This is a genomic window from Faecalicatena fissicatena (genome assembly GCF_016900595.1).
GTDB lineage: Bacteria > Bacillota > Clostridia > Lachnospirales > Lachnospiraceae > Claveliimonas > Claveliimonas intestinigallinarum.
In genome coordinates this window covers 1-55,552 of sequence record NZ_JACLYY010000018.1, presented here as the reverse complement: position 1 = coordinate 55,552, position 55,552 = coordinate 1, and the positions used below count along the sequence as shown (strand labels likewise).

Below are 55,552 nucleotides of genomic sequence, written 5' to 3'. Positions count from 1 at the left end.
GATGCCGAACAGTACAGAGATAAAGCTGGGTATACAGAGCTCCCTCGTCTTAGCCTCCTTAAAGTGCCCCGCAAGATAGCCGAGGACAGCGCCGCCCTGAGCGATGATGGCCACAGACATGAGGGGATTTAGGAAGTTTCTTCCCGTATCCACCAGGAGCTGAGACTCGATGGCACCGAACACATGGTGCAGTCCGGTGATGACGATGAGCTGCTGCACGCCGGAGAAGGCGGCGTAGCCAATCACGCCCAGATTTTCCGTCATCCACACGAGCACGGCCGTAATCCCGTTTGCCAGCCCCCGCCCGATGGGCCCGATGATCATGAACAGCAAAAACGAGCTGACCAGGGTGGTCAGAAGGGGCGATACGAGAAGACGGATCACCTCCGGTATCTTCCGCTCAAAGAAAATGTCCAGCTTGGCTGTCACGATGCCGATGAGCAGGGCCACGATGATGCCGCCCTGGAAGCCGATGAGCTCCACCGGCAGTCCGAAAATGTGCAGGGTCGTGACCTCCACTGTCCCCTGGGCCGCCGCGTTGGCGTCCGCCAGGCTGTTGGTCAGCATGATGCAGCCAATGACAAGTCCCATGATGGGCCGGCCGCCGAACCGCTTCACTGTGCTGTAGGCCACGCAGAGGGGCAGGAACCCGAAGATGGCGCCGGATGAAATATTGATCAGCCTGGACAGGCCATAGAGCGTGTCGTTGTTCTGCACAAACTCAATATTTCCAAGCACACTGGAAAGACCGGTCAGAAGAGCCGCCGCCAGGATGCCCGGCATGATCTCGATAAACACATCCGATAGGGCCTTGACCGCTCTCTGGAGAGGGTTCATCCTCTTGTTTGCCTTTGTCTTCAGGTCTCCCAGGCTCATGCTGTCCATGTGCAGGTACTCCGCCAGTACCTGGCACACATCGTTGACCAGGCCGGCTCCGAAGATGATCTGCAGCTGGTCTCCCGCCACAAACACACCCTTTGCCAGGTCCACCTCCTCGATGGCCTTTGTGTCCGCCTTGTCGTTGTCCTCCAGCACGAGGCGCAGCCTGGTGGCACAGTGGGCTATGCCCAGGATGTTGCTGCGCCCGCCGCAAAGGCGGACAATGTCTTCCGCTATCTTCTCATAGCGCTGTCTCTTTTCCGCATCCATTACTATTCCTCCTATTCCCTGTATCATGCGTATGTTTCCGCGAACAAACATCTTGTCGAGAGCTCTCTTCCATTTGTTCTTGTAATTATGATTATAGTTGGATATACTAAAGATAATATAGACAAATGTTGTATATCTATGTTATTTTGTTGGTTCTTTCCATAGAAGGAGGCTCTATGAAGGATTACATTTTTTCCAACGACTTTTCCAGAAACCTGGACGCCATGATCTACACCTGCGGCTACGAGACGTGTCGGCCCTCCCACAGCTACGGCCCCGCCGTGCGCAGCGGCTACATGATCCACTATATCCTGAAGGGGAAGGGCGTCTACAAGACCGGCGGACATATCTATCCCCTGTCGGAGGGGGACGCTTTCCTCATTTGCCCCAACGAGCTGATCTACTACGAGGCGGACAAATACAATCCATGGACCTACACCTGGATCGGCTTCCAGGGCGTGAAGATGGAGCAGTACCTGAAGCGCACCTCCCTCCTCGACACCCCCTGCTTCCACTACGGGAAGGACGACCGGGTCCGGCTCTGCCACGAAAAGATGTTCGAGGCCTCCAAGCTGCCCCACAACCGGGATCTGATGATGAACAGCGTCATGTACGAGTACCTGTACCTGCTGGCCAGCAAATTTCCCCGGACCTACATTCCCCCGAAGGAGAAGAAGATCTCCTACGTGGAGGAGGCCCTCCGGTATATTGAAAACAATTACGACGGGGATGTCAACATCCAGGTCATCGCTGACCGCCTGAACATCGAGCGCACCTACCTGTACCGCCTCTTCAAGACCATCACCGGGGTCTCACCCCAGGAGTACCTGCTGGACTTCAGGCTCCGCCGGGCCTGCAGCCTTCTGGAGAGCACGGACCTGTCCGTCAGCTACATAGCCCGTTCCGTGGGGTACGAGGACGCCCTCTATTTCTCCCGCCTTTTTAAGCAAAAAAAGGGGCGCACCCCTACCCGATACAGGCAGGAGTGCACCCGCGAGAAGCCTGCGCCTTCATCAGACCCACAGACCCCCGCTAAAGAGCGCTGAAAGGTGCAAAAAATGCACCGAAAATACTACAGCTCGATCAGCTCGTACTCCCGGGAGCCAACTCCCAGGTCTGCGGCCGCCTCGATGGTGTGGATGCCATTGCGGCTGTTCACCCGCTCCATAAAGTGGTCGCGCCCCGGATCATCGGAGTTCATGACCAGATCAATGCAGGCCTGGTCAATGGCCACCGGGTCTGTGGAGGCCAGGATGCCGATATCCTTCATGCACGGGTCCTCCGCCACAACGCAGCAGTCACAGTCCACAGAAAGATTTTTCATGACATTGATGAACGCGATCTTTCCAGCAAAATGATCCACCACACTGGAGGCTGCGTCCGCCATGGCCTCCGGGAAGACAACGCTGGACGCGTGCTGCTTCCATGTCTCAAACCGGTCGTCTGTCTTTCCGGCAGAGTGGATCAGCGCCTTGCCCGCCCGGGATGCACAGCCGATGGCGAGCTGCTTGAGGGCTCCGCCGTAGCCTCCCATGGGATGTCCCTTGAAGTGGGCCAGCACAAGCATGGAGTCGTAGTTCTCAATGTGCTTCCCCAGCTTGTTCTCCTTCAGGATCTTTCCGCCCGGAACAGGCCACACCACATCCGGCCCCTCCGCGTCCATCAGATCCACGTCAAAATATTTTGTCCAGCCGTGCTCCTCCAGCAGCTGAAGATGAGAGGGAGTATTGTCACGCATGCCGCCTGCCGCGTCGCCGTAGGCTGTATTGCACTCCACAATGGTTCCCTTGATCTTGTCCACCATAGGCTTCCAGAATTCAGGGCGGAGGAAATTCTGGTTCCCCTTCTCCCCGGAGTGAACCTTCACAGCCACCTTTCCGGGAAGCTCCACGCCCAGCGCATTGTACATTTCAACCACCTTCTCAGGTGTGATCTCTCTTGTAAAATATACTTTTGATTTCATGATCTCATTTCCCTCGCTTTCCTGCCGTCTGCACATGAGATGGCATCCGTATTCTGTTTTTATTCTAGCACCTAAAGTTAGCTTAAGGTCAAGCCCTTTCCAGGCAAAATTTTATCCAGGGATAAGAAGATGTGATATTCAGAAAAAGAATACCTTCCAGGCATAGAAGAGGATAAATTATAAGCATTAGACATCTCGCCTTCTCCATACTACAATGAAAACATCCAGAAAGGAGGCGTCAAATGACCATTGATGAAGTGAGCAGGTGCTGCGGCATCCCCCTCAAAGTCCTGCAGGAATATGACAACGCGGACCCGGAGCGTCTGAGCGTGCTCATCACCCTGCACCAGATCGGCTTTGAGAGCGCCGAGATAGAAGCCTACATGAAGCTGCTGGAAAAAGAGGACAGCGATGGCCAGCGCCTCCGGATACTTGAGCGGAAGCGGCGCAGACTTCTCGATGAGATCCATTTCCAGGAAAAGCAGCTCAGCCAGCTGGACTATCTCCGCTACAGCATCCGCAAAAAGCAAAGTAAAAAAACAACTATTTAAGGAGGCATTTTTCATGAAAATTCAGGACAAAGAGACTTTTGACAAGGCGAATGTATTCGGGCAGGGTCAGGCAAACAACGCCTACGCCCAGTATTTTATCGGAAATTCCTATTTAAATCCGCTGACTGACCCAAAGGAGTGCGGCGTCGGCCTGGCCAACGTCACCTTTGAGCCGGGATGCCGCAACAACTGGCACATCCACCACGCAAAGACAGGCGGCGGACAGATCCTCGTCTGCACAGCTGGCAGCGGCTGGTATCAGGAGGAGGGCAAGGAGCCTGTCAGCCTGGAGCCCGGCACGGTCATCGTCATCCCGGCTGAGGTCAAGCACTGGCACGGCGCCAAGGCTGACAGCTGGTTCTCCCACATCGCCTTTGAGGCTCCCGGCACAGAGACAAGCAACGAGTGGCTGGAGCCGGTGGACGACGAGACATACGCCAACCTGGGCTAAACTGAGCAAAACGGAAATAACTTGGTGATTGCCTTACAGCGGGATTTATCTTATACTTAACTGTGTTGAAAAAATATTGGGAAACACAGTTGAAAGGAGACTACTCACATGAATTTTATATATCCCGCTGTCTTCCGCAAAAGGGAAGACGGAAAGTACCACGCGACCTTCCCGGACCTGGCATGCTGCGAGGCTGTCGGCGACACCCTGGACGACGCCATTGATAACGCCAACGAGGCGGCCCGCAATTGGATCTCCGTGGAGCTGGAGGAAGAGGAGCCGGACATGCCCTGCGTCTCCGACCTGGAGGACATCCCCGTCGGGGAGGGCGATATCGTCCGCAACATCTCTGTCAATATCCGCTTCTACGAGGGCTGGGACGAGTAGAGCCGGCCGGACAGGAAGCTGTACAGGTTCCGGTTTGTCGTCTGGTTGATCCTGCTGTCCTCCAGGAATTCCCGCAGGGGCTCCTGGAGGCTGCACTCGCCGCATATATCCACGCCGATCACCTTCTGGTTCGCGAACACGCCTGAGAGCAGCCTCTCCAGCGTTCTGACCGACATGCCTCCCTGGTTCCAGTTTGTCCTGGCTCCATACCGGTCCAGCACATCCTTGTCTATGGAAATGTAGGCGGGGAGGCTCATGTCGATCCTTTTTATCTCATTTTCAGCCGTCTGCTCGCCGGCCTCCTGGAGGCTGACGCAGACGGCCTTCTTTCTCATCCTGTCGGGAAGCTCCCGGACTGTCTTTGGATCCGGCCCGATGAGTATCATCTGTCTCAGATACGGATTTTTCCACAGCAGCTCGCCCGCCCAGCTTCCGCAGCTGGTCAGCTCATGGATGAGGGGCTGCTGCATGTCGCTGTGATGGTCGAACAGCACAAGGGAAAAAGGGATCCGGATCTTTTCCACAAATAATTTTGTCACATAGTGGTAATTCCCATTGTCCAGAAAATGAATGCCCTCCGGCCCAAAGCCCTGCAGGCGCCGCCGGATCTCCTCCTGTGCCTCCGGGGAACAGTACATGTCCGTCCCCCGGATGTCGCTCATATCGATCCTTGTGATATCGTCTGCCTCTTTTTCAATTCCCTCCGGGTAGATATGGGTAAAATCAAGCAGCAGGTTCTGTGTCTTTTCCAAATCACTCCCTCCCTCTGTCCTAGCCCTGGGCCGCAAAATTACCCGTGTAGAGCTGGTAGTATTTTCCTTTCTTCTCGATCAGCTCGTCGTGGGTTCCTCTCTCGATGATGCGCCCCTGCTCCATGACCATGATGCAGTCGGAGTTCTTGACCGTGGAAAGCCTGTGGGCGATGACAAAGGTGGTCCGCCCCTTCATCAGGGCGTCCATGCCTGCCTGCACCAGCTTCTCGGTTCGGGTATCGATGGAGGATGTGGCCTCATCCAGGATCAGGGCCGGCGGGTCTGCCACAGCCGCCCGGGCGATGGCCAGAAGCTGCCTCTGTCCCTGGCTCAGATTGGAGCCGTCGCCGGTGAGCATGGTGTCATAGCCGTCCGGCAGACGCCGGATAAATCCGTCCGCATTGGCCAGCCTGGCTGCCCGGATACACTCCTCGTCTGTGGCGTCCAGCTTTCCGTAGCGGATGTTGTCCATGACTGTCCCGGTGAACAGGTGGGTGTCCTGGAGCACCATGCCCAGTGACCGGCGCAGGTCCGGCTTCTTGATCTTGTTGATGTTGATGCCGTCGTAGCGGATCTTTCCGTCCGCAATGTCGTAGAACCGGTTGATCAGGTTGGTGATGGTCGTCTTGCCGGCTCCCGTGGCTCCGACAAAGGCAATCTTCTGTCCCGGCTTCGCGTAGAGGCTGATATTGTGGAGAACGATCTTCTCGTCTGTGTAGCCGAAATCCACATCGTCAAACACAACGCCGCCCTCCTGCCTTGTGTAGGTGACTGTGCCCTCCGCCTTGTGGGGGTGCTTCCACGCCCACAGGTTGGTGCGCACGTCGGACTCTGTAAGCTGCCCGTTCTCGTCCTCCTTGGCGTTGACCAGCTCCACATAGCCCTCGTCCATCTCCGGCTCCTGATCCATCAGGTCAAAGACACGCTGGGCGCCGGCTGCGGCGTTGACGACAAAGTTGAGCTGCTGGCTCACCTGGGTGATGGGGTTGGTAAAGCTCTTGTTCAGTCCCACGAATGTGACCACTGTTCCGATGGTGACGCCGGCCAGGCCGTTGATGCCCAGAATGGCGCCTACGATGGCAACCAGGGCGTAGCTGATCCAGCCGATATTGGCGTTCACAGGCATCAGCAGGTTGGCGTACCGGTTGGCCTTGTTGGCGCTGTTCCGGAGCCTCTCATTGACCTTGTGGAAATCCTCCATGGCCGCCTGCTCGTGGCAGAACACCTTGACTACCTTCTGGCCGTCCAGCATCTCCTCGATGAATCCGTCCACGGCTCCCAGGTCGATCTGCTGGCGGACATAGTATTTTCCGGACAGCTGTGAGAACTTGGATGTCACAAAGAGCATGACCGCGGCCGTCAGTATGGAGATCACGGTCAGGGCCGGGTTCAGCACGATCATGGTGACCAGGGTGGCCGCCATGGTGATCACAGAGTTAATGATCTGTGGAACGCTCTGGCTGAGCATCTGCCGCAGAGTGTCCACATCGTTTGTGTACACGGACATGATGTCGCCGTGGGCGTGGGTGTCAAAATACTTGATGGGCAGGGACTCCATCCTGCGGAACAGGTCATCCCTCAGATGGAGCATCGTGCCTTGGCTCACATTGACCATAATGCGGTTGTAGGCAAAGGCTGTGATCACACCGCCCGCCATGATGCAGGCCAGGCGGAACAGGTCAGAGGCCAGCCCACTGAAATCGTCCGTCCCGTTCTGCAGCATGGGCGTGATATAGTCATCCACCAGCGTCTGGGGGAATGTGGCCCCCACCACTGTCGCGATGGCAGTGAGCAGAATACAGACAATGACAATGAAAAACGGAATTTTATAGTAATGGAGCATGTACCGGATGACCCTGCTGATCAGCTTTGTCGCTCTGGCTGACCTGGCCTGGGACTGCTGCTCGTTCTTTTTCTCATTCATAGACATAGATCCTCTTCCTCCTTTCTGATTTACGCCGGCTGGTCGAAGTCGCCGCCGCCCTCCATCTGGGAGCTGTAGATCTCCTGGTAGATGGCGTTGTTCTTCAGCAGATTTTCATGAGTGTCAAAGGCATCGACCCTGCCCTCGTCCAGCACAAGGATGCGGTCAGCGGACTGTACGCTGGAAATCCTCTGGGCGATGATGATCTTTGTGGTGCCCGGTATCTTCTTTGCAAATGCCTCCCGGATACTGGCGTCTGTGGCTGTGTCCACGGCACTTGTGGAGTCGTCCAGGATCAGCACCTTGGGCTTCTTCAGGAGAGCCCTGGCGATACACAGTCTCTGCTTCTGTCCGCCGGACACATTGGAGCCGCCCCGCTCGATCTTTGTCTGGTAGCCTCTTGGCATCCTGTCGATGAACTCGTCAGCGCAGGCTGCCTTGCAGGCCTCGATGCACTCCTCCTCGGTGGCCTCCGGGTTGCCCCAGCGCAGATTGTCCAGGATGCTGCCGGAGAACAGGGTGTTCTTCTGGAGCACGACAGACACCTGATTTCTCAGAACCTCTGTGTCGTACTGGCGGACGTCCACGCCGCCCACGCAGACAGAGCCCTCGTCCACATCGTAGAGACGGCAGATCAGGTTCACCAGGCTGCTCTTTCCGGAGCCGGTGCCCCCGATGACGCCCACAGTCTCGCCGCTTTTGATGTGAAGGTCAATGTCGGAGAGCGCGTTCTTGCCGCTTCCGTGCTTGTAGGAGAAATTTACGTGGTTGAAATCAATGCGCCCGTCTTCCACTTCCATGACGGGATCCTCCGGGTCGTGCAGGTCTGCCTTCTCGTCCAGCACCTCGCCGATACGGCGGATACTGGCCATGGACATACTGATCATGACCACCACCATGGAGAGCATCATAAGGCTCATGAGGAGCGCCATGATATAGCTGAACAGACTGGTCAGATCTCCGGTTGTCATGGAGCCGCCCACGATAAATTTGGCTCCGAACCAGGACACGGAGATGATGCAGAAGTAAACCGCCACCATCATGGCCGGGTTGTTGAAGGCCAGGAGCCCCTCCGCCTTGACGGACAGGTCGTAGAGCATCTTTGAGGCCTTAGAGAATTTCACATTCTCGTAATCTTCACGGACAAACGCCTTCACAACGCGGATGGCAGTCACATTTTCCTGGACGCTGGCGTTCAGGTCATCGTACCTTCTGAACACCTGTCTGAAGATCTTCAGCGTAACCACCATGATGGAGCCGATGACCACCAGAAGGAAGACAACCGCGATCAGGAACATGGCGCTCAGGCGCGGGCTTATGATCAGGCACATGGCAAAGCTGAAGATCAGGTTCAGGGGAGCCCGGACAGCCACACGGATCACCATCATGTAGGCGTTCTGCACATTGGTGATATCTGTGGTCATACGGGTCACAAGCCCCGGCACGCTGAATTTGTCGATATTTGAAAATGAAAATGTCTGGATATTGGCGTAGATCGCCTCACGCAGATTGGCCGACAGTCCCGAGGAGGCGCTGGCCGCGTTCTTTCCGGCCATGGCGCCGAAAAACAGACTCAGAAACGCCATCAGGACCATCAGGCCGCCGTAGCGGTAGACGACGCCCAGATTGCTGGCCTCCAGACCTCTGTCTATGATAATGGCGGTGACAAAGGGCATCAAGATTTCCATGATAACTTCAAGAGCGGTGAGGCCTATACATAGAAAGGTGTCCCGCTTATACTGTCCCAGCTGCTGTAATACTTTTCTCACTGTAAGTTAACCTCCTGTCTTTTTTCGATTGGCTGTGTTCCATTTCCGTCAGATGCACCAGAAGCTTCCTCTCCAGCTTCCACAGCTGCTCCTTCTCCCGCTGATCCAGCACGCTGCAGATCTCGGTCTCCATCTCGCCGGCCCTCTGAAGGAGCTTGGCGCCTTCTTCCATGAGCTTTTCTGTGGGAAGGATCTTTTTCTTCCGAATGTCAGCCGGATCCTCCTGGAAGAGAATGTAGCCTGTCTTTCTCATCTTCTTGAGCAGGGTGGAAAGCGTCGACTTGGATAATCCGATCTCGTGGCACAGCTCTGTGAGGTAAGTGCCCTCCGGGTGATGCCGCAGGATGTAGACCATAAAGTACGCCTGCACTCCACTCATCTCCGGATTACCCAGATGAGCGTCCAGCTGCAATGTCAGATCCAGCCCGATCTTCTTCATCATAAAGAGCAGCTCTTCCGTTCTGAACTTTTCTGTCATCTTTAATCAACACCTCCTGTATGCTTCCGGGTGGAACTGTTCGCGTAAAAACTGTTCACAGCCTTATCTTTTTCCCATACAAGATTTTATCGCTGAATACTGGAAATGTGAAATTCAAAAATGTTATAATCTATAAAAGAATTTTATTGTACAGGAAAGGAGTCTTTTATGAATACAGTACAGTTGGAATGTTTCCTGGCGGTAGCGGAGCATCTGAACTTCTCAAAGGCGTCCAGGGAGCTGAAGATCACACAGCCCGCTGTCAGCCATCAGATCCAGTCCCTGGAAGAGGAGCTGGGGGTGAAGCTCTTCGTCCGCACCAGCAAGAGCGTCGCCCTGACCCAGGAGGGCATCCTCTTTGCTCCCGACGCGCAGCTGATCCTGCGGACCGCCCTGTCGGCCAGGGAGAGGCTGGGACGCCACGAGCACTTTATCCCCCTGGAGCTTGGATGCCACAACAGCATGGAGGCGGATCTCTTCCCCCCGGTCCTCCAAAGGCTGGGGGAGGAGTTTCCCCTGCTGCGGCCCAACATCCGCCTGGTCCCCTTCCCCTCTCTTCTCAGTCTGGTGGAAACTGACCAGATCCACGCCGCCCTCGGCATCCGGCAGGACCAGAAGAAATCCATCCTCCTCTTCCGGGAGCTCTGCACGGTTCCTTTTGCCTGCATCTGTCATCCGTCCCACCCTCTGGCGCAGCACGAGTCTCTCCGGAAAAGGGATCTGACCGGGAATTTTATCGCCTGCTCTCCCCGGCAGATCCACGACACGATCTTCACTATACAGAACAGTATCCTGGCCGGACTTCCGCCGCAGCAGCGCTATGTGACCGGAAGCATCGAGAGCGCCTTCACCCTTGCGAAGGCCCGGTTCGGCTATACGCTGTACCCGGACATACCCCGTGCCAGGGTGGAGGGACTGCGCTACATTCCCGTCACCGGCCTGCCCCAGGTCACCTTCGGCGTCTACTACCAGCAGAAGAACGACCACCCGGTGCTGCGCCGCTTCCTCACCCTGCTGACGCAGAGCGTCCAAAGCTGAGGCTGAAATCTCTTCTCTTTTCGGCCCTCAAAAGGGAGCCAAAGACAGGCAGGAAACACCATGAACAACAAAAAGGACTTAATTCCACAGCCTCTCAGAGACTGCATGGCATTAAGTCCTCTTCTATATCATTTTCTATTTATCCTGCTTGTACTTTTTATACTCCTTCAGCTCTCTTCGCATGTACCTCGCCAGCTCCCTGTGGGACATGCCCCCGTACTTTTTCCGCATGTCGGCGCGGCTCTGACCTGTCTCCATGTCCTCCCTCCCTTTCTTTGGATCAGGCGCCCCTTAAGCAGGATTTCTCCTACAGTACCCTCTCTATATTTCTGTTCATTTTCCGGGCCGCGGAGGCCAGTGCCTTCTTCTCCTCGTCCCCTGTCAGGGGGATTTGTCAGTCGTTTCTTCTCCGGGCATTTCTTCCCCGGCCTTGTCACTGTCCTGCGGCCCGCCGGCATCAGGGCCGATGGAGTCCGGCTCCTTTATGGCTTCATCCTCCGCAGCCACACCCTCCTCAGTCATGTTTTCCGCGGCTCCATTTTCCACTGTCTCATTTTCCGCCGCCTTATCTTCCACTGCCTCGTTTTCTGCGGTTCCATCTTCTTCGGTCCCGGCTTCCACAGTCACATTCTCCAGCAGCACCCTCCCGGACCTTCCGGCCAAAAGAGCCTGGACGTCAGAGCCCTCCTCAGAGAGGATGGTCAGATTTCTGACCAGCGTATACTGCAGATTGCCGAAAAGAGGGCCCTGCAGACCTGTGATCTGGTGTCCATTTCCATCCAGCACACCCATAAACCGCTCCGGGATATAGCTTCCGCCGGACAGCTCCAGACCGCCAAAATCCAGGTCCTCATCCAGCCGATAGTACCCGTATGGGTTGTCCGCGGCCAGCCGGACCAGCTCCTCCGCCGAGGAGACAGTGTGCACAGCAGGGCTCTGGTAAATGCCTCCCTGGCTGAAATCGCCGGTCACACGCTTGACGATACCGTAGAGAGTCCGCTTCAGATCAGTGCTCCTTTCCGTATTGCCATTAGCCGCGTCCTCCTCAAAGGCCGCCCGGAACCGGGCGATGATCTCATCCTTGTCAAAATAGGGGATCTCATCCACCCTTTGCGCCGCCTCCCTGTAGCGCCCCAGCTTGTACGATTCCCACGTAATGCCCGGGTCGCCGGTGATCTTTCGCAGGGCGTCCAGGTCGTTCTCACTGAGAGCAGACATATAGACCATGTAGCCCTTCTCGTAGCCTGCCAGCCCCAGCATCTCCTGTCCCAGCCGCTTGAAGGAGTGGGTGTCCGGCGAGCCCTGGTCGTTGTGCGACTGGTACCAGTTCATAGTGTAAAAGGACTCAAATCCGTAGCTTCCGTCTGTGGCCGTCCCTACCTTCTCCGGGTAGGACGCGCCGGTCCGGATGGAGATCCGGTTGTCCCACAGGGCCTCCATGCTCCTTAGATCCATGGAGGCGGCCTCCTCCTCTGTCAGTCTCCTGTAGACTGTGCTCATGGAGTCCTCTCCTCCGGGCGTGTGCTCCGCCGTCACGGCCACCGCCGCCTGCTGCCGGGGCGTCAGCTGGAAGAAGGCCTGGGCCGCCAGATAGTCCAGCGCGTAGCCTGTGTCAAACATCTCCCTGTAGTAGCTGTGAACCTTCTCCGCAGAGTCGATCCTCTCATAGCTGAAGTTGTTTGTCATCTCTGTTCCCATGTCATTGACCCTGGAAATGTTGAATACCATGATGCCGTCCCGCATCTCCTGAGCTATGTTGCCATCCGCATGGGCCTCCCCGCCGGTCCCTTTTCTCCTGCCGGCGCCGCCGTAAAAATATCTGCCGTCCTGGTTGTGGGCCGTCTCGTGGCTGAAGGTAAAGAAAATATAGTCGCTTGTCCCCAGAGCCGGGGTGTGCATCCAGATGACGATGCTGCCGTCCGCCACGGCGGCGCTGTCGTTGAGGGCGCTGAGCATATGCCCTGCCTCGTACACCCACTTCATGACCGGATCCGCCGTAGTCCCCTTCTCCTGTATGCCCGGGGACACAGCTCCGCCTCCCGGGAAGCCCAGCCTGGTATCATACTGCACATTTACAAAGCTGTTCAGCTGCCGGGCCGCGCTGCTCATCCACCTGGAGGAGACGCCGTAGAAAATCCCCATCTTTTCCGCATAGGCCTTTGCTATCTGCCGGATGCGCTCCCTCTCCCGGCCATCCTTCACAAGATACTCCGGATACCGGTTCATGCTGCCCACAAGGAGCTGGGAGGGCACGGAGATCATATACATATCCTCCTGAGGAGCTGTCAGAATGTGGAGCACCAGGCTTTTTCTCCTCTCCTCCAGGCCGCACAGGTTATCCCATACGCGCCATCGGATCAGGCCCTTCTCATCTCCCTGGGCCGCCTGCTCCACAAGAACACCCGCAAAGCTGTCACTGAACCAGTCGTTTGGATCCTCATAGCCGGCAATGCCTGCGGACAGGCTGCCCAGGAAATCTGTCAGCTCCTGGCCTGTATAATTTTTCAGCACACTGCTGTAGAAAGCGTGGGCCTAGTTCGTGTCCCGCTGCCCGGCAGGGGCGGATAAAAGCTGGTCTGTCAGCGTTTCCGCTGTCATGTCCTTCGCGATCTGGTCTCCGTGGAAAAAGAGGAGCTCGCTCAGATAGACGCCGCCGTAGCTGATCCGGTACCACTTGTCATAATAGTTATATGCGTAGAGGCTCCTCTTCAGCCGTTCCGCATCCTCCATCCTCTCCCGGGCCAGCTCCCGCACAGCCGGGTGGCTGCTGTAGGTGGGGTATCTGTCCCCGGAGGAGAAGAGCTTCTCCAGCATCCCCTCCATGTCCGCTTTGATTTTTTCATTATAATAATCCCCGTAAAGGCGGCTCTCCTCCTCTTCTGTAAGCGCTGAGATGTCCGACGCGTAGTCCCAGGCGGCAGTCGAAGCGGCAATCCCGCTCAGAAACGAAGGGTCCATGTCCGATACATATCTGGGGAACTGGTACCCGTGGGATCTTCCCTCCACCTGGTAGAGGGCGGCCACATTCCCGGTGAGCCGCCGGAAGGAGACCGGATATTCCAGTCTCTCTCCGCTCTCAAGGGCAAGCCGGATCTTTCCTGCCACCAGAGGGTCACTGTCAGGAAGCCGATTGCCCTGCTCCACCCACAGCCGGGTGTCCGACAAGGGCATCAGCTTTACCCGAAATATTTCCGGAAGAACTCTGTTATCTTGTCAAAGGGGATGATATCCTTCCTGTCATAGAGATCCGTGTGCACCGCACCGGGAATGAGCATCAGCTCCTTGTTGTCTCCTGTCAGCTTCTCGTAGGCATCCCGGCTGAAATAGCAGGAATGAGCCTTATCCCCATGGACAAGGAGCACAGCGCTCCTGATCTCCTGGATATACTGCAGGATCGGCATGTTCAGGAAAGACAGGGAGGAGGTCACGTTCCATCCATCGTTGGAGTTGAGGGATCTGGCATGATATCCCCTGTCTGTCTTGTAATAGTCATAGTAATCCTTCACAAAGAAAGGAGCGTCTTCCGGAACAGGATCCACTACGCCGCCTGCCCTGGCGTAGGTGCCGTTCTTATAATCCTCGGTCCTCTGGGCATTCAGAGCCTGGCGTGTCTCGTGTCGGGCCTCCTCGCTGTCCGCAGCATCAAAGTAACCCTTGGCGTTGATCCGGGTCATGTCGTACATGGTGGAGGATACTGTGGCCTTGATCCTTGTGTCGATAGCAGCTGCATTTAGAGCCATGCCGCCCCAACCGCAAATTCCAATAATCCCGATCCGCTCCGGATCCACATTGTCCTGAACCGACAGGAAGTCCACTGCCGCCTGGAAATCCTCCGTGTTAATATCCGGGGAGGCCACATACCTGGGCGTTCCCCCACTCTCCCCTGTAAAGGAGGGGTCAAAGGCGATCGTGAGAAATCCTCTCTCTGCCATCTCCTGTGCGTACAATCCGGAGGCCTGCTCCTTCACCGCCCCAAAGGGCCCGCACACAGCGATAGCCGGCAGCCTTCCCTCCGCCCCCTTCGGCGCGTACAGGTCAGCCGCCAGGGTGATGCCGTATCGGTTATGGAAGGTCACCTTGCGGTGATCTACCTTCTCACTTTTTGGAAATGTCTTATCCCATTTTTCTGTCAGCTTTAATACATCTTCCATATTGAACTTTCTCCTTCTCTCTACTTTTAGATCTGTATTTTTCAGTGACATACAATTTAATTTGACAGAGCCTCTTATCTCTGATAAACTCATCATATAACCTAAACTTAACTTTAGGTCAAGATTAAATTTTTAAAAATTTTTAAGGAGGCAGTCATATGTACTACACCATCGGTCAGGTGTCCAGAATGTTCGATCTGCCCGTATCCACCCTCCGCTATTACGATAAGGAGGGGCTCTTCCCGAACATGCAGCGCTCCTCCGGCATCCGCAGATTTGCGGAGACCGAGCTGGAGGCCCTGCGTGTGATCGAGTGCCTGAAAAAGTCCGGCATGGAGATCCGGGATATCAAGCAGTTCATGGAATGGTGCACAGAGGGCAGCAGCACCTACCCTAAGCGCCGGGAGCTCTTCCTGCGCCAGAAGGCCGCTGTGGAGGCTGAGATCCGGCGGCTGAGCCAGACCCTGGACATGATTAATTTCAAATGCTGGTATTACGAGGAAGCCATAAAGGATGGCAATGAAGAAAGAGTGGGCTCCATGAGGCCAAAGGAGATGCCGGAAGACATCCGCCGGGCCTATGAGAGCGCCCACCCTGAGATTTTCACACAGGAAGACTCCTAAAAAGTTTGCTCTCCCGCTCAGTCCGGGTTCCGGCGTTCCGTCCCGCTCCCGCGGGAGGCTGCCAGATAGAAGATACCCGTCACCAGGGTGATCAGACTGACCACCGCCCCGGTGATACCGTTCATCGTGGAATTGAAGGCCTCCTTCCCGATGGAGAAGGAGGCGAACATAGCCGTCTGAAGGGACAGGATGGACACGGCGGCGTCGGCCAGGCCGATGCTGCGGATGATGATCCAGGACTGCTCCTTTTTTCTGCCCGCTGAGACAGTATTCCAGATGGCCAGGCTGATCTTTGTAAAGGCGTAGGCAGCCGCCACGTAGATGGTGTAGCCCGGATAGGATTTCCCGCCCTCCAGGTTGATCAGGAGGATGACCGCTCCGCCCAGCACAAAGGACATGATGACAAACATAATGCCGTAGTATTTCCGTATTTTTCTCTCCGGGGTCTTCTTTATCTTAATCTTAATGCGTCCCCGCCCGTCCAGCCCGGTCTCCTCCAGGTGCTGGGCGATCCAGTAGGCCCGCATGATCCCCAGGAGCAGATAGTAGGCGCACAGGGTGCCGAGCCAGGCGGAGTCAGCTACCGCCGCCACCACGCCGCTGTACAGGGCAATAGCCACATTGACAGGTATCCCCATTGCGGCGGCCAGGCCTGTCCGGTACTTTTTGTCCTCTATCCAGCGGTTCGCAGGCCGGACTTTCCTGGCAAGCTCCCGCAGGAATCGTTTCAGCCTCCGCAGGTCTCTGAACAGATAGCAGCAGGAAAAGGCAAGGGTCACAGCCGCGGTTCCGTAAAAAACAACAGCGGCCTCTTCCGGGAACATCCCCACAAGGGCCGCACATGCGATAGACAGAGCGGCAAAGACAGCGGTGGCCAGATATAAGAGTATCCTCCACACCGGCCTTAAGGCCGGAAGATGCGGTTTTTTCACGGTATCACTCCCAGACAAAACGACTCATCGTATTTTTTCCGCCTTATCTTACATTCTTTTTGTTTGAGAAATGTTTTTGAAATGTTTCTGAATTATGAATTCAGTCTTCCTTAAACCCCTGCAGCAATCTGACCGCAATGGATTTTATAATATCGTGGATGGAGAGGAACACATAATTTGCATGGGCCAGCTCCATGGCCTCCCTCTGCTTATCCGTCACGACCGTGTACGGGTACACTCCGAAGAGGAACGGGAAAAAGGCATAGATAAAGCCCTGCCTGTCATCCGCCGTCATATAGGGGAAGAACTTTTCCAGGCAGCCGGCAACGGTCCGCATGGAATTCCCATACACCTCCTTGAACGCGACAAGGTTCTCCATCCTGCTGTTGCTCTCCATGTCATAGTGATTCATAGACATCAGCTTCAGCAGCCTTTCCCGCCTTTCCAGAGAATGAGCCAGCTCATCGGAGAACTGCTCGACAGTCATTTCCTCATGGCTCTCCTTCATGGAATTCAGATCCCGGATCCAGGCCTCGTACTCCCTTTGTATCAGCGCAAGAAAGATCTCTTCCTTTGTGTGGAAATAATAATAGATCAGGGTGCGGGAAAAGGATGTCTTCGCTCCCACCTCCTTGAGGGTCACATCCTTAAAATTCATGGTCTCGTAGAGCTCTGCGCAGGCGTTGATGATCTCTTCCTTTCTCGCCCTGGTCAGCTCCGGGGATCCTTTCGGCATAATTGACACGCTCCTTTTCATCATTTTTCCATGATTTTTCATGGCCTTACTGCAATTTATTATAGCGATATCCTGACATTGTGTCAAATGGCCGTCCCTTTGTATCGCGCTCTCCCTTTCTCTTAACTAATTTATGCCTGGAGATCCTTCTTGAAGGACAGGCATTTTCCGATGACTTCGCCGGTCTTCAGATATTCATAGGCCGGGAAATCAAAGAGAACCGGCTTCAGGGTCTGATAGTTGATCTTGCCCGCCTCAGTCAGATGCTCCTCCTCCACATAGGTGTTGTCAATAGTGCAGATGAAGCTCTCAAATCCGTTTGTATTGTAGACATCCACCACAGAGCACTCCATTGTCAGGGGAGCCTTGCTGATCACCGGCGCGCCGGACTCTCCCAGCTCATATGCAAACACCTCCGACTTGTCAGTCTTGCCTCCGCTGACTGATCCCACAAAGTCCGCCTCCGGAAGCATGCTCTCGTCTACAAGGTTGACGGTCAGCTTGCCGCTCTCCTTGATGAACTGATTGATATAATGAGCAGAGGCCAGGCTGACCAGAATTCTGTCGTGTCCGATAATGCCCACATGAGCCACAAGCGTCCAGGTCGGTTTGTCTCCCGCCATGGCGCCTGCCACTACAACCGGAGTCGGATATAAAGCTAATGCTGATCCAATGTTTTTCTTCATGATGATTACCTTCCTTTCCGTTTTTGACATTGTGTCAACACCTGTAATATAGCATTATCTTGACATTGTGTCAATATATGCCTCAAAAATATCCGCACATTCTGTCCAAAAAAAATATCTGTACATTCCGAGTTTACTGCAGACCCTTCCCGAATTGATATAATTCCTCCAGCTTTTCAGGCGATTTATTCTGCCTGTCAAAGGCCGTGAAAATCCCCATATCCTCCAGCTTCAGATAATTCAGGAAAGAATTCTGATATTCGTAAAAGCAGCCGCAGTATACGTGGTCGCTGCCGGAGGAGAGGATCAGGGCCGCCTTCTTCAGATGCTTCGGCTTATCCAATGCGTAGATGCGATTGATGGCGCACTGGAGCTGCCCGGTAAATCCGTGATAGTATACCGGGGACGCCAGCACGATCATTTCCGCCTCGTCCAGCAGCGGGTAAATCTCCTGCATGTCATCCTGCTGGATACATTTCCCGTTTCCCTTGCTGTGGCAGTATTCGCAGGCAAGGCAGCCTGCGATCTTCTTTCTGCACACGTCGACAACCGTCACCTCATGGCCGCTTTCTCCGGCTCCCCTCGCAAAGGCCTCCACCATGGCGGCCGTATTCCCCTGCGGCCTAGGGCTTCCGTTAAACACAATGATCTTCATCCTCTACTCCTCCAGTGAAAATGTCACGGTCACATCACCGTTCCCCAGCGCGCTTTCCCAGCCTGTCAGGTCGTCAATCCGGCCCAGCCTTGTGTAGCTCCAGGAATTGGAGCCGTAGAAGATCACGATCTGATTTCCCTGATACAGCACAATATCCCCGGCCTGGGTCGTGGTCTGGCTGTTGCTTGTCGGGAGACTGGCTCCCAGGCTTCCCACCTTCTCAAAGCCGGCATAGTCGCTCATCTGGATGGTGACCGGATTTTCCTCCATCATCTGCACCAGCGCGTCCACCGCCTCGTTGTCCTCCAGGGTAGCGGTAAACTGGCTGCCGCCCACCTCCACAGTCATTTTTCTGTCCATAGCTGTCTCCTCCTTGTCATTTTGCCCCGCAGACTCCTGCCCTGCGGGCTCTGTTCCCACCTGTGTTTCATTTTCTGTCTGGCTGTGGCTGATTTCTTACAGGAACGCTCCGTTGCATACCTGAAGGACCTGTCCCTTCACGGCCTTTCCCATCTTGCTGGCCAGGAACAGGCAGGCATAGGCCTGATCCATGGGATCACATTCCGGGCCGGGGAAGTATACAAAGTGGCCGCTATACTCAAGCATCTTTGCTCCTCCCGGCTGCTCTCCTGCCTTATTGGCCAGATGAGCCGGTGTGACGGTGGCTCCCGGCGCAACGGCATTGCAGCGGATGTTGGTGTCGATCAGGCGCATAGCCACGTTCTTGGTCAGCGTGTTCAGGGCGCCTTTCGTGGATGTGTAGGTTGCGCCGCAGAACGGCCTTGTCCCGTTTACAGAAGAGATATTGATGATCACGCCGTCATTTTTCGGAAGGAAAATCTTCAGCGCCTCCCGGATATACCTCATGGGGCCTCCCAGATTGGTGTCCATGACGTACTTCATCCACTCGTCGTCCGTCTCGTCGATCATTTTCTGCTCACCGATGCCAGCGTTGTTGATCAGGATGTCCACATCCCCGAATTCTTTCAGGGCCGCCTCAAACACCTTCTTTGTATCCTCCGTGGAGCAGACATCCGCCACCACGCTGGCTCCTTCCTCCGCAAAAGCTCTGCCATGGAGCGTCCCATTCCATAGCTTGCCCCTGTGATGATCGCTGTCTTTCCGTCTAATAATTTTGCATCCATAATTTTTGCTCCTTTCCTTTCAAATCAATTTTATAAGTCACGCAAACCTCTCAAGGGTGAGGAAATCATGGCCTGCGATGATTTCCACGCCTTCTTTCCGAAGCTCTCTCATCCGGTCAAAGGTTCGGGTAAAAGCCCTCAGATCATCGCACAGACTGCTAATCCCGTATATTCCCTGTCCCAGGCCCTCTATGCACTCATATAGAGGAACCGCATCCGATGCCAGCAGCCGGGGGCCCTCCGCCGTATCCACAAGAACTCCCTGAAGTCCCGGCGTATGCCCCGGCAGCAGGAGGAGCCGGATCCCGTCGCAGAGTGTCTGCTCACCGTCTATGATACGCCATTTTGTCTTCTGCCTCGCCCAGGGAGGGATTGTCCCGGTGTCAAAGGTCTCGTACATACCTCTGAATTTTGGCAGAGGATACACTGCATTTAAGAGCTCATTTTTCTGGACAATAAACTCAGCCCGTGGAAACAAATGGTTGTTATGGCAGTGATCCCAGTGCAGATGTGTCAGGATGACCGTGTCGATTTCATCCGGATCGACTCCCCTTTTTCTGAGCGCCAGATCCGGCCGCTCCTCCTCCTCTCTCCTGCAGGGCGCATGGCCATACCGGCGCATCTGCCCGGGGTCTCCGCCGCCGGTATCCACCAGAATTTTCCGTCCTCCTCCCTCAATCAGGAAAATCAGGATCGGAAATTCTTCCTTTGTCTTATACTCTTCCTGATCGGCCGTAAAGCCTCCGCGGTAATAGAGCAGACTTCCGGCCTTTATCGGCGTGATCCTGTACCTTTCCATATGCTTCACCTCCTTTTTCCATGCGCACTCTCAGGGTGATCAGCACAAAGGCGCAGGCGATGAAGAGGATGCCTCCCAGGACAATGTACCGCGTCCCCAGACCGGACAGGAAGAAGCCGCACACGGAGGTCCCCACTGTCGTCCCAAGGTTTGTGGAAGCGAGAAAGAGCCCGTTGGCAAAATCCGGCGCCTTCGGCGCTGCCGTCGCAAGCCAGTACTGGTTGATATTAGCCGCGGCACCGGCAAGCACGCCCCACACAAAGGTCAGGACTGCCATCGGAACGGTAAAGGATCCGAGAAAGAACAGCACCGCATACACTGCCGCCAGCAGGAAGGGGAATGTGACCACAAAGCCCAGCGGACGGCTGCTCAGCATCCTGCCCGCGATCAGGTTCCCTATGATATTGGACAGACCGTATACAAGGAGAAGGATACTGATCAGTCCCGCGGACAGCCGGGTCACTGTCTCCATATATTCAGAAAGATAGCTGTACACGCCGAACACAGAGCCATTTAAGAACATTACTCCTAAAATAGACAGCCACGTCCTGCCCTCCCTGAGCACGCTCAGCTGAGACCCATAGGACAGCCTTTCCTTCACCGGGAGATCCGGCACCACAAAGATGGTGGCGATCAGGGCCACTGCATTGACCGCTGCGAAAACCAGCATACCGACTCTCAGGGAGGTCATGCTTGAGATATAGCTCACCACAGGCACTCCCAGGACCATGCCCGCAGACACACCTATCATGACCCTGGACACGGCCTTCGGCGCGTCCTTTTCCGACACCGACGAGCCCGCCACTGACATGGCCATGGATACGTACACCGGCTGGAAAAACGCCGGGATCACCCGGGTGACAAGAACCACCGGGAAGGCCGATGCAAAGGCCGAGATCACATTGCATACCGTAAACACGCTCAGGACAAGGAGCATAACCTTTTTCCGGTTTACTCCCGAGAAAAAAAGAGGCATCGTGGGGCCTGATATGGCCACCACAAGCGCAAACATGCTGACGAGCAGACCCGCCGTCGCCACCGTCACCCCATAATTCTGGGAAATCAGAGGAAGGATGCCCACCACCCCCATCTCCGTATTGATAATGCTGAAAACTCCTATTGTCAAAATTAAGATCAAGCCTTTTTTCATTTCAACAAAACCTCCTGCATATTTTCTACAAGTTCAATGTAGCAGGTTTGATTAAGAATAACAAATACTTATATATGATACATATCCATAGCTAAAAATTATTCTTTTTTGGGGTTTGGCATTGTGATTTTGACAGAAAGTCTATATAATATTAGGAAAATCAAATCTTCGTACAGCGCCAGATGACAGAAAGGAAAACATTATGGAACTGCGTGTCCTCAACTATTTTCTTGCGATCGCAAGGGAGCAGAGCATTGTGCATGCCGCCGAGACTCTTCATCTCTCCCAGCCTACACTCTCCACACAGATCAAGGGGCTGGAGGAGGAGCTTGGCAAGCAGCTTCTCATCCGGGGGACAAAGGGCTCCCGGAAGGTCACGCTCACAGAAGAGGGAATGATCCTCAAGAAGCGGGCGGAAGAAATACTGGATCTTGTCAGAAGGGCAGAAAATGAGATCACCATGAGCGATGACATTATCATGGGCGATGTCTATATCGGCACAGGGGAGACAGACGGCATCCGGGTAATTGCCAGGGCAGCTCAGACACTGCAAAGCCAGCATCCCGGCATCCACTACCACATCTCCAGCGGGAACGCCGCCTATGTCTTTGAGTACCTGGACAAGGGACTCATCGACTTCGGCATTGTGTTCGGCGACGTGGATCTGACAAAATACAATGCGCTGGAGACCGCTTATTCGGAAACGTGGGGCGTTTTAATGCGCAGGGATTCCGCTCTCGCAGACAGAGAGAATATCTCTCCGGACGACCTCAAGGACAAGCCTCTCATCCTTTCCCAGCAGGAATACCAGGGCGGCAGCCTGACGCAGTGGATCGGCAGCGAACCCTCTGACCTGAATATCATAGCCACCTACAACCTGCTCTATAACGCCTCTCTCCTTGTGGACGAAGGCCTGGGCTACGCCATAGGCTATGACAAGATCGTCAACACCAGCGGCAGCCGGCTCTGTTTCCGCCCGCTGAAGCCGAAGCTGGAAAACAAGATGAGCATTATCTGGAAAAAATATCAGCTATTTTCAAAGCCCGCCGAAAAATTTCTCGAAGTGCTGCGGGACTTATTGACGCCACAGGACTCCCCGGATGAATCCTGACCGCTGATCGCAAAAAATGCAGACAGACTGTGAAAATCCAGTCTCTGTCTGCATTTTTTAATATCCTCTCTACATCGCGTGCTCCCTGTCCAGCTGAAAAATCAGGTAATCGAGACAGGATATCTTCTTTTCTTCTGTATGCACATGATTTAACAATGTTTTTCGGTGCTCCTCCAGCAGCGCCCTCTGCTTCTCCGCGCCATCTTCCTTTTCATAAGAAAAAAATTCTCTGATAATCTCCGCATTGCAGCCGGCAGCCTTCAGGTTCTGCTCCACCTCATCCTTTGACAAACGATACATGATCCCGTTTCACCTCTTTTTCGGCTTTATTAACTAAGGATACTATACGTCTCCCGCCTCCGGATAGCAAATACTTATATCTTATAATTTTAAATAGGTTTTTTCTATCTTAATCTCTTCAGCACATCCCCGACATCCCCGTCAATACAGACAGACTGCTCCGCTATCTCCCTCGGCGCGGCCGCGTCCCCGTAATTGATACAGGCGTACACTGCCTCCGGGTTCTGGCGGGTCATCTTCCAGAAGGGGTACTTGATGATCACCGGGGTGTTGTAGCCCACCCCCAGCTCCAGGTAGAGGATCTTCATCCCCTCGTGCTCCCTCTGGAAGCGGCTGTATCTCTCAGCCGCCCTGTACCACCCCTCGTCCTGCACAAAGCTGTCGTCTGCCCGCAGGTTCATGGTCATGGGCCTGCCGCAGTGGGGACAGTGGGGAACCAGCTCGGAGGGGATACGCATATTTTCCTGGCTCTCCAGCATCTCCCGGACCGCCTTTTCGTTGTCCCATGTCTCCTGGCAGCAGGGCTCCATGCACTGAAAGAGCCCGTAGTCTCCCTGGGTATAGAACAGCCCCTCCTTGTCAAAGCCCGCCTTCTGGAAGCAGTGGTCCACGTTGGTGGTGAGGACGAAATAATCCCTGTCCTTCACCAGCTCCAGCAGCTCCTCATACACCGGCCTGGGCGCATCCACATATCGGTTCAGCCAGATATGGCGGCTCCAGTAGGCCCAGTACTCCTCCAGCGTACTGTAGGGATAAAACCCTCCGGAATACATGTCATGGAAATGATATTTGTTTTCAAAGTCACTAAAATATTTCTCAAATCTCTCGCCGCTGTAGGTAAAGCCGGCGGATGTGGAAAGTCCGGCCCCGGCGCCGATGACAACCGCCTCTGCCTCCTCAAGGGCTTTCTTCAGACGGTGTAGCTTCTGTTCATCTGTCTCTTCTCTGGCCTGTGTCAGTATACCTGTGAACATGTTATTCTGCCTCCTGTGCTCTTCTATGTTCTGATTGTATCACAGATGATTACAAGCAAAAAGCGCGCACTTTTTTGTTACCTGGTTACTCCAAGGTAACCCACAGACCTCAGGCAGCGCCATCTCCCGGCAGCTCTGTCCCGGCAGATCCATCTCCCCTGTTGCGCCATCCGGGATACTACACTATAATCAGAATGTAACATTCTTTTTTAAACTATTAAGTGAATTATAGACTACGACAACAGTTGAGGTGATCTGTATGAAGACAAAAGAAGAATTGCCGGCCTGCCCGGTAGCCACCACGGTCCAGCTCATCGGCAGCAAGTGGAAGCTGCTGATCCTCCGCAACCTTTTTATGCGCCCCTGGCGCTTTAACGAGCTCAGGAAAAATCTGGTGGGCATCAGCCAGAAGGTGCTGACGGACAGCCTCCGTGCTCTGGAGGAGGACGGGATCGTCACCCGCACCGTCTACCCGGAGGTACCTCCCAGAGTGGAGTACGCCCTCTCCCCTCTTGGCGAGTCCATGAAGCCCATCCTGGACGCCATGGAGCAGTGGGGAACGGAATATAAAAAGAAGCTGCAGTAAGAAAAAGGCCCATTTCAGCGATCTGATCCATACAAAGACGCAAGAAAAAATCAGAGGAAAGCCAGGGCCACAGTCCCGGCGGTCAGAAGGACGAGCCCTGCCCCGGATCTTCGGCCAAGCCTCTCCCCGAAGACAAAATAGGAAAATACGGCCGTCACAAGGACGCTCAGCTTGTCGATGGGCGCCACGATGCTGGCCGGCCCCTCCTGGAGGGCCCGGTAATAGCAGAGCCAGGACGCCCCCGTGGCCACCCCGGACAGGCAGATAAAGAGGAGCTCTCTTCCCGGGATATCCCGCACCTCCTTTTGTCTCCCCTGGACAAACACCATCATCCAGGCCATGACCAGCACCACGCAGGTGCGGATGGCGGTTCCCAGGTTGGACTCCACACCTGTGATGCCTATTTTCCCCAGGATGGCAGTCAGGCTGGCGAAAAAGGCGGAGCCCGCGGCGTAGACGAACCAGCTTCCCCTTCTGTCCTCCTTCGCCTCCTCCACATCCTTTTTCTCGATCATGAGGAAGATGCCCGCCGCTATGACGGCCACGGCCGCCGCCTTGGCCAGCGAGATCCCCTCCCCGAGAAAGATGAGGGCCAGAAGGATGGTGAGAACCGTGCTGGACTTGTCCACCGGCACCACCTTGTTGATATCCCCTGTCTGCAGAGCCTTAAAGTAGCAGAGCCAGGACGCCCCCGTGGCCGCCCCGGACAGAATGAGGAACAAAAGGGTTCTCCCGCTGACATCCCGTAGCTGGTCCACCGAGCCGGCGGCCAGCGCGATGCCCCACGAAAAGACCAGTATGACCACCGTGCGGACCGCTGTGGCCACTGTTGAATTTGTTCTCCTGATCCCGCATTTTGCCAGGATCGATGTGACTCCGGCAAAAAAGGCGGAGCCTGCGGCATAGAAAAGCCACACCTTTTATTCCTTCTTTCTCAAAGATTATGCGCTGCCGTTAACAGACAGCTATCTGATTTCTTTTATGATAGCGCTTCTTCCAGCTTCTGTCCATATCCATATATTTTAAAAGGGGAACCGGCCGCCCTAGTTCAGCAGCCTGTTCCCCCTCTCGCAGATTTCATAAATCTCGTCATATTTTTCCTCGATCAGAGGATTGATCTTCTCCGTCTCTCTGCGCACCCCGCTTCTGTACAGGAACCAGGGCGCCGCCCAGCCGAGAAATCCCGGAATGGCCAGGATGATGCACAAAATAATGCGGGGCGGGTCTGCCGTCACCGCAAAGGTGGATCCGGCCATGAACGCGGTCCCGATGACGCCCACAGTCAGAGCCATCACAGAGGGGCGGGAGGTCTTTGCCTTCTCCAGTCTCCCGATCTGTTCCGCGCAGGCCTCAAAATTGCGCTGGAGCCTGGTCAGCTCCGTCTTGTTGACGATCCTTCTGTCCCGCTTCAGGCGCAGCACCGTTTTCCCGTGTCCGCCCCTACCTGCCCTCTCCGGGTATTTTTCCAGGGTTCCGGGCATGACATTCTCATCCGGCTCCCACCCGAAATTTTCATAGCTGTCTATGAGAAAGGAGACCTGCCCGGCATCAGCCAGCACCTCCTTGTACTCGTAGGCTGTAAATCCTCTTCTGCTCTCTCCTGTCAAAGCTCCGTCACCTCCACGTCTTTCTCATCCCCGGCTATCCTGTTCCCTGTTATCCTGTTTCTGTCCTCTCTCTCCTCTGTCCTGGGCAGCCTCACTGTAAATACGCTCCCCTCTCCCTCTTTGCTCTCCACCTGTATCTCTCCGTTCATGAGGATGAGGATCCTGCGCACAAGGGCCAGCCCCAGGCCATTCCCCTCTCTGGAGTGGGAGGTGTCCCCCTGATAAAATTTGTCAAAAATGTGCCGCAGGCTCTCCGGGGCCATGCCGCATCCTGTGTCGGCTACCGACACCTCCACATACCCTTTTACTGTTCTCTGCCGCACGGTCACCGTGCCTCCGGGCTCTGTAAATTTGCCCGCATTGGAGAGCAGATTGTTCCACACAAGCTCCAGCAGGCTCCTGTCTGCCTGCACAAAGGCCCTGTCCTCCATCTCTATCTCCAGCTCCAGATCCTTCTCGTCCCACAGCTCCTCATACTGGAGGATACACTCCTCCAGCTGGGCGCACAGGTCGCAGGTCTCCATCTCCGGGTCAATGCGCTGGTTCTCCAGCTTGTTCAGGCGGAGGATATTGCTGATCAGGTCTGACAGCCTGCCCGCCGCCGCCTCGATATTCCTGGCATATTCCTGTCTCTCTTCCGCCGTCCCATTTCCCGTCCGGAGAAGCTCCGCATAATTCTTGATGACGGCGATGGGGGTCTTCATCTCATGGGAGACATTGGACACAAAGTCTGTCTTCAGCGTCTCCACGCTCCCCAGCTCCTCCACCATCTTGTTGAAATCCAGGATCATCACATCCAGATAGTCCAGCCTGTCCGCCGTGTGCACTGTGGGCACATACACGGAGAAATCGCCCCCCGCCACCTGCCGTGTGGCCTTTGCCAGCCTGTGGAGGGGTGCCTCATACGTATCTTTGATTTTTTTTCTTGTAAACAGAGTCAGCCCCACAGCCACAGCGCCCCAGTAGAGCATGGGAACAGCTGTCTGGATGATCTCATTCCATCCCCTTTTATTCATCAGGACGAGGAGCCCCTCGTGAATTCCGGACATCAGAAAGAGCACGCCCAGATAAATGGCAAAAAGGGAAACCGGGAAAAGGCTGTCCTTTATGACGCGTCTGACCTCCCCGCCCTCCTGTCCTCTTATAGATTTCCCGTTCTCATTTCTCATTGCAGCACCGCCTTGTAGCCCAGGCCGCGCACAGTGACGATCTTAAATCCATCGCAGCCTGACAGCTTGTTCCGAAGCTTCGTCATATACACGTCCACAGCCCGGGGACTCGTGTCGCTGTCCACATCCCAGAACTCATCCATAAGCTGAGCCCTGGAAAATGTCTTCTTCGGATAGGAGAGAAGCTTGTAAATAATGTTGAACTCCCTGGTGGTAAGCGGGATCTCCTCCCCGTCCACCTCAGCGCTCATGCCGTCCGCGTCCAGTGTAAGGTTCCCCGCTGTAATCCTTCTCTCCATCTCAATATTGGCTCTCCGAAGAAGCGCCCGCACCCGGAGCACCATCTCGTCCAGATCCACCGGTTTCACCATGTAGTCGTCTATCCCCAGCTGGAACCCTTTTTGCTTGGAGGGAAGATCGTCCCTGGCGGACATGAAGAGAATGGGGATCCTCTGGTTCACCTTCCTCACCGTCCTGGCAAACTCAAAGCCATCGATCCCCGGCATCATGATATCTGAGATGATGAGCTCATAGAGCTGACCATACATCTCCTCGTAGGCGTCCTCCGCGTTCAGGCACCCCTTCGCCTCAAAGCCGCTGTCTCTCAGATATGTGCAGACGATATGGTTCAGTCTCTCGTCATCCTCCACCACAAGAATGTGTATCATCGTCCTGTCCCTCCATTTCTTACGTGCTCTCAGTATGAATACCGTGTATTACTGAAATGTTTATATTTTGTTTCTGAATTATTAAAAAATCGGTGGTGGGCAGTTTTATGCCTTATAAACAGCCTTAGACATGTAATGAACTTCTTGCGCCATACCGTCCGGTGTGCTATAGTAAAGATGTAGAAAGGACAGCCGCCACAAAGTGGTTGACCTACATATGGTGTAATAGAATTACCACCCCTTTGGTCAAAGTTTCGGGGTGGTTTTTCTATGCTTTAAAACATTATCTGATAAACGTAAATACGAATGTCAGCAATGCGAGGATAAACATTCCAAAGGCCATGAGGTCTTTAAAATCAAAGTACTTCTTGCACCATACCGCCCGGTGTGCTATAGTAGAGATGTAAAAAGGACAGCCGCCACAAAGTGGTTGACCAGTTAATGAGTAATAGAATTACCACCCCTTTTAGTCAAAGTTTCGGGGTGGTTTTTCTATGCTTTAAAACATTATCTGATAAACGTAAATACGAATGTCAGCAATGCAAGGATGAACATTCCAAAGGCCATGAGATCCTTAAAATCAAAATGTTTCTTGCCCATCAGCATCACCCCCATTCTATGTAGAATAGAGGTCAGCCACCCTGTAACACGGTTGTCCTTGTAGACATATTACCACAGACAGTAACTATCAGGCAACCATATGTCTTCTTTTTATGTAATTTTCTCAATCGTCAGATACCTGCTTCTTGCCCCACTCCACCCGTTATGCTATAGTATAGACGTAAACGGGGCAGTCGCTATAAAGTGGTTGACCGGTAAGTTTAGTTGTAAAACCGCCCTTACTCGCCAAAGTACAAGGGCGGTTTTTCCATGCCTTAAAACATTATCTGATAAACGCAACTACGATCTTTACTTGATTTTCTCCGTCGCCAGATACGCTCCCAGTACCATGAGGACAAACGCAGCCGGGAAAAAGCCTCCCGGAAGCTCCCCGAAAATGAGGAAAGAGAACAGCACGCCGATAAACGGGGCTATCCCGTAGTAGGCGCTTGTCCTCGCCGCACCCAGACAGCGCTGGGCATATACATAGAAGAAAATGCTCAGCCCGTAGGACACAAATCCCAGCAGCAGGACAAGGGGGATATCAGAAAGCGCCGGGAAATGCTCCCCGGACAGGAGGGCGATCAGCAGTGTGCCCATGCCTGAACCCAGCCCCTTGACGACCACGATTTCCAGCGGGTCACTCCCGGACAGCATCCTGGTGCAGTTGTTTTCAAAGCCCCAGCAGACGCAGGCCGCAAGCACAAGGAGGGAGCCCGCTGAGAAGTCAAGACTGCTCATATCCTCAAAGGACAGCAGCATGCTGGACAGAGTGATCAAACCCACAGCCAGTCCCAGCCGGCGGCTGATTTTCTCCCTGAAGATAAAAAAGGCCACAACAGAGGTCGCAACAATCTCAAAATTATTGAGCAGGGAGGCGTTGGCCGACGTGGTCATGGTAAGGCCGAACATGAGAAAAACAGGCGCGGCAATATCCAGAGCGATCATCCCTGCCGTGTAGGGCAGGTCCCTTCTCGCAAGCCGCTTCTCCTCCCCTCCTCTGCCTGTCCCCCTGCGGGCAATCCCCAGAAGGAGCATGCCGGCCCCGGCCCCCAGATACAGAAGGCCCGCCATCATGGCCGGCTCCACGTCCTCAAGTAGCAGCTTGGCCACCGGGGCGTTGACTGCGTAGAGAGCTGCTGCCAGCACAGCCCAGAAAACAGAAAGACTTCCTCTTCCACTCTCTTTCACGCTCCCACCCCCTATTTGACAAACCGGTCGATAGCTTCCGAGAGGTCCTCCAGCACTTTCCTGTCCCCTGTCTCCACAGCATCCACAACGCAGTGGTCGATGTGGTCCTTTAGGATGATTTTTCCTACATTATTCACAGCAGACCTGACTGCCGCGATCTGGATCAGTATCTCAGAGCAGTCCCTCCCCTCCTCCACCATCTTTTTGACCGCTTCCATATGGCCTATGGCCCGGGAGAGACGGTCCAGGACCTTTTTCGTCTCCGTGTGGGTGTGAGTATGGATGTGGGTATGGATATTGGCATGTGTGTGAGTATCAGTATTCGCCTGTGTGTGGGATTGGTTCATGATATCAGCCTCCTTTTTATATCCCCCCATGGGGGATATAAAAAGGATAGCACAATTGAAAAAAGGATACAAGTGATATGAGAATTCTTATCGATGCGCAGGGCTATCTTGTCTCCTGCTCAAATACAGACACGACATACTCGGCAATCTCGCAGTCCTGCTCCTCTGTGCCGCCGCCTACGCCGATGCCTCCTGCAATCTTTCCGTCCACGAAAAGAGGGTAACCGCCGGACACAAGCGTGATCTTCGGGTCATTGCTCTGGATGGCCATGAGGGAGGCTCCCTCCGCCGCGCATGCCGCCACATCCTTTGTCTTGCACTGTGTCACTGCCGCTGTGTAGGCCTTTCCCGGCACAAGGGTGATGCTGAGGACCAGGGCCTCTCCGTACCGGCGGTACACCCTTGGGAGCCCGCTCTCATCGCACACGGCAAAGCTGATGTCTATGCCCACCTCCCTGCTCTTTTCGCGGGCTGCCACGCACAGCTTATCGCACAATTCATCTGTTAAAATCATCTGTCATTCCTCCAATCTTCTGTTCTGATGATCATTTTAACAGTGAATATCTCGCTGCGCTTGCCCGTTTCTACAGAAAATTTGCCTGTTTCTTCGAAAGGATGTCCTCCTTTGGCGACGCGCCGAACATTTTCCAGTAATCTCTCGCAAACTGGGAAGAGCTCTCATAGCCCACTTCCATGGCCGCCTCCGTGGCGTTTTTGTTCTCGTCCATCATAAGCCTCCTGGCCTCCGTCAGCCGCAGCCTCTTCTGGCACTGGAGAGGCCCCATCCCCACGGCGCTCTTGAATTTCTGGTGAAAGAGGGACACGCTCATATTGTTCTGCTGGGCCAGCTCCTCCACTGTGAAGGATTTCCGGAAATTTTTCTTGATCCAGCTGTTCGCCTCGTATATCTCCCCAGCCTGGGAGATATTGATGACGCTGGTAAGGAACTGTTTCCCGCAGGACCCGCAGAGCATGTGGAAGATGAGCTCTCTTCGGATGTGGGCGGCCATGAAGGCAGTGGCGTTCTCCTCTGGAAATGTCAGCACATGTCCGGCAAGGGGCGTGTCAATCTGGGATATGGAATACTGTCCCGCCTCGTAGTCCATGATGCCGGAGGACGTGTAGAGGCGCATGGACCCATCCGCCACAATGTAAAGATAGGAATTGTCTGTCCGTGGCATGGGTATCGTCTCCGATGCGACGCGGTATACCTTCATATAGGGGACTGAGGTCCTGTTCTCCCCCTCTTCCAGGGAAAGGCTCCGGAGCCCTTCCGCCAGATTTCCTTTGTACTTTGCTCTGTGCTTTGTCATGTCCTTCCGCCCCATATTCTTCCGCCCTCGCGGCGCTTTCTGTCTTTCTCTATCTTATCACAGGGACCTGAAAAACTGCAATCGCCCCGGTCCGCCTCGTATTCCGGTCTGCCTCCGTCCCAATCCGTCTCGATTTTCTTTACCAATGTGGCGCAGGCCGCAATACATGGTATAATGGTTTAATCTGATGAACCAAAGGAGGAACGAAACAATGATGACTATCATGGAAGCAATCAGACAGCGCCACAGCGTGCGCCAGTACACAGATAAGCCCCTGGGGGAGGATGTGATCCGCCCTCTGGAGGAGGAGATCACCGCCTGCAATAGGAAAAGCGGCCTCCACATCCAGCTCGTGACAAATGAGCCCAAGGCTTTTCAGGGATTTCTTGCCCACTACGGAAGCTTCAGAGGAGTGACCAGTTACCTGGCACTGGTGGGCAAAAAGGGCCCGGATCTGGAGGAGACCTGCGGGTACTACGGGGAGAGGCTTGTGCTGAAGGCCCAGCAGCTGGGGCTGAACACCTGCTGGGTCGCGCTCACGTACAGCAAAGTGTCCTCCGCCTTTACTGTGGCTGCCGGCGAAAAGCTGTGCGCCGTCATCGCCATCGGCTACGGAAAAACCCAGGGCGTTCCCCACAGGTCAAAGGCCATGGAAAAGGTGACAAAGACAGACGGCCCCGCGCCGGACTGGTTTACAGCCGGCGTCGAGGCCGCCCTTCTGGCACCCACAGCCATGAACCAACAGAAATTCCAGTTCACTCTGGCAGAAGACAAGGTATCCGTCAGAGCCGGCATGGGATTTTACACAAAAATAGATCTCGGCATTGTCAGGTACCACTTTGAGGCAGGCGCCGGGAAGGAGCACTTCACCTGGGCCTGATGCTCCGGGCCTGGTTCTCCGGGCCTTACGCCTACTGGTCAAACCGGATATGGAAAAGCCGGTACACCTCCAGGAGACTGCGGATATCCAGTATCTGACTCTCCCCTCTGTCCATCTGGCTGATCCGGATCAGATCCTCGTCCTCCAGCCTGAAGAGATCAATGTCAAAATTCTCCTCGATCCGCTCTGCGTGGACGGACTTGGGAATGGCGATAATATTGCTCTGGCGAAGCCATCTCAGGATTACCTGGGATGGCTTTTTCCTGTACTGCTGCCCTATGGCCTCCAGCGTCTCATTTGTAAAGATCCCGTCTCTCCCCTCCGCAAACGGGGCCCATGCCATGGGGGTGATGTCATAGTGGTACATGACCTCCCGCAGCTTTTTCTGCTGGCAGAAGGGGTGGAGCTCCACCTGGTCCACAGCGGGCACGACCTGGCTGTTCAGGATCAGATCCACCAGCCGGTCCGCCTCAAAATTGCAGACTCCAATGGCCCGGATCTTTCCTTTTTTGTACAGCTCCTCCATGGCCCTCCAGCTCCCGTAATAATCCCCGTAGGGCATGTGGATCAGGTACAGATCCAGATAATCTGTCTGCAGGTTCTCCAGCGTTTTTTCAAAGGAGCGCATAGTCTTTTCATATCCCGCATCCTGTATCCACACCTTGGATGTGAGGAATACGTTCTCTCTGGCTATGCCGCTCTCCTTCACAGCCTCGCCCACAGCCCTCTCATTTCCGTAGCAGGCGGCTGTGTCGATGAGGCGGTACCCTGTCCTAAGCGCTGTCAGGACGCTCCTTTTGCACTCCTCCTCGTCTGTGATCTGGAACACTCCAAAGCCCAGCTGGGGCACATCCACATGGTTGTTCAATGTGAGCACTTTCATCTTTCTTCTTTTCCCTCCATTTTTTCCTCTATTGTGAGCGTCGCCCGGATGTTTCCCTTTCCCAGAACATCCTTCAGCTCCTTTTCAGACAAATTCTGCACTTTCCCAAGACGCGTGAAATTCCATGTGTTCGGCGCATAGTAGATGACCAAAAGATTTCCCTCTGACAGGATCACATCTCCGGCCTCCGTCGTGATATGCTCATCATTTGCGGGAAGCTGCGCTCCCAGACTTCCGAACTTTTCCATGTGGGCAAAGTCCTTCATTTCCAGCGTCAGCGGGCCGTCCCGCAGCAGCTCCTCCACGGCTCTGGCGGAGCTGTTCTCACATAGCTTCACCTGTATGTCGGTTTCGTTTACTTCTATATTCATGTTCATGCCCGTCTTCTCCTTCTTCTATGATCTGTCCGCCGTCCCGTCAGGCACATTCCCGCGAGGCAGCGCATTCCTGCTCGATCCGTCCCATGGCGCTGTCGTCATCCCGGATCACTTCCCCGACAGAGGGAACCTGTATAATTCCGGCCTTCGGGTTCTTGATACTGAGGACCGGCGTGGTGATCCTGGCCTCCACTTCAGATTTCTCAAAGCACAGATCCGTGTCCACCATTTCACAGTCCACCAGCTTCAGCCCCTGACAGTAGCAAAGCGGCTGCGTGCCAATGATGCGGCAGTTCTCGAATGTCACGCCTTTGGAATACCAGCCCAGATACTCTCCTTTTACCGTGCTGTTTCTGACAACTACGTTTTCCGCGTGCCAGAAAGCGTCCTTTGTGTCAAATGTACAGTGGTCAAAGACTGCGTTTTTGATGTACTGGAAGGAGTATTTGCCTGTCAGCTCCACATCGGTAAAGGCCAGATTTTCAGAGCGCATCATAAAATACTCGCTGGAGGCCTTTGTGTTCTCCATCCGGATATTTTTCACGGACCATCCAAACTCCGGAGAAATAATATCTGAATTCCTGATCACTATATCGCTGCACTCCCGGAGCGCCTTGATGCCGTGCAGCTTTGTGTCCGCGATCTCCACATGGTCCGAATACCACAGAGCCGCCCGGCATTTGTCCGTCATCTCGGACTCCGTGATCCTCAGGCCATGGTCATGCCAGAATGGATAGCGCAGGTTAAAGTAACAGCTCTCCGCCTCAATATCCGATGACTCCTTGCAGGCGCTTTCCCCATCTGCCGGGCCGTCAAACGAACAGTGGCTGATCGTGATCCCATGGCTTCCATAAAGAGCCCTCTCCTCATCAAAGGTTTTATCCTCTATAAAAGTTCTGTTTTCTTTCATTACAGCGACACTTCCTTTCTGTTTTCTGTTTTTATTATATAAAGCAGGCTCAATAATTACAAACAGTTGATAATCATACATTTCCATCGTTTACAGGAATGGTAAAAAGAGCTATACTGGATGGAAGAAAACATGCGGATCAGCAAAAAAGGAGAATGCTATTATGATTGAAACGAGGCTTCTGTACTATTTTCTCGCCATCGCCAGGGAAGGGAGCATTACAGCCGCTGCCAATGCCCTCTTTGTGACCCAGTCCACTCTGTCCAGACAGATGATGGAGCTGGAAGAGCAACTTGGGAAACAGCTCTTTATCAGAGGAAAACGCAAAATCACTCTGACAGAGGACGGTATCTTCTTCCGGGACAGGGCCAGAGAAATTCTGGAGCTTTTGGAAAATACTGAGACAGCCATGCGCGCGGACGCGGAAAGCCTGTGCGGCGACATCTGTATCGGATGCGGTGAGACTGTGGCCATGGACACACTGGCCGGCTTTCTTGAAAATTTCCACAGGAAGCATCCGGATGTCAAAATACATACCTTCAGCGGCGATGCCGATGCCGTCCTGGACCGCATCGACAAGGGGCTCTGCGACATGGGTCTTCTGCTTGGGCCGGTCCGCCAGGAAAAATACGAATATCTGAACATACACCAGAAGGACATCTACGGTCTTCTTATGCCGGCGGACTGCGATCTGGCGTCCCAGGAGGCTGTCAATATCGATCAGCTGAAGACCCTGCCCATGATCCTCTCCGACCAGACCTTTTCCGGGCATCAGGATCTGGACTGGTTTGGTTCTGATTACTCTGTCTTCCACGTCGTTGCGACCTACAACCTGATCTACAACGCAACCTTCCTGGTAGAGCACGGCATCGGCTACGCCCTCTGCCTGGACCGGCTGGTAAATACAAAAGGGCGGAATCTCACCTTCCGCCCTATCACTCCGGAGCTGTCCGTTGATCTGTATATCGTCACGAAAAAGTACCAGACGCTCTCGCCGGCGGCGGGGGCCTTTTACCGGTACTTAAAGGAGCAGGTCATCTGTTAGGCAGCGCATCCACCTACAGTCCCCGTCCCAGCTCATAGGCCATCTTCGGGTAGGGACTGTGCTTTGTCATGGACGGACTTCCGCAGCCTCTGCCCAGCACCATGCCGCAGTCTTCAAAGTCCAGATACCGCACCAGTGTCTGGTAGTGGCTCTCCAGCGCGTCAAAGGTCCAGCCGTCGCTGTTCCAGGCCACGGTCAGAAGGGCGGACTTCATGTGCTTTCTTGTAATTCTGCTGTTGTAGGCGCAGAACCTGTCCACCACGATCTTGAGCTGGGCGGACATGCCACAGTAGTAGAGGGGCGTGGCAAAGACCACCATGTCCGCCTCCAGCATGGCTGCCCGCACCTTCTGGTTGTCGTCCTTCTGCACGCAGGGCCCCTCGTACCCGCAGGCCACACAGCCCGTACAGGGATGGATGGTAAGATCTGTCAGGTCAAACCTGCGGACCTCATGCCCCGCCTCCTTTGCTCCTCTTGTAAATTCCTCTGTCAGGATATTTGTTGAGCCCTTTTTGTTGGGGCTCCCCTGTAAAATGACGATCTTCATGTCTGTTCTCCTCCGTTTCTGGCTGCCGCTTCCGGCTACAGCTTCTGGCTGCTGCTTCCAACTACAGCTTCTGGCTGCCGGTGGACCAGACATGGTCCTCCTTCGCCTGCTCCGCTGTGTTCTGTGCCATGACTCCCACCAGCCTGTGGGGCACGTAGGGCTCCTCCAGATAGTCTCTCTCCTCTTTTGTCAGGCAGATCCTGGTGGCGTTTTCCATGCCCTCCACATGGGACAGCTTCGTGGCTCCCACCACCGGGGCTGTGACCTTGGTCAGCAGCCAGGCCAGGGAGATTTCCGTCATGGACACGCCTCGTTTGTCCGCGAGTTCAGCCACCCGGGCGATGATCTCACTGTCCTGGGCTGCCGTGCCGTCATATTTCAGCTTTGCGTAGCTGTCCTCCTCCAACCGCTTCGAGGTCTCTCCCGGCCGCTTGGAGAGACGGCCTCCCGCCAGGGCGCTGTAGGGCGTCATGGCAATGCTGTCCTCCCGGCAGAGCTTTGCCATCTCCCGCTCCTCCTCCCGGAAGATCAGGTTGTAGTGGCCCTGTACGGAGACAAATTTGGCAAATCCCTCCCGCTCTGCCAGGGCGTTTGCCTTGGCCAGCTGGTAGGCATAGCAGTTGGAAATACCGATATATCTGGCCTTGCCCTCCTTCACCACATTGTTCAGCCCCTCCATGATATCGTAGAGAGAGCTCTCATAGTCCCACATGTGGTAGATGTACAGATCCACATAGTCCATGCCCAGATTTTCCAGGCTCTTGTCTATCATCTTCTCGATATGGGCCTGGGGTGTGACGCCGGCCTCCACCTCCTGGGGCGTGCGGGGCAGGAACTTGGTGGCCACCACCACCTCATCCCTCTTCGCAAAATCCTTCAGCGCCCGGCCCAGGTACTGCTCGCTGGTGCCGCTCTGGTAGGCGATGGCCGTGTCATAGAAATTGATGCCCGCCTCCAGACCTTTTTTGATGATCTCTCCTGTGTGCTCCTCATCGATGGTCCAGGAGTGCTGTCCCTTTCCGGCGTCTCCAAAGCCCATGCACCCCATGCAGATGCGGGAGATATTCAAATCAGAGTTTCCCAATCTTGTATACTGCATTTTCATCCCTCCATTGACTTTACCTACATTCTGACATAGTGTCAGCACGGATGCAAATACTTGTTATGAATACAGATTCATAGCCGGAAGGCATGAAAACGCGCCAAATCCCATTTTAAGCCTCAAACAATCCCCCTGACGATCATACGGATCCTGTTCATACTCATACTTTCCTTTTACTGAGCTGTTTTGTATATGCTGCCATCTCACGGGCCACATAGAAAGCCACGATCACCTCTGTGGCAGGCATGGCAAACCAGATCGCATTTCCGCCGAGCACAGCAGGAAGCAAATAAATGAGAACGCCGCTTATGACGAGCCCTCTGGCCATCGACGCGATGAAGGCCGCCCTCGGCTTCATCAGAGCCTGGAAATAGTATGTGGAAAAGATGTTCAGCGGCAGGAGCAAAAAGGAGAGACCGTAACACCGGAAGATGGAAGGCGCGATCCCAAGTACCTCCGCCGTGGGCGTCATGAAGAACCGGATAAACACATTGGGCAGCAGCATCGACAGAGCCGTCCAGAACAGGCTGAAAAAGGCCACTGTCCCCAGGGCGTATTTCAGCGTCTCCCGTATCCTTTCTCCCTTTCCCGCTCCAAAGTTGGTGGATATGATAGGCTGCGAGGCCTGTCCCACGCTGTAAGCGCAGCACTGCACAAAGGTGCTGATATTTACAATGACACCGTACACCGCCAGAGCGTTTGTGCCAAGCCAGACCATGATCTGGCGGTTGAAAAGGATGGTCAGTATGCCCATGGCCACATCGATGAAGAAGGTGGGAAATCCGGTCACCACGATTTTCTTTAATTTACAGAGAAGCCTCTCCGGACGCGCCAGCCGGAGGGTGTTCTTCTTACTACAGAAGTGTGACAGCATGGCCAGGAAGCTGATGGCAGAGCCGATGGCTGTGGCAAGCCCCGCGCCGTAGGCTCCCATATCGCAGGTGAACACAAAGAAGTAATCCCCGAAGATATTGAAGATACCACCTGCCAGCACAGCCCCTGTGGCCAGCGCCGGATTTTTGTCGTTTCTTAAGTAGGCAGCCAGCATCTGGTTAAAGAGGAAAAACGGGATGGCTGCCTTGATCGGCCGCACATATTCCCTGGCCAGCGTCAGCGTCTGATCCTGGGCCCCAAAGAAGACCAGGAGCTGCCTGTCAAAACAGATGATGGCAGCCCAGATAATCAGCGCCAGAATGACAGAGCCGATCACAGAGGCCGTAAAATACTCGTTTGATGTCCGCATATCCCTGCCCGCTTTTCCCCGGATAGTGCTGAAAAGGACGGATCCCCGATCCCCATCAGAAGTCCGAAGCTGTAGATAATGTTCCAGACCGGTGCCACCACTGCCAGGGCGGCTGACCCCTCCGGGCCGTGATACTGCCCTACCATGGCCATATCCACGATAGAGTAGATAGACGTGATCAGCGCGCTCCCGAAGGCGGCTGACAGATACTTGAAATAAATGGTCTTGATCTTCTCGCTCAGAAAATCCATTTTCTCATCCTCCTGCCGTAAAAAATGTACCTCTCCCCGAAAGAGCCCCACCGGAAAAGCCGGGATACAGTCCGCAAAGAAAAACCGGATAAGGGACAAGCGTAAGGCTCGTCTCTTATCCGGTCCATCATTTCCGCCCAATGACTTTCCCTCCGAGGAACGGGCATTCAGCCCGCCTCTTATCCGGCTGTCCGCATGATCCTGTGCTCCTGCGGTCAGCCCTCCGAGAACTGTAGGTTAGTGTATCACAGGGGATTTTGTTTGTCAAACAGGGCCGGGCCTTTGCCTTTTGTCACCCTTTTAATATCCCAGCCCATCCAGCCAGGAGCGTATCTCCTCCCGGGCATCCATGGCGCCTGATGCGCTGATGGCGAGTCCCTCCTTAACGTCCGCATCTGGCTGGAGCTCCTCGATCCGGCTGACGGTATCGGAAAATCCGCTCCCCCCTGATGTGACAAAGGGAATGACCGTCTTCCCTGACAGATCGTACTCCTCCAGGAAGCTGTACACAGCCATAGGCATATCCCCCCACCAGTTGGGGTACCCCAGAAAGACCGTGCCATAGTCCTCCAGGTTCTCGATGTGGGTCTCCAGCTGGGGACGAGCGTCCTCCCGCTGTTCCTCCTGCCCCTGATCTACCGTATCGTCGTAGCTGTCGGGATATTTTTCTACGGTCCGGATGGAGAAAAGCTCCCCTCCCGTCTCCTCCCCTATCATGTGCGCCACTGCCCCGGTGTTGCCGGTCACTTCCCCGTTCCAGCTCTGGATGCTGGCGCTGGCTGAAGCATCGATCCCCTCCGGCAGGTCCGCGTTCTCCGCGTAGGTAAAGTAAGCCACCAGAGTACCGCCCGCCCCGCTGTCCCGGGCCTCTTCATTTTGCGTCTCTGCTGTCTGCGTCTCTTCCCCGGCGCTCTCCTGCGCCGTCTCCTCCCCGCCGCAGGCGCTCACAGACATAGCTGTCACGCACGCCAGCAGCAGCGCTGCTATTCTTCTCTTCATATCGCTGTTTTCCTCCTTTTGCGAAACAATTTACAAAGTAAAAAAGCAGGTACAGCCCGCCGGAAATAGCTTTCCTTTGTCTGTACCCACATTATAATTGAGCAAAGTTCCTATGTCCAATACCTGATATCTTTGGATCATCCATGCTTTTTAGGCATGATTTTCTTTATAGCTTACAGGCTTTCCACCCAGGTCTTCAGCTCGCCCACAGAATGGCTTCCGTTCAGAAGCCGGCCCTCCTTAAGCACTGCGCCCGGGCAGCTGGGAGCCAGGGACTTCACCGTCTTCCCAAATCCGCTTCCGCCGGAGGTGGCAAAGAGGATGATCTCTTTTCCGCTGAAATCATAGCTCTCCAGGAATGTATTGATGATCGTGGGAGCTACATACCACCAGATAGGGAAGCCCAGGAAAATCCTGTCGTGGGACGCAATATCCGCATCCTTGTCCGCAAGCTCCGGCCTGGAGGACGGGTCCTGCATCTCAATCGTACTCCTGGATTTTTTGTCCATCCAGTTCAGATCCGCCGAAGTGTAGGGCACAGCCGGTTTTATCTCATAGAGATCCGCCCCCGCAGCCTGTGCAAGCCTCTCCGCTGTCCTTTTGGTTGTCCCGCTGGCCGAAAAATACGCTACAAGTGTCTTGCTCATATGATCGCTCTCCTTTTAAAAACATCTTTTCTCTTTTTACAGTCCTATTATAAAAAAATCTCCTTTCAATGTCCAATACTTAGCTTTTATCCCTTCCCATGCCCTTGGGGCATAAAGTATTGACCCTCGGGCCCTCGCCACCTCGCAGTCTCGCCATCTCACCTCCCTCATCTCCGCACATTCCCCACGTTCCTGTTTACATCCGCCTCAAACCTGGCTATACTGAAACAATACAGAGGTCCGCCGCTTCGGCGGACAAAAAAGGAGGGCAGCGCACCGTGACACGCGAGGAAGCCTGCCGCATCCTGGGAGTCTCCCCGGGAGCGGCGCCGGACCAGATCAAAAAGAAATACCGCCAGCTCATGCACCGGCTCCACCCGGACGCAGGGCCCTCTGAAGAAGACCTGCATCTGGCCTGGCAGGTCAACGCCGCCTACGCCCTTCTCAAGGGGATCGGGCCCGGAGACCGCCCCTCCCAGGCCGGGCCGGAGGCCGCATCAGGCGTCTTCCGCCGCAGGGATGCCCATCACAGTCCACACCGAAGCTCTGCCCGGCGCAGCGCCTGGGACGCCCCGGTCAACCGGCACGCCTATCGGGAGCGGGACATCCTGTGCCGCGCTGAGGACAGCGGCGGGGAGGTGATCGGCACCTTCACCGCCGCCAGGGGACGGTACTTCTGGACCACGGAGGAGGACTTTCCCCTCTTTCTGCGCAGCATCTACCTGTGCGGAAAGGAACTGCTGGACGAGGTCGACGCCTCCCTGGGGAGAGCCTCCTCCCCCTCCTGCCGCAGCCGGTTCCATGCGGACCTCACCTATCTTCTGGCCCAGCAGTACATAGACGCCACCTCCCTTCTCAAGGAGCTGGCGGCCAAAACCACCTCTGACCGGGAGGGGCAGGACATTTACTATTTCCCCGCCATGCTGGAGACAAAGGGCCAGGAACGTTCCGGTCTCCCAGGCTCCCTGCCGGCGGAGGCGCCTCTCTTCCCGGCAGGTGTGAGGGATCACCGCCTTTTCCTGAAGGACAGCGCCGGGCAGGAGGCAGGATACCTCTCCTTCTCGGACGACCGGCTGTACTATGTCCTGGTTCCCCTCTTTGAGCAGAGGCGGGTCCTTGTCCGTCTCCGCGCGGCCGGGGAAGGCGAAAGCGCTTCCCTGGCAGCCGGGAAAGGAGCCGCCGCCAGGAAGAAAAGAGGCGCCGGATACCGGCGCCTCCACCTGTGGCTGAAGTTCAAAAAAGAAGAAGACAGCAGCCGGCTGCCTGAAAGCCTGAGCCTTCAGATCAGCCAGCTCCTGGAACACTACAGGGCTTCCCTCTCCTGACCGGGGCGGGAGGCCTTGTCCATCTCGTACACCGTGTCCGCCAGGTTCATGGTGGATTTCCTGTGGGACACAAGCACCACGGTCCGGTTCTTCCGCTCCTCCTTCAGAGACTTCAGGATGATCCCCTCGTTCAGAGAGTCCAGATTGCTGGTGGGCTCGTCCAGGAGAAGGAAGGGGGCATCGTGGAGAAAGGCCCTGGCAATGCCGATCCGCTGCCTCTCTCCCCCTGAGAGGGTGTCGCCCAGCTCTCCCACCTCCGTCTCATAGCCCTTTGGCAGGGACAGGATGAAGTCGTGTACAGAGGCCTTTTTCGCCGCCTCCACGATCTCCTCCATGGACGCCCCGGGCTTTCCCACGGCGATATTGGCGGCGATGGAGTCGTGGAAGAGGCTCGTCTCCTGTGTCACATAGGACTCCATCCCCCGCAGGTCCGCCGTGTTGATCTCTCGCACATCCTTTCCGGAAATGAGGATTTTCCCCTCCCGGACGTCAAAGAAGCGCATCAAAAGCTTCAGGAAGGTGGACTTTCCGGAGCCGCTGGCCCCGTGGATGCCAATCACCTTTCCCCCTGGTATCTCCACAGAATAATCCCGCAGGATCTCCTCCTCCCCGTATCCGAAGCTGACCTTCTCGGCCTGAGCTCCCTCAAAATCTGTGTGCTCCCTTCCGCATACCTCCTCTACCTGGGGCTTCTCCTCCAGGATGGACAGGACCCGCTCGCCTGCCGCCAGCGTCTGGTTCAGGTTGTTGGACAGGTTGGAGAGAGCTGTCACCGGGCCAAAGGAGCCCATCATGGCAATGGAGGCGATGACCATGCCCACCAGATCCGCCTCCCCGGCCTGCTTCATGGTGATCATGAGAAGGAGCATGGCAAGAGAAAAGAGCAGGATGACCAGGTTGGTGACAGACCTCTGGGCTGCCTCCAGGCGGTTCAGCTTTTTCTGCAGAGCGCCCAGGCTGTCTGACCGCTCCTGCATCTGCCTTCTTCTCCTCTCCCCCTGGCCGTACTGGATGGTCTCGTCCAGCCCCCGCAGGGAGTCCAGGATAAAGCTGTTCAGGTCACCGAAGGCGCCGCGAAATTCCATGCCGGCCCCGCCGCCTCTTTTGCCGAACACAAGGGGGAGCACAGCCCCCACCGCGATGTAGCCTGCCAGCGCCAGCATCGCCCCCGCCGGGGAGAACTGCCCGATGAACAGCGCCATCACAAGGGAGGTGGCTATGGCGATGGCTATGGGGGAGATGGTGTGGGCGTAAAACACCTCCAAAAGCTCAATGTCCGATGTGATGACCGAGATCAGATTGCCCTTGTCCCGCCCCTCCAGCCTGGCCGGGCAGAGCCTTCTCAGGGCGGCAAACACCTTGTGCCTGATGATGGCCAGCAGCTTAAAGGCAATAAAATGGTTGCAGTACTGCTCCCCGTAGTGGAGCAAGCCCCTGGCCACTGCCAGGACGATGAGAAGGACAAACAGTGTCCCCGGCTCCGCCCCCAGGAGAAGCCCCGCCGTCCCCGGGTTCAGCTCCATGCCCGCGGCCGCCAGCAGGATGTGCAGCAGCCCGAAGCCCGCCAGGATGGTGAGAAAGATGGCGCACAGATATCCCAGCGTGCCCAGAAGGATCGCCAGGAGCATGACCGGCAGAAGCGGGGTCACCAGGCCCACAAGGCGTCCCATGATCCTGATGCCGCTGCGCCGCACGGGGGTGTTTCTCACCTCACCGCTGCCCGGCTGCACGCTGTTTACTTTTCCGGTTTCCAGGCTCATACTGCCGCCTCCTTTCCGTACTGTTCTTTTCCATACTGCTCCAGCTCCATCTGGGTCCTGTACAGCTTCTCATACTGTCCCCTCCTCTCCAGGAGCTGCCGGTGGGTGCCGGACTCCGCCACCCTGCCGTCCTGCATCATGTAGATCCGGTCGGAACCGGTCACATTTGCCAGCCGGTGGGAGATGAGGATGACCGTCTTCTGCCCTGCCAGGCGGCGGATCACATCCATGATCATCTCCTCGCTCTCCGCGTCAATGTTGGAGGTGGCCTCGTCAAAGATGTACACCGGCGTGTCGTGGAGCAGGGCCCTTGCCAGGGCCAGTCTCTGGCACTGGCCGCCGGAGAAGTTGCTGCCCTTTTCAAGGACAGGGGTCTGCAGCCCCTGCTGCCCTGCCAGGAAATCCCACAGGTTGGCCTTTCTCAGGGCCTCCTCCATCTCCCCCGGCCCGGCGTCCGGCGCTCCCATCCGCAGATTGTCCTCCACTGTGCCTTTAAAGAGCCAGCTGTTATGGCTCACCATGGTGATCTGTTCCATCAGGCTTTCCTCCCGGATATGGGACAGCTCCTTTCCCTGTATCCTCACGCTGCCCCCATAGCCTCTGTTCCTCCCCATGAGGATGCCGGCCGCCGTGCTCTTGCCGCAGCCCGAGGCCCCCACGATGGAGGTAAAGCTCCCTGCCGGGAACTCCATGGACACCTGGTCCAGTATCTGCCTGTCCTCCCCGTAGGAGAAGCACACGTTCTCAAATGCCAGGTCCGTCTCTCCGCCTGCCAGGATTTCCTCTCCCTTCTCAGGCTCCGGCAGATCCAGCAGGGCAAAGATCCGGTCGCTGGCCGCCATGCCGTTCATGGCGATGTGGAAGAAGGAGCCAAGAAGGCGCAGGGGAATGAAGAACTCGGAGGCCAGAAGAATGAGCATCAGCGCTCCGTGAAGGCTCACCCTTCCCCCCGCCAGCTCCCACAGGGTGACGATCATGCCCACCGCCGCCCCTCCGTAGGCGATGATATCCATGACGCTGGTGGAATTGAGCTGCATGGTCAGCACCTTCATGGTGACCCGCCGGAATTTCTGGGACTCCGCGTCCATCTCCCGGGCCTTCTCCTCATCCGCCTGATAAATCTTCAGGGTAGTCAGGCCCTGGAGATTTTCCAGGAAGCTGTCCCCCAGCTCTGTGTAAATGCCCCAGTATTTTGCCAGCAGACGCTTGGCGAACTTCTGCACCGCCACAATGGAGATGGGGATGAGGGGCACGCAGACAAGGAGCACCAGGCTGGCTCTCCAGCTCACAAAGGAGAGGACGGCAAACAGAGTCACCGGCGCCAGGAGGCTGTAGAAAAGCTGGGCCAGATATCTGCCGAAATAGGTCTCCAGCTGCTCCACTCCCTCCGCCGCCATCTGCACCACCTCCGACGTGGCTGTCTTCTCCCGGTAGGAGGCTCCCAGCCGGAGGAGCTTTTCATAGATTTTGTCCCGCAGGATCCGCTTCACATCCACACTGGCCCGGTAGGAGGCAAAGGAGGCCTGCCTGTCACAGACAAACCGCAGGGCAATGGCGCCCAGTGCCAGACCGCCCCATGTAAGGGCCGAGGAGCCGGTCACCTGCCAGAAAATTGCCTCCTCCAGCAGCATGGACACGCTGCAGATGACCAGGATCTGGCAGAGGAGGGAGAGCCACTGCCATAGCACCTGAAAGTAAATGTATTTCTTTGCCTGGGACAGAAGTCCCAGAAGTCTTTTCTTAATCATAGGCCTGCTCCTGCCCCTTTCTGTCTTCTCTGGGGATGGTCTTCACCCGGAAGAAGAAATAAATGACATGGCACACCCAGACAATGGCCAGACAGATCCTGCCCACGGGCACATTTCTCATCAGGATAAACCCAATGGCCATGACCACAGTCACGGTCCCCACAATGGAGCATTTCGTCTGCATGGTCATGCCCTTTCCCCTGACAAAGCTGTCCAGGTGCTTCCTGTACAGACCGGTTCCCAGGAACCAGTCGTGGAGCCTCCTGGAGCTCTTCGCAAAGCAGAACACAGTGGCCAGATAAAAGGGGACTGTTGGCAGGATAGGCAGCACAATGCCCACTGTCCCCAGTCCCAGACAGATAAATCCCGCGATGATCCACAGGAAACGAATCGGATTTTTGTTGTTCATATAGCTTTCTCCTGTCTCTTTCGCTCACCGCCCTCAGACGGTGAGCACAAATTTCTTTCCTTCTACATTTGTCACGCCCAGGGAGATGCCGTACAGCTCCCGGATGCACTCCGGCGTGATGATCTCCTCCGGCGCGCCCCAGGCGGCCACCCGTCCGTCCTTCAGCCCGATGATGCGGTCCGAATAGTGGATGGCCTGGTTGATGTCGTGGAGGACCATGATGATGGTGATGCCGTACTCCCGGTTCAGCCTCCGGACCAGCTCCAGGATCTCAATCTGGTAGCGGATGTCCAGGTAGGTGGTGGGCTCGTCCAGGAAGAGGATCTTCGTGCTCTGGACCAGCGCCATGGCGATCCACACCCGCTGTCTCTGGCCCCCGGAGAGCCTTCCCACCTCCCGATACCTGTATTGTTCCACGTTCGTCACTTCCATGGCCCACCGTATCTTCTCCTCGTCCTCCTGGCTGCGGGCCTGCATCATTTTCATGTGAGGGGTCCTGCCAAAGGACACCAGCCGCTCCACTGTGATGTCATCGGCGGAGGTGTTGTACTGGTGCACGATGGAAACCTTCCTGGCAAACTCCTTCAGCGCCAGGTTCTGGATATTCCTCCCCCCAAGGAAGATATTTCCCTTCCTGGGGCAGAGGTTTTTTGTCATCAGGTTGAAAAGGGTGGATTTCCCGCACCCGTTGGCCCCCATGATGGTGGTTATTTCTCCCTCCTGGATGGTAAAGGAGGCGTCTCTTAGCACTTTGTTCTTCCCGTAGGAAAAATACAGCCCTCTCACCTCCATAGCCGGCTTCTTCTTGTCCTCACGCTGCATATTTCTTTGACCTCCTAAGCAAAATGATAAAGAACGGGCCGCCGATCACGCTCATGATGATGGAGGCCGACACCTCGTAGGGCGCCGCCACGGTCCTTCCGATGGTGTCCGCCAGAAGGAAGGTAAAGGCACCCGCCAGCATGGAAAAGGGCACCAGGGCCCGGTGGTCGCTGCCCACCAGGATGCGCCCCATATGGGGCACGATGAGCCCTAGGAAGCTGACGGCTCCCGCCACTGCCGTGGAAATGCTGGCAAGGAGCACTGCCACCAGGGAGATCAGGATGCGCATCAGGTTGACATTGACTCCCAGCCCCCTGGCCGTCTTGTCCTCCAGAGTCATGAGATTGCACATTTTGGAAAACAGCACTGCCAGCACCAGCCCCACGATGACGTAGGGCAGAAGGGTCTGCACATCCTCCCAGGTCTTCTGGGTGATGTTCCCCTCCACGATGGAGGCCACCCCGGAGGAGTTGCCCCCTGTCATGGAGTTCAGGGCGTCCGAGAGCCCCGAGAACATAGCGCTCACCGCCACGCCTGTAAGGATGATGCGAAGAGGGCTTAAGCCCCCCTTCCAGGACAGGCTGTACACAAGGAAGAAGGCCAGCACGCCTCCCCCAAAGGCAAAGAGAGGGGTAAAGAAATAGAGGGCCGGGAGAAAGGCCGTGACCAGCACCGCCATAAAGCTGGCCCCGCTGGAAATGCCGATGATGCCCGGGTCTGCCAGGGGATTTTTCAGCACTGCCTGGAAGAGGACGCCCGCCACCGCCACCGCCGCCCCCGCAAAGAGGGAGATGACGATCCTGGGAAAGCGCAGGTCATAGATGGCCGCCACGTTCTCGATGCGCTCCACAAAGAGCCCTCTTATCAGCTCCCCAAAGGACACCTGCAGGCTCCCGATATTGATGGAGGCGAATACCAGCGCCGCCAGGAGGACTCCCAGGATGATAAAGGAGAGGGCCGCCCTGGCTGTCTTCTTCTTTTTCCGGCTCTGGTCCATCCTCCGGGCCTCCTCCGGTACTGTCAGTTTTTCTTCGCTCATGGCTCACCTCTCCTTACTTAGTAATCTCCTGCAGCGTCTCCTCGTCCGTCTTCCCGGTGGCTTCGCTCTCCTTTGCCGCCTCCGCAGCCCTGTCGCTGTTTTCCTTTGCCTGCTCCGCGTCGTCCTCGCTCTGGGGATAGAGCATGGGCTGGAGCTCCTCCAGGGCCTCCGGATAGTTGAAATTAGCGCTCATGCCAAAGAGCTCGTAGGTCAGGTCATAGACCCGCCCCTCCTTGACCGCCGTGAAATGCTGCCATATGTCGTTTGTCTCAAATTCCTCGTTGAACATCTCGATGATCTGATCCGGCAGCGCGTGCGCGGCCCGCAGGATCACATCCGGCTCCCTGGACTTCATATCCTCTGTGTTCACAGTCAGGAATTCCTGGTCCGTGCCGGCATACACATTCTCGCCTCCCGCCAGCTCCACCAGACTTCCCACGTAGGAGTTCTCTGTGGCGATGATGTAGCTTCCGGGAAGCCCCATGAGGATCAGCACCTTAGGGCTCTCCTGCCCCTCATTGCGAGTCACATAGTCCTCATAGAATTCCGTAAATTCATCTACCAGCTCCCCGGCCTGCTCCTCCCTGCCGAATATCTCTCCCAGCTCCTGGATGGACCGGTACATCCCCTGCACGCTGCGCAGGTTGAGGAAAGCCCAGTCCGTATCAATGGCCTCGTACTTTGGCTGGAGGTCCGACTGGAGGCTGGAGGGACTTAGTATCCAGTCCGGGGAGAGGGAGGCCACGATCTCCATGTCCGGGCTCATGGCCGTCCCCACCTGCTCCACCCCCTCGTACCGCTCCGGCAGGGAGGATATGGTGCTGGTGCACACGCCCACAAGGTCCAGCTCCAGCCGGTCACAGATGTCGGCTGTGGCGGGGGAGGTGGCTATGATGCGGGGCTCCTCCCCCATGGCCGCCACCTTGGCCTTGGCCGACTCCACAGCCGCGCTCCCGCTCTGGTCCACGCACCCTGCCAGGAGGCTCAGTGTCAGGGCGCCGCAGGCCAGCGCGCCTGCCGCCCTTCCAACTGCCATCCTCCCGGCCGTCTTTTTCCTGTCAATCCTCATCATCTTCGTAACCTCCGCCCCATCTGCGCCAGTTTCTCCGGAAGAAATAGACGATCGCTGCCGCCGCTCCCATGAAGACCAGACCGGTCGCCATGACGGCCGCCGCCACGGCAAACACGCCGCTGCCGGAAGCTCCTTCCGTCCCCTCTTCCCCGTCCGAAGCGGTAGAGAGGCTAAGCCCCTGGGCGTCGGACAGCTCTCCGTCTGTGGCTGGGTCCGCCGCCTCCTCTATGGAGCTGGAGAGAGCCGGTGCCTCGCTTCCATCTGTCTCTTCCCCTGTATTTGTATCGGCCAAGCCCGCCGCCGACAGACTGTTGCTGCCAAGGAAGGAGCCGCCGGACGCGCCGCCCGCAGTGCTGCCTGAGGAACTGCCTCCGGCCGTGCTGCTGCCCGCCGATGCGCTGCCTGTCCCGGAGGAAGTCCCGGAGGAGCTGCCGGACGCCGCCGTCACGATGGTGGCTTTCATGTCTGTGTTATTTCCCGCTGTGTAGTCGCTTGGATAGAGATAGAAGATGACATCTCTCCCCATGGGACTTACATACATGGAGACCCGGACCACACAGTTTTCACTGGGCACCTGGATACAGATATCCGAGGTGGCCCCGTTGCTGTCCGATCCGCTCCCCGTCACGCCCACAGCCGGGTTGGACCAGGAGGAGTCCCCCACGTTCTGTACCCAGAAGCTGTGACCGGATGTGTAGCTCATCAGGCTCATGCGGATGGTCAGGTAGTAGGCCCCGCTGTCCGTCACCTCCAGTATGCCTGTGGTGTAGACCGCTCCCTCCACCATCCCCTGTCCGGTGGCGTAGGACGCCTCTCCCCCGGAGTCCTCAATGGCCCCGGTGACCGGGTGGGCATAGCAGGGATGGACCGCACAGGTATAGACGTTTCCGCCGGCCGCCTGAGCGGACAGGGGCGCAGCCCCCTGCCCTGCTGCCAGGACCAGGAGAGCTGCCAGGGCGCCTGCAAGCGCCCGCTTTATCTTATTTCCCACTCTCACCTTCATCACCTGCTTCCTCTTCTCTGCCGCAAGGCCAGAACGACCGCAGCGGCCGCCACCGCAAGCAGCGCCGCCCATCCGGCGAGGGCTGTACCCGTCTCATCTCCTGTCCGGGCCGCGGACAGAGAGGATCCGCCCAGGCTGGAACCGCCAAGGGATGAGCCGCCCAGCGAAGAGCCTCCAAGGGAGGAACCTCCCAGCGAGGAGCCTCCGGGCAGGGTGGATGTTCCCAGACCGCTGCCGCCGGTCAGCAAGCCTTCTCCGCTGCCGTCTGTTTCCTCATCATCTGTCTGGCCCTCATCGTCGAAAGCCGGGTCATCGTCTGTCGTGGCCTGCAGCGTATCCCAGTCAAGAGCCAGGAACACAGGCTGCGTCCCCGTTCCCGAGGCGATGGCGTCCATGATGGGGACAAAGACCTGCAGGGGCACATAGCCGTCCTCCAGAGCCTCCGGTATGAGCTCAAAGGTGACCTCATCCGGGTAGTCTGTCCCGTACTGGTCGCTGACTCTGGAGCCGTCCTCGTTCTGCTGATAGCTGTCCACTGTCACAGCCCGCAGGTCTCCCTGCGGATTGCCGTACTGGTCCAGCGTGTAGCCGGTGGCAAAGTACTGAAGCTGGCTCAGATAGCCCAGCTGGGTGCCGATGGTGAGTCCCCGGAAGTTCATGGTCAGAGCGTACTTCCCGTCCTTCACCGTCAGCTTGATGGTGTGGTCGATGGCATTGTCGGACATGGAGAGGGTCTCCTTGTCCACCTTCAGCATCCGGCCCGTCACCGCGTACACGCCGTCCGGCAGATTGCGGATGTCCGTCTCATCCCCGCCGGGATCCGGGTTCTCCGGCTCCACTGCCGTTCCCCCGGCCTGAAGTGTGCTCCAGTCGATGTGGAGCCTGGCCAGCTGGGTGCCCTGCCCGGCGCCGATGGCCTCCATGACAGGCACGTAGATCTCCACGTAATTCATGTCCTCATCCTTCTGGATGGGAATGGAGATGACCTTCGGGTACTCCTTTCCCTCCGTATTCCCATCGTAGGACGGAGAGTCCGGGTCATTGTAGGCGTCGTACACGCCCGTGAAATACGACAGCACATCCGCGTCCGCCGCCTCGTAGGAGGAGGGATAGCCCATCTGGTTGTACACCACGCTGTCCATATCTACCTTCCGCAGCCGGTACAGGTAGCCCTCTATGCCGGAAATGTCCAGGGACTGTAAGGTGAGCTGCAGGGACATGTCCCCGTGTTCATCCACCACGATCACTCCCTGGGAAACCAGGGCCGCATCGCCCATGGACGGAGCGTCATTGGTGGCGTGCCACAGGGCCACGTCCACAGTGTAGGTTCCCTCTGCCAGGTCCTCCCCCTCCTCGCCGTCTCCCGGATCCTCCCCCGGATCAGGCTGGGGCTCCTCCGGCTCCGTTGTCCCGCCTCCTCCGTCACTGCTGTAGGTGATGGAAAAGGTAGTAGTTCCCGTGTAGTTGCCGGGCGCGGCGGCCGCCACGTCCGCTCCCGCGATGGTGATCCTTCCGCCAAGCACCGCCTCATCGGTCCCCGCGTCTCTCGTCTCCTTTGCCTGGAAGGACTGGGCGCCGAAATCATTGGAAAAGGCGAGGGAGTGGCTGCCCGCGTACAGAAGGCCGCCCTCCGGTGCCGTCACGGTCACAGTGCCCTCTTTGTCCTGGGAGGACACGGTAATGTCGTACTCCTGCACATTATCCTCGGTCCTGCTGAGAGCTCCCATGTCCAGAGACGAGGGCACGGTGACCTGATAGGAAGGAGCGGACGTCTCCTGCGCCACGCTGGCCGTCACATCCATGCTTTCCTGGGTGGTGTCCGGCGTCTCAGGGGTCTGCTCTCTGGCTGTCAGCGTATCCCAGTACATAGTCACAATGGTCTTGACGCTGAACTTACCGTTCTCAAAAAGGATGCCATTGATCTCGCCGTTCAGATTGCTCATGGCAGGCACGTAAATGCAGGTGTTGTTGTAGTAATACTGGCTCAGAGTGCCGGTCAGAGGGAAGGACACATCTGTGACAACCTGGTAGTCCCCCCTCTGCTCTGTATTGTAGGCGGCGCCCTCCATGGTCAGTGCGGCCGCCGTGTCGTTGTTCTCGTAGTAGCCGTTAAATCCGAGAATGTACATGGGCTCCTGGTCCGTGCCGGATACCATGGTGTAGGACAGCGTCATCTGCCCGCTCTCATCCACGGTCAGCACGGCCGGGGCCGTCTCCGTCTGCACAAGGCTGTGATCCACCACATCGCTGCGCACCGCCACAGTGATATCGTAGGTTCCCGCCACCGGCGTCTGGGAGGGCACTCCCAGGGCTGTCTCCTCCAGGGAAAGTCCCAGGGCCGATGCCACAGCCTCCTTGATGCCGTTGGAGGAGTAGGTGGCTCCCGACACGCCGTCCAGCCCCTTCAGGCCCTGGGCGTCTGTGTCCCCCAGTCCTATGATGCGGCTCTGCAGCCTCTCCACGGCGGAGGCAAGCTTGCCCTTGTTGACCTCCGCATAGGTCCCGCCGAAATTGTCGCCTGTGATCTCCAGGCCGGTGATCACGCCGTCCGTGACAGACACGGAAGCGTTGATGTTGTATTCACCGAACTGGTCTATGTGGAACGTTCCGCTGCCCGTGTAGGTTCCTCCGGCAGCCTTTGCTCCCATGGGCTGCGCCGTCCCGGCGGCCAGCACAGCCGCAAGGGCCAGCGCCGCCCATCTCTTTCCTGTCTTTTTTCTTCTCATCGTTCCCTCCGTCAAATAGAGGCAGACCTCTATGACAGCAGAAATCCTCCCAGGCAAAGAGCCGGAGGATTTCTGTCATATTACCGTCTGCCGTTTCCTTTAGTTCCCTTTGTAGGTAATGGAGAATGTTGTTGTTCCGGTGTAATTTCCGGCTTTAGCCGCAGCAACCGCATCCTTTCCGATGCGGATCGTTCCGCTCAGCTTGGTGCCTGCCGTGTCTGCATTGACATTCTGTGTCCCAAAGCTGTTGGAAAAGCTCAGTGTGTTTCCATCGCTTGTCAGGCTGCCGGACTCTGGCGCTGTGACAGCAATCTCTCCGTTCAGGTTAGAGGCCTTCACATCCACCGCGTAGACCATCGCGTTGTTTCTCTCTGCACTCAGCGTTCCCATCGAAACAGCAGAAGGAACCGTGACTGAATAATCTGGCGCGGAGACTGACTCCTCCACATTCGCTGTGATCTGCATATCTTTCGTGTCCGCAGAGGGCTCTGACGGGGTCTCCTCTCCGCCCACAGGCTGCAGGTCTGTCACCTGGACAAAGAAGTTCTGGGTGGAGTTCATCACGGAATTGACATAGGCAGAGGCAGCTACTGTTCCGGCCTCCAGGTCATCCACCGCGTCTCTTGGAAGGTCCACTGTCAGCACCTGCGTCGGGTAGGACTCCCCTTCGGTTATTCCAAACAGACTGGAGGTTGTGTCAAACACCTTCTCAGGCTTTGTCGTTATGTCAGACTCCGCTGTGTACTCTGTGTCATTTACCGTAAACTTCACATCCAGGATCGTGCCGTCAGTACCCATAGACGGGAAGGCGGGGATCGGGTAGGCCACATAGAATGTCAGCTCCGCGCTGTCCGCGTCAAGCGTCACCTCCGCCTCGTGCACAAAGATGGGATCGCACATGCTGGCAGCCCCGGTCCCATTGGCATTGAGGAAATGGATCTCTCCTGTGTAGTCTCCGTCGGTATAGTCGGCGGCAAACGCCGTGGTGCACATCATAGTCCCCAGCATGGCCACGGAAAGGGCCCCTGTCATCAATTTCTTTAACCTCATAATACATCTCCTTTTCTTTTTCTTCCGCCGCGGCGCGCCGCCCCGGCTCTATCCCTCAACGATCAGCGTACAGTTGACCTCCGCCCCGTTTCTCGGGGCCATCTCCTCATCCGCGCTGAAGGTCTCATATCTGACGGTCAGCGGATACTCGCCTGCCTCCATCGCTTTATCCAGCGTGATCTCATAGAGATGCTGGCCGGGCTGGATCAGCTTCGACGTGTAGATCGTCTCGTCTGTCTCCGGCAGATAGAAGGAAATCTGGAAATACACGGTATTTTCCTCCGGATTGACCAGCTCCACCGACACATCCTTTGTACCCGCCGGGATGGTGACAGATTTGTAGCCCGGGATCTCGATCCCGTCTGTCACACCGCTCTGAGCCTGCTGGCTGTCCGGCTTCTCCTGGTCCTCCTCAAACTCCGCGTAGTTCGTCACTTCCCTGGGTCTCGTGTAAAAGTAAATTCCCACAGCTCCCGCCAGGATAAGGACGAGAGCGGCAATGACTATCTTCTTTTTTCTGCCTGCGATTTTCATATCCACTTATCTCCGTCATTTCTAATTTTTATTAGTCCGAACTAACTGTTAGTCAAAAAAGCAACTCACCAGACAGCCGCTATACTGTCCAGTGAGTTAGCTTATCCTAACTGCTATGATACTACCATGCGTTACCTTTTTCTGTCAATATTTTACATTGAAAATAATTCTCATTTTCATTCTATGCCTGTCTCTGCCGGAACTCCTCCAGAAATTTCCCCGCCGCCCCGCTTAAGGGCTGGGACCGCTTCCAGGCGAGGACAGAGGCTGTGGCCAGCTCCGGGCAGAGGGGACGGAAGACCTGGCCTCTCCCCACATAGGACTCCATGGCCCCCTCTATGGCCAGAAAGCAGGCCTCCCCCGTGTTCATCATGACTGTCATATCGGTGATCAGATTAAAGGAGGCCAGGATATCCAGGTTCTGGAAATCCTCTCCCAGCCAGTTGGAAATCTCGCTCTGTACAGACTGGCGGCTGGGGGTGATAAGAAGAGTCCGCTTCAAATCCTCCCTGGTGATCTGTTCCTTTTGCGCCAAAGGATGCCCCTCCGGTATGAACAGCCCCCACCGCTCCTTCTCCCGCAGCCTGATATAGTCGTATCTGCTGATGTCCACCGGTTCCAGGAGCAGGCCGAAATCCAGAAGTCCCCTGTCCAGCTTCTCCTTTATGTAGTCAGATGTGTTTGTGTAGATCTCGTACTGCACCCGGGGATATTTTTCCCGAAAGGCAAGGAGCTCCCGGGTCAGGACATGGGAGCTTCTCAGCACGCCGCTCCCGATGGAGATGATGCCCCCCACTTCCTCCCTGGAAGCAAACTCATCCTCAATCTTGTCCATCAGCTCCGCCACTTCCTCAGCCCTTCTTCTCAGCATCACCCCCGCGTCCGTCAGTGTGAGGTGCTTTCCCCTCACAAAGAGCGGGGTGCCCAGCTCCTCCTCCAGCTGGGCCATCTGGCGGCTCAGCGTAGGCTGCGTGACGTGGAGGGCCTGCGCTGCCTTTGATATATTCTCCTCTCGCACCACTGTCAGAAAATATCTGAGTACCCGTATATCCATCTGCCTTCTCCTTCTCTCACTTGTCTCCACTGTCTCTTTCGCTCTGTCACAGCTCCAGCCCCAGGTCTGCCAGAGTGGTCTGCTGATACTCCCGGAATACTTTCAGCTCCCCGGGCGTCCTCCCCAGAACAAAGGGCACAAACTCATCCTCAAAGACCCAGCTCTCGATCTCCTCTTTTTCCAGAAGGACAGGCATCCTGTCATGCACCCTCTCCACCGAGGCATTGGCCTTTGTGGTCAGGATGATAAACCTCTTCTCCTCCTGAAAATACCGGTAAAATCCCGCCATGTAGAGAAGCGGCGACTCACGGTCTGAAAACTCTGCCCTGTTCCTGTCCTCATCCCACTCGTAGAAGTGTCCCGCGGGAATCACGCACCGTCTGCTCCTTATGCTGTCCCGGAACATCCGCTTCTCCAGCGCCGTCTCCGCCCTGGCATTGATGAGAAGGCCTCCGGGGCGCACCTTTCCATCCCTCTTCTGCTCTCCTGAAGGGGGCAGGAAGCCCCAGGTCATGAGCTCCAGGTGCAGCTCTCCTCCTTCTCCTGTCAGGACAGGCACCTGCTGCGAAGGACACACATCCCCCGCACTCTTTTTCAAAAACTCCCGCCACCCAAGGGTGTCCGCTGGCCCCAGGCCCGCATCTACCGGCAGCGCGCTCTCTACCCTTTTATCTATGTAATATCTCCCGCACATGGCCTTCCTCCTCCCCTGCACAGCATTTTTGATTTTTCAAATTAACTGACATTTTAATCGGTCTTCTGGCAAATGTCAACCGCCCGGCAGTTTGTCAGCCGACAGTTTCGCAGCCGGCAGTTTGGTGTCCGGCAGCTTGCGCCCGGCAGTTGCTGACTTGAAATTTTAAATTCCAGTGCAGAGTTAAATTCCACATGCCATTAAAAATTCATTGCTATTATAAGTTT

Annotated in this window: 60 protein-coding genes (1 of these 60 cut by a window edge); 11 read left to right on the top strand and 49 right to left on the bottom strand. The window is 56.0% G+C overall.

Annotated features, from left to right (window positions below; all coding sequences use genetic code 11):
- Nucleotides 1–1,149 carry the 5' portion of a PTS sucrose transporter subunit IIABC gene (locus H7U36_RS14310; RefSeq protein WP_191493381.1) on the bottom strand. Its footprint begins 843 nt before the window's first position, so the window shows 1,149 of its 1,992 coding nt (coding positions 1–1,149); the start codon lies at nt 1,147–1,149; the stop codon falls past the left edge of the window.
- Between the two features lie 176 nt (nt 1,150–1,325).
- On the opposite strand from H7U36_RS14310, the gene H7U36_RS14305 reads away from it, so the two are divergent.
- Complete coding sequence (locus H7U36_RS14305; protein WP_191493382.1) at nt 1,326–2,195, top strand: AraC family transcriptional regulator; 870 nt, start codon at nt 1,326–1,328, stop codon at nt 2,193–2,195.
- A 26-nt stretch (nt 2,196–2,221) separates the two neighbouring features.
- Here the strand turns inward: H7U36_RS14305 and H7U36_RS14300 are convergent, their stop codons facing one another.
- Nucleotides 2,222–3,112, bottom strand: coding sequence for a DUF362 domain-containing protein (locus H7U36_RS14300; RefSeq protein ID WP_191493383.1), 891 nt, complete (start codon nt 3,110–3,112; stop codon nt 2,222–2,224).
- A gap of 242 nt (nt 3,113–3,354) precedes the next feature.
- On the opposite strand from H7U36_RS14300, the gene H7U36_RS14295 reads away from it, so the two are divergent.
- The 3 genes from H7U36_RS14295 to H7U36_RS14285 all read left to right on the top strand — a co-directional run bounded on the left by H7U36_RS14295 (nt 3,355) and on the right by H7U36_RS14285 (nt 4,501).
- Nucleotides 3,355–3,663: a MerR family transcriptional regulator gene (locus H7U36_RS14295; protein WP_191493384.1), complete on the top strand. Its 309-nt coding sequence runs from the start codon at nt 3,355–3,357 to the stop codon at nt 3,661–3,663.
- A 13-nt stretch (nt 3,664–3,676) separates the two neighbouring features.
- Nucleotides 3,677–4,114, top strand: a complete 438-nt coding sequence (locus H7U36_RS14290; protein WP_191493385.1) for a cupin domain-containing protein — start codon at nt 3,677–3,679, stop codon at nt 4,112–4,114.
- 108 nt (nt 4,115–4,222) lie between these two features.
- Nucleotides 4,223–4,501, top strand: coding sequence for a type II toxin-antitoxin system HicB family antitoxin (locus H7U36_RS14285; protein WP_033124347.1), 279 nt, complete (start codon nt 4,223–4,225; stop codon nt 4,499–4,501).
- On the opposite strand, the gene H7U36_RS14280 is transcribed toward H7U36_RS14285, so the two are convergent.
- From H7U36_RS14280 to H7U36_RS14265, 4 genes are read right to left on the bottom strand one after another with little or no spacing between them, the layout of a single operon-like run.
- Complete coding sequence (locus tag H7U36_RS14280; protein ID WP_033124348.1) at nt 4,480–5,253, bottom strand: arginase family protein; 774 nt, start codon at nt 5,251–5,253, stop codon at nt 4,480–4,482. The genes H7U36_RS14285 and H7U36_RS14280 overlap by 22 nt on opposite strands.
- Before the next feature lie 19 nt (nt 5,254–5,272).
- On the bottom strand, nt 5,273–7,177 hold the full coding sequence (locus tag H7U36_RS14275; RefSeq protein WP_033124370.1) for an ABC transporter ATP-binding protein: 1,905 nt from the start codon (nt 7,175–7,177) through the stop codon (nt 5,273–5,275).
- A 29-nt stretch (nt 7,178–7,206) separates the two neighbouring features.
- Nucleotides 7,207–8,946, bottom strand: a complete 1,740-nt coding sequence (locus H7U36_RS14270) for an ABC transporter ATP-binding protein (RefSeq protein ID WP_191428572.1) — start codon at nt 8,944–8,946, stop codon at nt 7,207–7,209.
- Nucleotides 8,912–9,424, bottom strand: a complete 513-nt coding sequence (locus H7U36_RS14265) for a MarR family winged helix-turn-helix transcriptional regulator (protein ID WP_191493386.1) — start codon at nt 9,422–9,424, stop codon at nt 8,912–8,914. Before H7U36_RS14265 ends, H7U36_RS14270 begins: the two co-directional genes overlap by 35 nt.
- 168 nt (nt 9,425–9,592) lie before the next feature.
- Here H7U36_RS14265 and H7U36_RS14260 point away from each other — a divergent pair, with 168 nt between their 5' ends.
- Nucleotides 9,593–10,462, top strand: coding sequence for a LysR family transcriptional regulator (locus H7U36_RS14260; protein WP_033124351.1), 870 nt, complete (start codon nt 9,593–9,595; stop codon nt 10,460–10,462).
- A 135-nt stretch (nt 10,463–10,597) separates the two neighbouring features.
- Here the strand turns inward: H7U36_RS14260 and H7U36_RS15350 are convergent, their stop codons facing one another.
- The 4 genes from H7U36_RS15350 to H7U36_RS14245 all read right to left on the bottom strand — a co-directional run bounded on the left by H7U36_RS15350 (nt 10,598) and on the right by H7U36_RS14245 (nt 14,613).
- Nucleotides 10,598–10,720: a hypothetical protein gene (locus tag H7U36_RS15350; RefSeq protein WP_255349841.1), complete on the bottom strand. Its 123-nt coding sequence runs from the start codon at nt 10,718–10,720 to the stop codon at nt 10,598–10,600.
- Between the two features lie 123 nt (nt 10,721–10,843).
- Nucleotides 10,844–12,973 (bottom strand): ZmpA/ZmpB/ZmpC family metallo-endopeptidase, encoded by a 2,130-nt coding sequence (locus H7U36_RS15565; protein WP_191493387.1) that lies wholly within the window; start codon nt 12,971–12,973, stop codon nt 10,844–10,846.
- 21 nt (nt 12,974–12,994) lie between these two features.
- Nucleotides 12,995–13,633 (bottom strand): ZmpA/ZmpB/ZmpC family metallo-endopeptidase, encoded by a 639-nt coding sequence (locus H7U36_RS14250; RefSeq protein WP_191493388.1) that lies wholly within the window; start codon nt 13,631–13,633, stop codon nt 12,995–12,997.
- A 5-nt stretch (nt 13,634–13,638) separates the two neighbouring features.
- The gene (locus H7U36_RS14245; RefSeq protein WP_033125021.1) at nt 13,639–14,613 is read right to left on the bottom strand and encodes an alpha/beta hydrolase; all 975 of its coding nucleotides are present in this window, start codon (nt 14,611–14,613) and stop codon (nt 13,639–13,641) included.
- A gap of 158 nt (nt 14,614–14,771) precedes the next feature.
- On the opposite strand from H7U36_RS14245, the gene H7U36_RS14240 reads away from it, so the two are divergent.
- A complete protein-coding gene (locus H7U36_RS14240) occupies nt 14,772–15,236 on the top strand; it encodes a MerR family transcriptional regulator (protein ID WP_033125020.1) in 465 nt (154 codons plus the stop codon).
- Between the two features lie 17 nt (nt 15,237–15,253).
- Here H7U36_RS14240 and H7U36_RS14235 read toward each other — a convergent pair whose 3' ends face one another.
- From H7U36_RS14235 to H7U36_RS14200, 8 genes are all read right to left on the bottom strand, one after another.
- Nucleotides 15,254–16,168, bottom strand: a complete 915-nt coding sequence (locus H7U36_RS14235; protein ID WP_033125019.1) for a hypothetical protein — start codon at nt 16,166–16,168, stop codon at nt 15,254–15,256.
- Nucleotides 16,169–16,268: 100 nt separating this feature from the next.
- Entirely contained in the window at nt 16,269–16,904 is a 636-nt protein-coding gene (locus H7U36_RS14230; RefSeq protein ID WP_033125018.1) for a TetR/AcrR family transcriptional regulator, read from the bottom strand.
- A gap of 131 nt (nt 16,905–17,035) precedes the next feature.
- Nucleotides 17,036–17,590, bottom strand: a complete 555-nt coding sequence (locus H7U36_RS14225; RefSeq protein WP_205156370.1) for a flavin reductase family protein — start codon at nt 17,588–17,590, stop codon at nt 17,036–17,038.
- A 133-nt stretch (nt 17,591–17,723) separates the two neighbouring features.
- Complete coding sequence (locus H7U36_RS14220) at nt 17,724–18,245, bottom strand: flavodoxin family protein (protein ID WP_191493389.1); 522 nt, start codon at nt 18,243–18,245, stop codon at nt 17,724–17,726.
- A 3-nt stretch (nt 18,246–18,248) separates the two neighbouring features.
- Nucleotides 18,249–18,605: a cyclophilin-like fold protein gene (locus tag H7U36_RS14215; protein WP_191493390.1), complete on the bottom strand. Its 357-nt coding sequence runs from the start codon at nt 18,603–18,605 to the stop codon at nt 18,249–18,251.
- A 96-nt stretch (nt 18,606–18,701) separates the two neighbouring features.
- On the bottom strand, nt 18,702–19,286 hold the full coding sequence (locus H7U36_RS14210) for an SDR family NAD(P)-dependent oxidoreductase (protein ID WP_205156369.1): 585 nt from the start codon (nt 19,284–19,286) through the stop codon (nt 18,702–18,704).
- A 141-nt stretch (nt 19,287–19,427) separates the two neighbouring features.
- Complete coding sequence (locus tag H7U36_RS14205) at nt 19,428–20,189, bottom strand: N-acyl homoserine lactonase family protein (RefSeq protein ID WP_052083920.1); 762 nt, start codon at nt 20,187–20,189, stop codon at nt 19,428–19,430.
- Complete coding sequence (locus tag H7U36_RS14200; protein ID WP_191493391.1) at nt 20,104–21,339, bottom strand: MFS transporter; 1,236 nt, start codon at nt 21,337–21,339, stop codon at nt 20,104–20,106. The genes H7U36_RS14205 and H7U36_RS14200 overlap by 86 nt, the downstream gene beginning before the upstream one ends.
- Nucleotides 21,340–21,541: 202 nt before the next feature.
- Between H7U36_RS14200 and H7U36_RS14195 the strand changes: the two genes are divergently transcribed.
- Nucleotides 21,542–22,450, top strand: a complete 909-nt coding sequence (locus tag H7U36_RS14195; RefSeq protein ID WP_191493392.1) for a LysR family transcriptional regulator — start codon at nt 21,542–21,544, stop codon at nt 22,448–22,450.
- Between the two features lie 69 nt (nt 22,451–22,519).
- Here the strand turns inward: H7U36_RS14195 and H7U36_RS14190 are convergent, their stop codons facing one another.
- On the bottom strand, nt 22,520–22,750 hold the full coding sequence (locus H7U36_RS14190; protein ID WP_033125014.1) for a hypothetical protein: 231 nt from the start codon (nt 22,748–22,750) through the stop codon (nt 22,520–22,522).
- A gap of 104 nt (nt 22,751–22,854) precedes the next feature.
- Entirely contained in the window at nt 22,855–23,724 is an 870-nt protein-coding gene (locus H7U36_RS14185; protein ID WP_205156368.1) for an SIR2 family NAD-dependent protein deacylase, read from the bottom strand.
- Nucleotides 23,725–23,983: 259 nt separating this feature from the next.
- Between H7U36_RS14185 and H7U36_RS14180 the strand changes: the two genes are divergently transcribed.
- The gene (locus H7U36_RS14180) at nt 23,984–24,310 is read left to right on the top strand and encodes a winged helix-turn-helix transcriptional regulator (protein WP_033125013.1); all 327 of its coding nucleotides are present in this window, start codon (nt 23,984–23,986) and stop codon (nt 24,308–24,310) included.
- Between the two features lie 50 nt (nt 24,311–24,360).
- Here the strand turns inward: H7U36_RS14180 and H7U36_RS14175 are convergent, their stop codons facing one another.
- From H7U36_RS14175 to H7U36_RS14140, 8 genes are all read right to left on the bottom strand, one after another.
- A complete protein-coding gene (locus H7U36_RS14175; RefSeq protein WP_033125012.1) occupies nt 24,361–25,227 on the bottom strand; it encodes an EamA family transporter in 867 nt (288 codons plus the stop codon).
- A gap of 126 nt (nt 25,228–25,353) precedes the next feature.
- Nucleotides 25,354–25,917 (bottom strand): hypothetical protein, encoded by a 564-nt coding sequence (locus H7U36_RS14170; protein ID WP_033125011.1) that lies wholly within the window; start codon nt 25,915–25,917, stop codon nt 25,354–25,356.
- Nucleotides 25,914–27,086, bottom strand: coding sequence for a HAMP domain-containing sensor histidine kinase (locus tag H7U36_RS14165; RefSeq protein ID WP_052083917.1), 1,173 nt, complete (start codon nt 27,084–27,086; stop codon nt 25,914–25,916). The genes H7U36_RS14170 and H7U36_RS14165 overlap by 4 nt, the downstream gene beginning before the upstream one ends.
- A complete protein-coding gene (locus tag H7U36_RS14160; RefSeq protein WP_138304366.1) occupies nt 27,083–27,754 on the bottom strand; it encodes a response regulator transcription factor in 672 nt (223 codons plus the stop codon). The genes H7U36_RS14165 and H7U36_RS14160 overlap by 4 nt, the downstream gene beginning before the upstream one ends.
- A 909-nt stretch (nt 27,755–28,663) precedes the next feature.
- Complete coding sequence (locus tag H7U36_RS14155; RefSeq protein WP_205156367.1) at nt 28,664–29,545, bottom strand: DMT family transporter; 882 nt, start codon at nt 29,543–29,545, stop codon at nt 28,664–28,666.
- Between the two features lie 11 nt (nt 29,546–29,556).
- Nucleotides 29,557–29,892, bottom strand: a complete 336-nt coding sequence (locus tag H7U36_RS14150; RefSeq protein WP_052083916.1) for a metal-sensing transcriptional repressor — start codon at nt 29,890–29,892, stop codon at nt 29,557–29,559.
- Between the two features lie 103 nt (nt 29,893–29,995).
- Nucleotides 29,996–30,406: a GlcG/HbpS family heme-binding protein gene (locus tag H7U36_RS14145; RefSeq protein ID WP_052083915.1), complete on the bottom strand. Its 411-nt coding sequence runs from the start codon at nt 30,404–30,406 to the stop codon at nt 29,996–29,998.
- A gap of 70 nt (nt 30,407–30,476) precedes the next feature.
- Nucleotides 30,477–31,205 (bottom strand): helix-turn-helix domain-containing protein, encoded by a 729-nt coding sequence (locus H7U36_RS14140; RefSeq protein WP_205156366.1) that lies wholly within the window; start codon nt 31,203–31,205, stop codon nt 30,477–30,479.
- A 214-nt stretch (nt 31,206–31,419) separates the two neighbouring features.
- Between H7U36_RS14140 and H7U36_RS14135 the strand changes: the two genes are divergently transcribed.
- Nucleotides 31,420–32,085, top strand: a complete 666-nt coding sequence (locus H7U36_RS14135; RefSeq protein WP_191493402.1) for a nitroreductase family protein — start codon at nt 31,420–31,422, stop codon at nt 32,083–32,085.
- Between the two features lie 31 nt (nt 32,086–32,116).
- Here the strand turns inward: H7U36_RS14135 and H7U36_RS14130 are convergent, their stop codons facing one another.
- The 3 genes from H7U36_RS14130 to H7U36_RS14120 are packed head-to-tail and all read right to left on the bottom strand — an operon-like array spanning nt 32,117 to nt 34,255.
- Nucleotides 32,117–32,968, bottom strand: a complete 852-nt coding sequence (locus H7U36_RS14130; RefSeq protein ID WP_191493394.1) for an aldo/keto reductase — start codon at nt 32,966–32,968, stop codon at nt 32,117–32,119.
- Nucleotides 32,965–33,345: a cyclophilin-like fold protein gene (locus tag H7U36_RS14125; RefSeq protein WP_243426780.1), complete on the bottom strand. Its 381-nt coding sequence runs from the start codon at nt 33,343–33,345 to the stop codon at nt 32,965–32,967. The genes H7U36_RS14130 and H7U36_RS14125 overlap by 4 nt, the downstream gene beginning before the upstream one ends.
- A gap of 40 nt (nt 33,346–33,385) precedes the next feature.
- A complete protein-coding gene (locus tag H7U36_RS14120) occupies nt 33,386–34,255 on the bottom strand; it encodes a DUF3737 family protein (RefSeq protein WP_191493395.1) in 870 nt (289 codons plus the stop codon).
- A 163-nt stretch (nt 34,256–34,418) separates the two neighbouring features.
- Here H7U36_RS14120 and H7U36_RS14115 point away from each other — a divergent pair, with 163 nt between their 5' ends.
- Nucleotides 34,419–35,300 carry a LysR family transcriptional regulator gene (locus H7U36_RS14115; protein WP_052083913.1) on the top strand — a complete coding sequence of 294 codons (882 nt, stop codon included), beginning with the start codon at nt 34,419–34,421 and terminating at the stop codon, nt 35,298–35,300.
- Nucleotides 35,301–35,313: 13 nt separating this feature from the next.
- Here H7U36_RS14115 and H7U36_RS14110 read toward each other — a convergent pair whose 3' ends face one another.
- From H7U36_RS14110 to H7U36_RS14090, 6 genes are all read right to left on the bottom strand, one after another.
- On the bottom strand, nt 35,314–35,847 hold the full coding sequence (locus tag H7U36_RS14110; RefSeq protein ID WP_191493396.1) for a flavodoxin family protein: 534 nt from the start codon (nt 35,845–35,847) through the stop codon (nt 35,314–35,316).
- Nucleotides 35,848–35,908: 61 nt separating this feature from the next.
- A complete protein-coding gene (locus tag H7U36_RS14105; protein WP_191493397.1) occupies nt 35,909–36,946 on the bottom strand; it encodes an aldo/keto reductase in 1,038 nt (345 codons plus the stop codon).
- A gap of 163 nt (nt 36,947–37,109) precedes the next feature.
- Entirely contained in the window at nt 37,110–38,192 is a 1,083-nt protein-coding gene (locus tag H7U36_RS15335) for an MATE family efflux transporter (protein ID WP_330637154.1), read from the bottom strand.
- A complete protein-coding gene (locus H7U36_RS15445) occupies nt 38,156–38,443 on the bottom strand; it encodes an MATE family efflux transporter (protein ID WP_330637152.1) in 288 nt (95 codons plus the stop codon). Before H7U36_RS15445 ends, H7U36_RS15335 begins: the two co-directional genes overlap by 37 nt.
- Before the next feature lie 300 nt (nt 38,444–38,743).
- Entirely contained in the window at nt 38,744–39,442 is a 699-nt protein-coding gene (locus H7U36_RS14095) for a flavodoxin (protein WP_138304380.1), read from the bottom strand.
- 173 nt (nt 39,443–39,615) lie between these two features.
- On the bottom strand, nt 39,616–40,089 hold the full coding sequence (locus tag H7U36_RS14090) for a flavodoxin (protein WP_033125002.1): 474 nt from the start codon (nt 40,087–40,089) through the stop codon (nt 39,616–39,618).
- 278 nt (nt 40,090–40,367) lie between these two features.
- Here H7U36_RS14090 and H7U36_RS14085 point away from each other — a divergent pair, with 278 nt between their 5' ends.
- A complete protein-coding gene (locus H7U36_RS14085) occupies nt 40,368–41,414 on the top strand; it encodes a DnaJ domain-containing protein (RefSeq protein ID WP_191493398.1) in 1,047 nt (348 codons plus the stop codon).
- On the opposite strand, the gene H7U36_RS14080 is transcribed toward H7U36_RS14085, so the two are convergent.
- The 12 genes from H7U36_RS14080 to H7U36_RS14025 form a co-directional block, all read right to left on the bottom strand.
- Nucleotides 41,393–43,084, bottom strand: a complete 1,692-nt coding sequence (locus tag H7U36_RS14080; protein WP_243426781.1) for an amino acid ABC transporter ATP-binding/permease protein — start codon at nt 43,082–43,084, stop codon at nt 41,393–41,395. The genes H7U36_RS14085 and H7U36_RS14080 overlap by 22 nt on opposite strands.
- A gap of 86 nt (nt 43,085–43,170) precedes the next feature.
- Nucleotides 43,171–44,922, bottom strand: a complete 1,752-nt coding sequence (locus H7U36_RS14075; RefSeq protein WP_033125000.1) for an ABC transporter ATP-binding protein/permease — start codon at nt 44,920–44,922, stop codon at nt 43,171–43,173.
- Nucleotides 44,915–45,331, bottom strand: a complete 417-nt coding sequence (locus tag H7U36_RS14070) for a YbaN family protein (protein WP_033124999.1) — start codon at nt 45,329–45,331, stop codon at nt 44,915–44,917. The genes H7U36_RS14075 and H7U36_RS14070 overlap by 8 nt, the downstream gene beginning before the upstream one ends.
- A 33-nt stretch (nt 45,332–45,364) precedes the next feature.
- A complete protein-coding gene (locus H7U36_RS14065) occupies nt 45,365–46,153 on the bottom strand; it encodes an ABC transporter ATP-binding protein (protein ID WP_033124998.1) in 789 nt (262 codons plus the stop codon).
- Nucleotides 46,143–47,192: a FecCD family ABC transporter permease gene (locus tag H7U36_RS14060; RefSeq protein WP_138304386.1), complete on the bottom strand. Its 1,050-nt coding sequence runs from the start codon at nt 47,190–47,192 to the stop codon at nt 46,143–46,145. The genes H7U36_RS14065 and H7U36_RS14060 overlap by 11 nt, the downstream gene beginning before the upstream one ends.
- A 13-nt stretch (nt 47,193–47,205) precedes the next feature.
- Complete coding sequence (gene isdE / locus H7U36_RS14055) at nt 47,206–48,261, bottom strand: heme ABC transporter substrate-binding protein IsdE (RefSeq protein ID WP_081957969.1); 1,056 nt, start codon at nt 48,259–48,261, stop codon at nt 47,206–47,208.
- Nucleotides 48,251–49,267, bottom strand: a complete 1,017-nt coding sequence (locus H7U36_RS14050) for a heme-binding Shp domain-containing protein (RefSeq protein WP_138304388.1) — start codon at nt 49,265–49,267, stop codon at nt 48,251–48,253. Before H7U36_RS14050 ends, isdE begins: the two co-directional genes overlap by 11 nt.
- The gene (locus H7U36_RS14045; protein ID WP_205156365.1) at nt 49,267–51,993 is read right to left on the bottom strand and encodes an FMN-binding protein; all 2,727 of its coding nucleotides are present in this window, start codon (nt 51,991–51,993) and stop codon (nt 49,267–49,269) included. Before H7U36_RS14045 ends, H7U36_RS14050 begins: the two co-directional genes overlap by 1 nt.
- A gap of 99 nt (nt 51,994–52,092) precedes the next feature.
- The gene (locus tag H7U36_RS14040) at nt 52,093–53,043 is read right to left on the bottom strand and encodes a hypothetical protein (protein ID WP_033124995.1); all 951 of its coding nucleotides are present in this window, start codon (nt 53,041–53,043) and stop codon (nt 52,093–52,095) included.
- A gap of 48 nt (nt 53,044–53,091) precedes the next feature.
- Nucleotides 53,092–53,577, bottom strand: a complete 486-nt coding sequence (locus H7U36_RS14035; RefSeq protein ID WP_033124994.1) for a hypothetical protein — start codon at nt 53,575–53,577, stop codon at nt 53,092–53,094.
- A gap of 181 nt (nt 53,578–53,758) precedes the next feature.
- Complete coding sequence (locus H7U36_RS14030; RefSeq protein WP_033124993.1) at nt 53,759–54,631, bottom strand: LysR family transcriptional regulator; 873 nt, start codon at nt 54,629–54,631, stop codon at nt 53,759–53,761.
- A gap of 46 nt (nt 54,632–54,677) precedes the next feature.
- A complete protein-coding gene (locus tag H7U36_RS14025) occupies nt 54,678–55,325 on the bottom strand; it encodes an SOS response-associated peptidase (RefSeq protein ID WP_138305025.1) in 648 nt (215 codons plus the stop codon).
- Nucleotides 55,326–55,552 lie beyond the last annotated feature (227 nt).

Coding starts and splice junctions, on each gene's coding strand:
- H7U36_RS14305 (WP_191493382.1), top strand. CDS start 1,326: ATGAAGGATTACATTTTTTCCAACGACTTTTCCAGAAACCTGGACGCC.
- H7U36_RS14300 (WP_191493383.1), bottom strand. CDS start 3,112: ATGAAATCAAAAGTATATTTTACAAGAGAGATCACACCTGAGAAGGTG.
- H7U36_RS14295 (WP_191493384.1), top strand. CDS start 3,355: ATGACCATTGATGAAGTGAGCAGGTGCTGCGGCATCCCCCTCAAAGTC.
- H7U36_RS14290 (WP_191493385.1), top strand. CDS start 3,677: ATGAAAATTCAGGACAAAGAGACTTTTGACAAGGCGAATGTATTCGGG.
- H7U36_RS14285 (WP_033124347.1), top strand. CDS start 4,223: ATGAATTTTATATATCCCGCTGTCTTCCGCAAAAGGGAAGACGGAAAG.
- H7U36_RS14275 (WP_033124370.1), bottom strand. CDS start 7,177: ATGAATGAGAAAAAGAACGAGCAGCAGTCCCAGGCCAGGTCAGCCAGA.
- H7U36_RS14265 (WP_191493386.1), bottom strand. CDS start 9,424: ATGACAGAAAAGTTCAGAACGGAAGAGCTGCTCTTTATGATGAAGAAG.
- H7U36_RS14260 (WP_033124351.1), top strand. CDS start 9,593: ATGAATACAGTACAGTTGGAATGTTTCCTGGCGGTAGCGGAGCATCTG.
- H7U36_RS15350 (WP_255349841.1), bottom strand. CDS start 10,720: ATGGAGACAGGTCAGAGCCGCGCCGACATGCGGAAAAAGTACGGGGGC.
- H7U36_RS14250 (WP_191493388.1), bottom strand. CDS start 13,633: ATGCCCTTGTCGGACACCCGGCTGTGGGTGGAGCAGGGCAATCGGCTT.
- H7U36_RS14245 (WP_033125021.1), bottom strand. CDS start 14,613: ATGGAAGATGTATTAAAGCTGACAGAAAAATGGGATAAGACATTTCCA.
- H7U36_RS14240 (WP_033125020.1), top strand. CDS start 14,772: ATGTACTACACCATCGGTCAGGTGTCCAGAATGTTCGATCTGCCCGTA.
- H7U36_RS14230 (WP_033125018.1), bottom strand. CDS start 16,904: ATGCCGAAAGGATCCCCGGAGCTGACCAGGGCGAGAAAGGAAGAGATC.
- H7U36_RS14225 (WP_205156370.1), bottom strand. CDS start 17,590: ATGAAGAAAAACATTGGATCAGCATTAGCTTTATATCCGACTCCGGTT.
- H7U36_RS14220 (WP_191493389.1), bottom strand. CDS start 18,245: ATGAAGATCATTGTGTTTAACGGAAGCCCTAGGCCGCAGGGGAATACG.
- H7U36_RS14215 (WP_191493390.1), bottom strand. CDS start 18,605: ATGGACAGAAAAATGACTGTGGAGGTGGGCGGCAGCCAGTTTACCGCT.
- H7U36_RS14205 (WP_052083920.1), bottom strand. CDS start 20,189: ATGGAAAGGTACAGGATCACGCCGATAAAGGCCGGAAGTCTGCTCTAT.
- H7U36_RS14200 (WP_191493391.1), bottom strand. CDS start 21,339: ATGAAAAAAGGCTTGATCTTAATTTTGACAATAGGAGTTTTCAGCATT.
- H7U36_RS14195 (WP_191493392.1), top strand. CDS start 21,542: ATGGAACTGCGTGTCCTCAACTATTTTCTTGCGATCGCAAGGGAGCAG.
- H7U36_RS14190 (WP_033125014.1), bottom strand. CDS start 22,750: ATGTATCGTTTGTCAAAGGATGAGGTGGAGCAGAACCTGAAGGCTGCC.
- H7U36_RS14185 (WP_205156368.1), bottom strand. CDS start 23,724: ATGTTCACAGGTATACTGACACAGGCCAGAGAAGAGACAGATGAACAG.
- H7U36_RS14180 (WP_033125013.1), top strand. CDS start 23,984: ATGAAGACAAAAGAAGAATTGCCGGCCTGCCCGGTAGCCACCACGGTC.
- H7U36_RS14165 (WP_052083917.1), bottom strand. CDS start 27,086: ATGAGAAATGAGAACGGGAAATCTATAAGAGGACAGGAGGGCGGGGAG.
- H7U36_RS14160 (WP_138304366.1), bottom strand. CDS start 27,754: ATGATACACATTCTTGTGGTGGAGGATGACGAGAGACTGAACCATATC.
- H7U36_RS14150 (WP_052083916.1), bottom strand. CDS start 29,892: ATGAACCAATCCCACACACAGGCGAATACTGATACTCACACACATGCC.
- H7U36_RS14145 (WP_052083915.1), bottom strand. CDS start 30,406: ATGATTTTAACAGATGAATTGTGCGATAAGCTGTGCGTGGCAGCCCGC.
- H7U36_RS14140 (WP_205156366.1), bottom strand. CDS start 31,205: ATGACAAAGCACAGAGCAAAGTACAAAGGAAATCTGGCGGAAGGGCTC.
- H7U36_RS14135 (WP_191493402.1), top strand. CDS start 31,420: ATGACTATCATGGAAGCAATCAGACAGCGCCACAGCGTGCGCCAGTAC.
- H7U36_RS14130 (WP_191493394.1), bottom strand. CDS start 32,968: ATGAAAGTGCTCACATTGAACAACCATGTGGATGTGCCCCAGCTGGGC.
- H7U36_RS14125 (WP_243426780.1), bottom strand. CDS start 33,345: ATGAACATGAATATAGAAGTAAACGAAACCGACATACAGGTGAAGCTA.
- H7U36_RS14120 (WP_191493395.1), bottom strand. CDS start 34,255: ATGAAAGAAAACAGAACTTTTATAGAGGATAAAACCTTTGATGAGGAG.
- H7U36_RS14115 (WP_052083913.1), top strand. CDS start 34,419: ATGATTGAAACGAGGCTTCTGTACTATTTTCTCGCCATCGCCAGGGAA.
- H7U36_RS14110 (WP_191493396.1), bottom strand. CDS start 35,847: ATGAAGATCGTCATTTTACAGGGGAGCCCCAACAAAAAGGGCTCAACA.
- H7U36_RS14105 (WP_191493397.1), bottom strand. CDS start 36,946: ATGCAGTATACAAGATTGGGAAACTCTGATTTGAATATCTCCCGCATC.
- H7U36_RS15335 (WP_330637154.1), bottom strand. CDS start 38,192: ATGCGGACATCAAACGAGTATTTTACGGCCTCTGTGATCGGCTCTGTC.
- H7U36_RS15445 (WP_330637152.1), bottom strand. CDS start 38,443: ATGGATTTTCTGAGCGAGAAGATCAAGACCATTTATTTCAAGTATCTG.
- H7U36_RS14095 (WP_138304380.1), bottom strand. CDS start 39,442: ATGAAGAGAAGAATAGCAGCGCTGCTGCTGGCGTGCGTGACAGCTATG.
- H7U36_RS14090 (WP_033125002.1), bottom strand. CDS start 40,089: ATGAGCAAGACACTTGTAGCGTATTTTTCGGCCAGCGGGACAACCAAA.
- H7U36_RS14080 (WP_243426781.1), bottom strand. CDS start 43,084: ATGGGACGCCTTGTGGGCCTGGTGACCCCGCTTCTGCCGGTCATGCTC.
- H7U36_RS14075 (WP_033125000.1), bottom strand. CDS start 44,922: ATGATTAAGAAAAGACTTCTGGGACTTCTGTCCCAGGCAAAGAAATAC.
- H7U36_RS14070 (WP_033124999.1), bottom strand. CDS start 45,331: ATGAACAACAAAAATCCGATTCGTTTCCTGTGGATCATCGCGGGATTT.
- H7U36_RS14065 (WP_033124998.1), bottom strand. CDS start 46,153: ATGCAGCGTGAGGACAAGAAGAAGCCGGCTATGGAGGTGAGAGGGCTG.
- H7U36_RS14060 (WP_138304386.1), bottom strand. CDS start 47,192: ATGAGCGAAGAAAAACTGACAGTACCGGAGGAGGCCCGGAGGATGGAC.
- isdE (WP_081957969.1), bottom strand. CDS start 48,261: ATGAGGATTGACAGGAAAAAGACGGCCGGGAGGATGGCAGTTGGAAGG.
- H7U36_RS14050 (WP_138304388.1), bottom strand. CDS start 49,267: ATGAAGGTGAGAGTGGGAAATAAGATAAAGCGGGCGCTTGCAGGCGCC.
- H7U36_RS14045 (WP_205156365.1), bottom strand. CDS start 51,993: ATGAGAAGAAAAAAGACAGGAAAGAGATGGGCGGCGCTGGCCCTTGCG.
- H7U36_RS14040 (WP_033124995.1), bottom strand. CDS start 53,043: ATGAGGTTAAAGAAATTGATGACAGGGGCCCTTTCCGTGGCCATGCTG.
- H7U36_RS14035 (WP_033124994.1), bottom strand. CDS start 53,577: ATGAAAATCGCAGGCAGAAAAAAGAAGATAGTCATTGCCGCTCTCGTC.
- H7U36_RS14030 (WP_033124993.1), bottom strand. CDS start 54,631: ATGGATATACGGGTACTCAGATATTTTCTGACAGTGGTGCGAGAGGAG.
- H7U36_RS14025 (WP_138305025.1), bottom strand. CDS start 55,325: ATGTGCGGGAGATATTACATAGATAAAAGGGTAGAGAGCGCGCTGCCG.